The 48,180-nt window shown below is 74.2% G+C and carries 40 protein-coding genes; 15 read left to right on the top strand and 25 right to left on the bottom strand.

Features of this window, described 5'->3' with window-relative positions; genetic code table 11:
* Nucleotides 1-106: 106 nt before the first annotated feature.
* Genes dapF through ABZS80_RS29575 form a run of 3 tightly spaced genes read right to left on the bottom strand, consistent with a single transcriptional unit; the run spans nucleotide 107 to nucleotide 2,581 of the window.
* Nucleotides 107-952 carry a diaminopimelate epimerase gene (gene dapF, locus ABZS80_RS29585; protein WP_355060956.1) on the bottom strand — a complete coding sequence of 282 codons (846 nt, stop codon included), beginning with the start codon at nucleotides 950-952 and terminating at the stop codon, nucleotides 107-109.
* A gap of 7 nt (nucleotides 953-959) precedes the next feature.
* A complete protein-coding gene (miaA, locus tag ABZS80_RS29580; protein ID WP_355060954.1) occupies nucleotides 960-1,979 on the bottom strand; it encodes a tRNA (adenosine(37)-N6)-dimethylallyltransferase MiaA in 1,020 nt (339 codons plus the stop codon).
* Complete coding sequence (locus tag ABZS80_RS29575; protein ID WP_355060953.1) at nucleotides 1,862-2,581, bottom strand: hypothetical protein; 720 nt, start codon at nucleotides 2,579-2,581, stop codon at nucleotides 1,862-1,864. Before ABZS80_RS29575 ends, miaA begins: the two co-directional genes overlap by 118 nt.
* Nucleotides 2,582-2,783: 202 nt before the next feature.
* Here ABZS80_RS29575 and ABZS80_RS29570 point away from each other — a divergent pair, with 202 nt between their 5' ends.
* Together ABZS80_RS29570 and ABZS80_RS29565 are read left to right on the top strand one after the other, a co-directional pair.
* Nucleotides 2,784-3,992 carry a DUF349 domain-containing protein gene (locus ABZS80_RS29570; RefSeq protein ID WP_355060952.1) on the top strand — a complete coding sequence of 403 codons (1,209 nt, stop codon included), beginning with the start codon at nucleotides 2,784-2,786 and terminating at the stop codon, nucleotides 3,990-3,992.
* A 338-nt stretch (nucleotides 3,993-4,330) separates the two neighbouring features.
* Nucleotides 4,331-5,941 carry a cellulase family glycosylhydrolase gene (locus ABZS80_RS29565; protein WP_355060950.1) on the top strand — a complete coding sequence of 537 codons (1,611 nt, stop codon included), beginning with the start codon at nucleotides 4,331-4,333 and terminating at the stop codon, nucleotides 5,939-5,941.
* A 51-nt stretch (nucleotides 5,942-5,992) separates the two neighbouring features.
* On the opposite strand, the gene miaB is transcribed toward ABZS80_RS29565, so the two are convergent.
* Complete coding sequence (gene miaB, locus ABZS80_RS29560) at nucleotides 5,993-7,492, bottom strand: tRNA (N6-isopentenyl adenosine(37)-C2)-methylthiotransferase MiaB (RefSeq protein WP_355060949.1); 1,500 nt, start codon at nucleotides 7,490-7,492, stop codon at nucleotides 5,993-5,995.
* Between the two features lie 52 nt (nucleotides 7,493-7,544).
* Here miaB and ABZS80_RS29555 point away from each other — a divergent pair, with 52 nt between their 5' ends.
* Complete coding sequence (locus ABZS80_RS29555) at nucleotides 7,545-7,769, top strand: DUF2277 family protein (protein WP_151462698.1); 225 nt, start codon at nucleotides 7,545-7,547, stop codon at nucleotides 7,767-7,769.
* 27 nt (nucleotides 7,770-7,796) lie between these two features.
* Here the strand turns inward: ABZS80_RS29555 and ABZS80_RS29550 are convergent, their stop codons facing one another.
* Nucleotides 7,797-8,276 (bottom strand): hypothetical protein, encoded by a 480-nt coding sequence (locus ABZS80_RS29550; RefSeq protein ID WP_148428061.1) that lies wholly within the window; start codon nucleotides 8,274-8,276, stop codon nucleotides 7,797-7,799.
* A 239-nt stretch (nucleotides 8,277-8,515) separates the two neighbouring features.
* Nucleotides 8,516-9,505: a selenide, water dikinase SelD gene (gene selD / locus ABZS80_RS29545; RefSeq protein ID WP_355060946.1), complete on the bottom strand. Its 990-nt coding sequence runs from the start codon at nucleotides 9,503-9,505 to the stop codon at nucleotides 8,516-8,518.
* A 197-nt stretch (nucleotides 9,506-9,702) separates the two neighbouring features.
* Here selD and ABZS80_RS29540 point away from each other — a divergent pair, with 197 nt between their 5' ends.
* The 4 genes from ABZS80_RS29540 to ABZS80_RS29525 are packed head-to-tail and all read left to right on the top strand — an operon-like array spanning nucleotide 9,703 to nucleotide 13,101.
* Complete coding sequence (locus ABZS80_RS29540; protein ID WP_355060944.1) at nucleotides 9,703-10,458, top strand: amino acid ABC transporter ATP-binding protein; 756 nt, start codon at nucleotides 9,703-9,705, stop codon at nucleotides 10,456-10,458.
* Between the two features lie 57 nt (nucleotides 10,459-10,515).
* Nucleotides 10,516-11,391, top strand: a complete 876-nt coding sequence (locus tag ABZS80_RS29535) for a glutamate ABC transporter substrate-binding protein (protein ID WP_355060942.1) — start codon at nucleotides 10,516-10,518, stop codon at nucleotides 11,389-11,391.
* Between the two features lie 37 nt (nucleotides 11,392-11,428).
* On the top strand, nucleotides 11,429-12,136 hold the full coding sequence (locus ABZS80_RS29530; protein ID WP_355060941.1) for an amino acid ABC transporter permease: 708 nt from the start codon (nucleotides 11,429-11,431) through the stop codon (nucleotides 12,134-12,136).
* Entirely contained in the window at nucleotides 12,133-13,101 is a 969-nt protein-coding gene (locus ABZS80_RS29525; RefSeq protein WP_355060939.1) for an amino acid ABC transporter permease, read from the top strand. The genes ABZS80_RS29530 and ABZS80_RS29525 overlap by 4 nt, the downstream gene beginning before the upstream one ends.
* 62 nt (nucleotides 13,102-13,163) lie before the next feature.
* Here the strand turns inward: ABZS80_RS29525 and rny are convergent, their stop codons facing one another.
* The 7 genes from rny to ABZS80_RS29490 form a co-directional block, all read right to left on the bottom strand.
* Nucleotides 13,164-14,930, bottom strand: coding sequence for a ribonuclease Y (gene rny, locus ABZS80_RS29520; RefSeq protein ID WP_355060937.1), 1,767 nt, complete (start codon nucleotides 14,928-14,930; stop codon nucleotides 13,164-13,166).
* A gap of 882 nt (nucleotides 14,931-15,812) precedes the next feature.
* A complete protein-coding gene (locus ABZS80_RS29515; RefSeq protein WP_355060935.1) occupies nucleotides 15,813-16,517 on the bottom strand; it encodes a 3-keto-5-aminohexanoate cleavage protein in 705 nt (234 codons plus the stop codon).
* A gap of 97 nt (nucleotides 16,518-16,614) precedes the next feature.
* Nucleotides 16,615-17,313 (bottom strand): regulatory protein RecX, encoded by a 699-nt coding sequence (locus ABZS80_RS29510; protein WP_355060934.1) that lies wholly within the window; start codon nucleotides 17,311-17,313, stop codon nucleotides 16,615-16,617.
* Nucleotides 17,314-17,328: 15 nt separating this feature from the next.
* Entirely contained in the window at nucleotides 17,329-18,375 is a 1,047-nt protein-coding gene (recA, locus tag ABZS80_RS29505) for a recombinase RecA (RefSeq protein WP_107078208.1), read from the bottom strand.
* A gap of 184 nt (nucleotides 18,376-18,559) precedes the next feature.
* Nucleotides 18,560-18,760: a DUF3046 domain-containing protein gene (locus ABZS80_RS29500; protein WP_355060932.1), complete on the bottom strand. Its 201-nt coding sequence runs from the start codon at nucleotides 18,758-18,760 to the stop codon at nucleotides 18,560-18,562.
* Nucleotides 18,761-18,763: 3 nt separating this feature from the next.
* The gene (locus ABZS80_RS29495) at nucleotides 18,764-20,107 is read right to left on the bottom strand and encodes an MFS transporter (protein WP_355060930.1); all 1,344 of its coding nucleotides are present in this window, start codon (nucleotides 20,105-20,107) and stop codon (nucleotides 18,764-18,766) included.
* A 71-nt stretch (nucleotides 20,108-20,178) separates the two neighbouring features.
* On the bottom strand, nucleotides 20,179-21,321 hold the full coding sequence (locus ABZS80_RS29490) for an acyl-CoA dehydrogenase family protein (RefSeq protein ID WP_151462709.1): 1,143 nt from the start codon (nucleotides 21,319-21,321) through the stop codon (nucleotides 20,179-20,181).
* 200 nt (nucleotides 21,322-21,521) lie between these two features.
* Here ABZS80_RS29490 and ABZS80_RS29485 point away from each other — a divergent pair, with 200 nt between their 5' ends.
* Nucleotides 21,522-22,175, top strand: coding sequence for a 4a-hydroxytetrahydrobiopterin dehydratase (locus ABZS80_RS29485; protein ID WP_355060928.1), 654 nt, complete (start codon nucleotides 21,522-21,524; stop codon nucleotides 22,173-22,175).
* Here the strand turns inward: ABZS80_RS29485 and ABZS80_RS29480 are convergent.
* Together ABZS80_RS29480 and ABZS80_RS29475 are read right to left on the bottom strand one after the other, a co-directional pair.
* Entirely contained in the window at nucleotides 22,172-22,870 is a 699-nt protein-coding gene (locus ABZS80_RS29480; RefSeq protein ID WP_355060926.1) for a UdgX family uracil-DNA binding protein, read from the bottom strand. The genes ABZS80_RS29485 and ABZS80_RS29480 overlap by 4 nt on opposite strands.
* Before the next feature lie 220 nt (nucleotides 22,871-23,090).
* A complete protein-coding gene (locus ABZS80_RS29475; RefSeq protein WP_355060924.1) occupies nucleotides 23,091-24,428 on the bottom strand; it encodes an aminotransferase class I/II-fold pyridoxal phosphate-dependent enzyme in 1,338 nt (445 codons plus the stop codon).
* A 38-nt stretch (nucleotides 24,429-24,466) separates the two neighbouring features.
* Between ABZS80_RS29475 and ABZS80_RS29470 the strand changes: the two genes are divergently transcribed.
* Both ABZS80_RS29470 and leuE read left to right on the top strand, forming a co-directional pair.
* Nucleotides 24,467-25,714 carry a bifunctional pyridoxamine 5'-phosphate oxidase family protein/GNAT family N-acetyltransferase gene (locus ABZS80_RS29470; RefSeq protein WP_355060923.1) on the top strand — a complete coding sequence of 416 codons (1,248 nt, stop codon included), beginning with the start codon at nucleotides 24,467-24,469 and terminating at the stop codon, nucleotides 25,712-25,714.
* Nucleotides 25,711-26,379, top strand: a complete 669-nt coding sequence (leuE, locus tag ABZS80_RS29465) for a leucine efflux protein LeuE (protein WP_355060921.1) — start codon at nucleotides 25,711-25,713, stop codon at nucleotides 26,377-26,379. The genes ABZS80_RS29470 and leuE overlap by 4 nt, the downstream gene beginning before the upstream one ends.
* A 16-nt stretch (nucleotides 26,380-26,395) precedes the next feature.
* Here leuE and ABZS80_RS29460 read toward each other — a convergent pair whose 3' ends face one another.
* The 10 genes from ABZS80_RS29460 to ABZS80_RS29415 all read right to left on the bottom strand — a co-directional run bounded on the left by ABZS80_RS29460 (nucleotide 26,396) and on the right by ABZS80_RS29415 (nucleotide 36,655).
* Nucleotides 26,396-27,322, bottom strand: coding sequence for a sporulation protein (locus tag ABZS80_RS29460; RefSeq protein ID WP_355060919.1), 927 nt, complete (start codon nucleotides 27,320-27,322; stop codon nucleotides 26,396-26,398).
* Nucleotides 27,323-27,445: 123 nt separating this feature from the next.
* Entirely contained in the window at nucleotides 27,446-28,510 is a 1,065-nt protein-coding gene (locus ABZS80_RS29455; RefSeq protein WP_355060917.1) for a hemolysin family protein, read from the bottom strand.
* Nucleotides 28,507-29,862 carry a hemolysin family protein gene (locus ABZS80_RS29450; protein ID WP_355060916.1) on the bottom strand — a complete coding sequence of 452 codons (1,356 nt, stop codon included), beginning with the start codon at nucleotides 29,860-29,862 and terminating at the stop codon, nucleotides 28,507-28,509. Before ABZS80_RS29450 ends, ABZS80_RS29455 begins: the two co-directional genes overlap by 4 nt.
* Before the next feature lie 161 nt (nucleotides 29,863-30,023).
* Nucleotides 30,024-30,353 (bottom strand): monovalent cation/H(+) antiporter subunit G, encoded by a 330-nt coding sequence (gene mnhG / locus ABZS80_RS29445; protein ID WP_355060914.1) that lies wholly within the window; start codon nucleotides 30,351-30,353, stop codon nucleotides 30,024-30,026.
* 55 nt (nucleotides 30,354-30,408) lie between these two features.
* A complete protein-coding gene (locus ABZS80_RS29440) occupies nucleotides 30,409-30,672 on the bottom strand; it encodes a monovalent cation/H+ antiporter complex subunit F (RefSeq protein WP_355060912.1) in 264 nt (87 codons plus the stop codon).
* Nucleotides 30,669-31,325: a Na+/H+ antiporter subunit E gene (locus ABZS80_RS29435; protein WP_355060910.1), complete on the bottom strand. Its 657-nt coding sequence runs from the start codon at nucleotides 31,323-31,325 to the stop codon at nucleotides 30,669-30,671. The genes ABZS80_RS29440 and ABZS80_RS29435 overlap by 4 nt, the downstream gene beginning before the upstream one ends.
* Nucleotides 31,322-32,818, bottom strand: a complete 1,497-nt coding sequence (locus tag ABZS80_RS29430) for a Na+/H+ antiporter subunit D (RefSeq protein ID WP_355060908.1) — start codon at nucleotides 32,816-32,818, stop codon at nucleotides 31,322-31,324. Before ABZS80_RS29430 ends, ABZS80_RS29435 begins: the two co-directional genes overlap by 4 nt.
* On the bottom strand, nucleotides 32,815-33,297 hold the full coding sequence (locus tag ABZS80_RS29425) for a Na(+)/H(+) antiporter subunit C (protein WP_355060906.1): 483 nt from the start codon (nucleotides 33,295-33,297) through the stop codon (nucleotides 32,815-32,817). The genes ABZS80_RS29430 and ABZS80_RS29425 overlap by 4 nt, the downstream gene beginning before the upstream one ends.
* A gap of 34 nt (nucleotides 33,298-33,331) precedes the next feature.
* Complete coding sequence (locus ABZS80_RS29420) at nucleotides 33,332-36,166, bottom strand: Na+/H+ antiporter subunit A (protein ID WP_355060904.1); 2,835 nt, start codon at nucleotides 36,164-36,166, stop codon at nucleotides 33,332-33,334.
* A 120-nt stretch (nucleotides 36,167-36,286) separates the two neighbouring features.
* Entirely contained in the window at nucleotides 36,287-36,655 is a 369-nt protein-coding gene (locus tag ABZS80_RS29415) for a hypothetical protein (RefSeq protein ID WP_355060902.1), read from the bottom strand.
* Nucleotides 36,656-36,835: 180 nt separating this feature from the next.
* On the opposite strand from ABZS80_RS29415, the gene ABZS80_RS29410 reads away from it, so the two are divergent.
* From ABZS80_RS29410 to ABZS80_RS29390, 5 genes are all read left to right on the top strand, one after another.
* Nucleotides 36,836-41,614: a DEAD/DEAH box helicase gene (locus tag ABZS80_RS29410; RefSeq protein ID WP_355060900.1), complete on the top strand. Its 4,779-nt coding sequence runs from the start codon at nucleotides 36,836-36,838 to the stop codon at nucleotides 41,612-41,614.
* A gap of 460 nt (nucleotides 41,615-42,074) precedes the next feature.
* Complete coding sequence (locus ABZS80_RS29405) at nucleotides 42,075-42,581, top strand: GNAT family N-acetyltransferase (protein ID WP_355060899.1); 507 nt, start codon at nucleotides 42,075-42,077, stop codon at nucleotides 42,579-42,581.
* Complete coding sequence (locus ABZS80_RS29400) at nucleotides 42,578-43,384, top strand: SAM-dependent chlorinase/fluorinase (protein ID WP_355060897.1); 807 nt, start codon at nucleotides 42,578-42,580, stop codon at nucleotides 43,382-43,384. Before ABZS80_RS29405 ends, ABZS80_RS29400 begins: the two co-directional genes overlap by 4 nt.
* A 45-nt stretch (nucleotides 43,385-43,429) precedes the next feature.
* Nucleotides 43,430-44,260, top strand: a complete 831-nt coding sequence (locus tag ABZS80_RS29395) for a zinc finger domain-containing protein (protein WP_355060895.1) — start codon at nucleotides 43,430-43,432, stop codon at nucleotides 44,258-44,260.
* A gap of 181 nt (nucleotides 44,261-44,441) precedes the next feature.
* Entirely contained in the window at nucleotides 44,442-48,053 is a 3,612-nt protein-coding gene (locus ABZS80_RS29390) for a multicopper oxidase domain-containing protein (protein WP_355060894.1), read from the top strand.
* Nucleotides 48,054-48,180: the final 127 nt, after the last annotated feature.

The following is a 48,180-nucleotide window of genomic DNA, read 5'->3' as shown; positions in this document are numbered from 1 at the left end:
GCGTTGGGGAGTTTCGTTGTTTTGGTGAACGGGAACGTGCCCGTTCCCGACGCAAACCTCTTGATCAACTGCTCGAGGAGGGGGCGCGGGCCGGCACGGGTGGGGTTCAGGCCGGTAGGGCGGACGGCGTGATCTCGCCCGTGGCGACCAGGACGGCGGGGCCGGCGAGCCAGCAGGTGTCCTCGGTGATCGTGATCGTGAGGCGGCCGCCGGGGACGTCGACGGTCATCGTGCCGATCTCCCGGCCGGCGTCGCGCAGCGCCACGGCGGCGACCGCGCAGGCGCCGGTGCCGCAGGAGAGCGTCTCGGCCGAGCCCCGCTCGTAGACCCGCATGAGCACGTGCCCGTCGGTGCCCTCGACCGGCTCGCCCGGGCTGATGAACTCGACGTTCACCCCGGCCGGGAAGACGGACGGGTCGACGTCGGGCGCCCGGGTGAGGTCCAGGCCGCCCAGGTCCAGGCTGGCGGGCAGCGCGCAGACCAGGTGCGGGTTGCCGACGTCCACGGCGGCGCCGGTCAGGGTGAGCCCGCCCAGGGTGGCGGTGGCCGTGTCGTACAGGCGGGGGCGGCGCATCTCGACGGCGACGTCCGCCCCCTCCACCCGGGCGCGCACCAGGCCGGCCCGGGTGGCCAGCGGCACGGTCCCACCGGACGGGGCGGCCAGCCCGGTCTCCAGCAGGTAGCGGACGAACACCCGGGCACCGTTGCCGCACATCTCGGCGAACGAGCCGTCGGAGTTCCAGTAGTCCATGAACCACTCGGCCTCGCCGGCCAGCGCCACGCCCTCCGAGTGCTTGGCGGCGCGTACCACGCGCAGCACGCCGTCGCCGCCGACGCCGCGGCGCCGGTCGCAGAGCGCGGCGACCAGGCCGGGCGTCAGGTCGAGCGCCCCGTCCGGGTCGGGCAGGATGACGAAGTCGTTGCCGGTGCCGTGGCCCTTGGTGAACTCCACGCCTCCATCATTCCCGATGCTCGGCGGCCACCCGCAGCGCAGTGTCGACAAACGCGGGCGAGGCCGAGTCCAGCCAGTGGATCCGCGGGTCGCGCCGGAACCAGGAGCGCTGCCGGCGGACGAACCGCCGGGTGGCCCGGACGGTCTCCTCGTGCGCCTCGGCCTCGGTCAGCTCCCCGGCCAGGAAGCGCAGCACCTGCTGGTAGCCGAGCGCCCGGCTGGCCGTCCGCCCCTCGGGCAGGCCCTCGCCGACCAGCGTCCGCGTCTCGGCGACCAGGCCGTCGGCCCACATCCGGTCCACCCGCAGCGCGATCCGCTCGTCCAGCAGTGCGGTGTCCAGGTCGACGCCGAGCTGCACCGACGGGTAGTACGGCGTCGGCGCCGGCAGCGACGCGGTGAACGGCGCGCCGGTCAGCTCGACGACCTCCAGTGCGCGGACAATGCGCCGGCCGTTGCTCGGCAGGATGCCCGCCGCGGCCACCGGGTCGGCCTCGGCGAGCCGGGCGTGCAGCGGCGCCGGGCCGACCTCGGCCAGCTCCGCCTCCAGCCGCTCCCGCACGGCCGGGTCGGTGCCGGGGAACTCGAACTGCTCCAGCACCGCCCGCACGTAGAGCCCGGAACCGCCGACCAGCAGCGGCACCCGCCCCCGGGCCAGGATGTCGTCGACCGCCGCGCGGGCCAGCTTCTGGTATTCGGCGACGCTGGCCGGCTCGGTCACCGGCCAGATGTCGAGCAGGTGGTGCGGCACGCCCTCCCGCTCGGCCGGGGTCAGCTTGGCCGTGCCGATGTCCATGCCCCGGTAGAGCTGCATCGAGTCGGCGTTGACCACCTCGCCGTCGAGGGCGTGCGCGAGGGCGATGCTCAGCGCCGACTTGCCCGCCGCGGTCGGCCCGACCACGGCGACGACGGTCACGCCTTCTCCCAGTTGGCCACGAAATAGGCAACGCCGTAGGGGGCCTGGTGGTAGCTCACCTCGCCGCGCCAGTCGCCGCCCGCCGCCCGGGCCGCGCCGGCCAGCACCTGCCACGGCGCCCGCCCGGCGACCCTCAGCTCCGCCGACAGCACCGGGTCCAGGCCGAGCAGGATCGCCGCGTCCGCGCCGGCCAGGGCCCGGGCAACCCCCTCGTCGTACGCGGGCGCGCGCGGGTCGTCGTAGCCGGGCGCCTTGACGCCCCGGCAGGCCGACCCGTCCCCGAGCACCAGCAGCGCGGTCCGCTCGTCCGGCTCGGCGACCAGCTCCGCGCCGAGGGCGGCGCACTCGGCCGGGGACGCGTCCGCGGCGACCGCCCGGGCCAGCCGGGGCAGCTCGGTCCCGGACCGGTTCACCAGCCAGGCGCCGATGGTCAGGCTCAGCGGCAGGCGGTCGCTCCCGGCGCAGTTGACCTTCCAGAGCCGCACGTGCCGGTCCAGCCCGTACGGGCGCAGCGAGCCGTGGTCGGCGCTGCCGAACCGCTCCGTCTCCGGCCCGGCGCCGAGCAGCAGGATCACCTCGGGATCGGCGGCCAGCAGCCGGGCCACGGCCGCGTCGGCGGCGGCGCGGAGGTCGTCCAGCTCGGGCGCGGCGGCACCCGCCAGCTCGGGCACGATCAGGGGCGGGTGGGGGCAGACGGCGGCGGCGACCAGGGACACGGCACCAACCTATCCGTATCCCCCGGTGCGTCCCCGCGCCGATCCGGTCATCGAGGCGCTACGACACCGTATGGTCACGGTCGACGACAGGCGCTCGACACGGACCGGGTCGGACCTGTGACAATGCCGGGAGAACTTTGCTGCGCCGTGGCGGCGATCGCGGGAGGTGTCCCGTCGACGCCGGGAGAACGAGGATGGGCACATGAGCGACTGGACTGCCTTCGGACGGGTGGACGAGGACGGCACCGTCTACGTCAAGACCGCCGAGGGCGAGCGGGTGGTCGGATCCTGGCAGGCGGGGGCACCGGAGGAAGGGCTCGCCCATTTCGCCCGGCGCTTCGCCGACCTGGTGACGGAGGTGGACCTGACCGAGGCCCGGCTCAACTCCGGCGCGGCGGACGCCAGCCACTCGCTGACCACGATCCGGCGGATCCGCGCCTCGCTGGCCGAGGCGCACGTCGTCGGTGACATCGACGCCCTGGCCGCCCGCCTGGACAAGCTCGCCACGGTGGCCGAGGAGAAGGCCGGCGAGGCCCGCGCCGCCCGCGACGCCGCCCGCGGCGAGGCCCTCGCGCGCAAGACCGCCCTGGTCGAGGAGGCGGAGAAGCTGGCCGCCGAGTCGACCGGCTGGAAGACCGCCGGCGACCGGCTCAAGGAGATCCTCGACGAGTGGAAGACCATCCGCGGGGTCGACAAGAAGGCCGACGGTGAGCTGTGGAAGCGGTTCGCCGCCGCGCGGGACGGCTTCACCCGCCGTCGCGGCGCCCACTTCGCCTCCCTGGACCAGCAGCGCAAGCAGGCGCAGGGGGTCAAGGAGGAGCTGGTCGCCGAGGCCGAGAAGCTCAAGGAGTCGACCGACTGGGGCACCACGGCCAACCAGCTCAAGGACCTGATGGCCCAGTGGAAGGCCGCGCCGCGCGCCTCCAAGGAGGCCGAGCAGAAGCTCTGGGAACGGTTCCGGGCGGCGCAGGACGACTTCTTCACCCGCCGCAGTGAGGTCTTCTCGGCGCGCGACAACGAGCAGCGCGCCAACCTGGAGCGCAAGCAGGCCCTGCTCGCCGAGGCCGAGGCGCTCGACGTCGACGGCGACCCGAAGGGCGCCCAGGCGAAGCTGCGGGAGATCCAGGCGCAGTGGCACGAGGCCGGCCGGGTGCCGCGCGAGGCGGCCGCCGGGCTGGAGCGCCGGCTGCGCGCCATCGACGACAAGGTCCGCGAGGTCATGGACTCGGCGTGGCGGCGCACCTCCAAGGAGGACAACCCGCTCCTGGCCCAGATGCGGAGCCAGGTCGCCGAGGCCGAGGACCGGCTGGCCCGGGCGCAGGCGGCCGGCGACGCCCGCCGGATCAAGGAGGCCGAGCAGGCGCTCGCCTCGAAGCGGCAGTTCCTCCAGCTGGCCGAGCAGGCCGGCTGAGTCCCCGCTTTCACCGGAAGAGCCCCCGTCCCGTCCCGGGACCGGGGGCTCTTCCGTGTCCGCCTCCGGCCGGACGAGGAAGGCGGCCCGTGGTCGCGTGTTGACGCATCGAGGCCGGCTGATCAAAATGGGCGGCAGAGCCAGGTTCCGCACCGGCGCGAGGGCACGACGGCACGAGCTGCCGTCGGGATTCGCCGGTGCTTCTCCCCGCGGGTGGCCGTCCACGTGACACGGCCCGGCGCGCGCTGTCCGCGTACTCGATGACGAGCGGGCCGTCTCCCCCTGGTCTTTCCGCCCGCGGCGCTCGCGCGGCGCGGGCATCCGAAGTGGAGCTCGCCATGCACCGACCCACCGCCCTCGGCGGCGCCCTCGCGGCGCTCGCCACCGCCGCGGCCGGCGTCCTCGTCGCCGCCGCCGTCAGCACCACCCCGGCCGCCGCCGCGACGGCCGGGACCGGCACCGGCTACCTGCACACCAGCGGCAACAAGATCGTCGACAGCACGGGGGCCACGGTCCGGCTCACCGGCATCAACTGGTTCGGCATGGAGACCGACAACAAGACCTTCCACGGTCTGTGGTCGAGCAACCCGTGGCGCGGCCAGCTCGACACCATGGCCCGGCTCGGCTACAACACGCTGCGCATCCCCTACTCGAACGACGCGCTGAAGCCCGGCGCCACGGCCACCGGCATCAACGACTTCGTCAACCCGGACCTGGTCGGCCTGTCCCCGTTGCAGATCCTCGACAAGGTCATCGACTACGCGGGCAGCAAGGGGATGCGGGTCATCCTGGACCGGCACCGGCCCACCTCGGCCGGGCAGTCGCCGCTCTGGTACACCTCGACGGTCTCCGAGGCGACCTGGATCGCCGACTGGAAGATGCTCGCCCAGCGGTACGCGAACAACACCACCGTGATCGGCGCGGACCTGCACAACGAGCCGCACGCCGAGGGCACCAACCCGGCCGCCACCGGCGCCTGCTGGGGCTGCGGCGACACCGCCCGCGACTGGCGGCTCGCCGCCGAGCGGGCCGGTAACGCGATCCTCGGGGTGCAGCCCAACTGGCTGATCTTCGTGGAGGGGGTGAGCTGCCCCAGCGGCGGCCTGTCGAACGTCTGGGACAACGACCCCAGCAACGACGAGGACTGCGGCTGGTGGGGCGGCAACCTGTCGAAGGCCGGGCAGTTCCCGGTGCGGCTGAACGTGGCCAACCGGCTGGTCTACTCCCCGCACGAGTACGCGACCTCGGTCTACCGCCAGACCTGGTTCGACGACCCGAGCTACCCGGCGAACATGCCGGCCATCTGGGACCGGTACTGGGGCTACCTCTACAAGCAGAACCTCGCGCCGATCATGATCGGCGAGTTCGGCAGCACGCTCCAGGACCCGAAGGACAAGGTCTGGCTGCAGAACCTCATGGCGTACACGGGGACCGGGGTGACCGGGATGTCCTTCACCTACTGGTCGTGGAACCCGAACTCGGGTGACACCGGGGGCATCGCCAACGACGACTGGACCACCATCAACCAGGCCAAGCAGGACATCCTCCAGCCCTACCTGATCCCGCCGGCGGGTGGCGGCGGCAACCCCACCCCGACCCCGACGGGGACCGGCTCGCCGTCGCCCACCACGCCGGCGCCGAGCGGCGGCTGCACGGCCACCTACAAGCAGGTCAACGCGTGGCAGGGTGGCTTCCAGGGCGAGCTGACCGTGAAGAACAGCGGCACCGCCGCGGTCAACCCGTGGTCGGCCACCTGGACCTGGCCGTCCGGGGTGACCCTGGCCAGCGGCTGGAACGCCACCGTCACCCAGTCCGGCACCACGGTCACCGCGGCAGCCCCGAGCTGGGCGGCGTCGCTCGCGCCGGGCGCCTCGGTGACCGTCGGCTTCACCGCCAACGGGACGGCCGCCGCGCCGGGCGCCGTGAAGCTCAACGGCACCGCCTGCTGAGAGCACGACGGCCGGGGCCGCCACGGGGCGGTCCCGGCCGTCCGCGGTCGGTCAGCGGGCGGCGCAGCCGCCGGTGGGGGCGGGCGCCGCGGCCGGCGCGCCGATCGTCGGCAGCCCGAGCAGCACCCCGGGGGTACGCGGGGCACGCCCCGCCTCGGCCGCGTCACCGGCGCGGGTGCGCCGGTGCGACAGCGGCTCGCCGTCGGCGTTGAGGTGGTGCGGGGCGGCGTAGGTGACCGTGGTGTGCACGATGTCGCCCGGGCGGATCTGCCCGGCCAGGCTGCCCGCGTCGAAGTGGACGAGGCGGCCGTCGCGGGCGCGGCCGGACATCCGGCCGGTGCGCTCGTCCTTGCGTCCCTCGCCGACCGCGACGAGCACCTCGACGGTCTCCCCGACCAGCTTCCGGTTCTCCGCCCAGGTGATCTCCTCCACGCAGGCGATCAACCGCTCGTACCGCTCCTGCACGACCTGCTTGGGCAGCTGGCCGTCCATCGTCGCGGCCGGCGTGCCGGGGCGCTTCGAGTACTGGAACGTGAACGCCGACGAGAAGCGGGCCTGGCGGACCACGTCGAGGGTCTTCTCGAAGTCGGCGTTGGTCTCGCCGGGGAAGCCGACGATGATGTCGGTGGTGATCGCCGCGTCGGGCATCGCGGCCCGGACCTTCTCGATGATCCCCAGGTACTTCTCCGACCGGTACGAGCGGCGCATGGCCCGCAGCACGTCGTCGGAGCCGGACTGCAGCGGCATGTGCAGCGAGTGGCAGACGTTGGGCGTCTCGGCCATCGCGGCGATCACGTCGTCGGTGAAGTCCTTCGGGTGCGGGCTGGTGAACCGGACCCGCTCCAGGCCGTCGATGTCGCCGCAGGCCCGCAGCAGCTTGCCGAAGGCGTACCGGTCACCGAACTCCACGCCGTAGGAGTTGACGTTCTGGCCGAGCAGCGTCACCTCCAGCACGCCCTCGTCGACCAGGGCGCGCACCTCGGAGAGGATGTCGCCGGGGCGGCGGTCCTTCTCCTTGCCGCGCAGGGAGGGCACGATGCAGAACGTGCAGGTGTTGTTGCAGCCCACCGAGATCGACACCCAGCCGGCGTACGTCGACTCGCGCCGGGTCGGCAGCGTGGACGGGAACACGTCGAGGGATTCGAGGATCTCCACCTCGGCGGCGGTGTTGTGCCGGGCCCGCTCCAGCAGCACCGGCAGGGACCCGATGTTGTGCGTGCCGAAGACCACGTCCACCCAGGGCGCCTTGCGGACGATCTCGCCGCGGTCCTTCTGGGCCAGGCAGCCGCCGACCGCGATCTGCATCCCCGGGTGCCGGTCCTTCACGGGGCGCAGATGACCCAGGTTGCCGTAGAGCCGGTTGTCGGCGTTCTCCCGGACGGCGCAGGTGTTGAACACCACCACGTCGGGCTGCTCGTCGGCCTCGGCGGCACGCACGTAACCGGCCTGTTCGAGCAGGCCGGAAATGCGCTCGGAGTCGTGCACGTTCATCTGGCAGCCGTACGTGCGCACCTGGTAGGTGCGCGGGCTGCCCGCGGCTGCGGTAGTCATGACCCGGACAGCGTATCCGGGCCGAGCTGGTCGGACCGAACGAGGAGGAGCCGTGTGCCGGAGCATCAAGACCCTGCGTGAGCCGTACGTCCCGGTGGTGACCGAGGAGGACATCCGGGCGGCCGCGCTGCAGTACGTCCGGAAGATCTCCGGGTTCCGCGCCCCTGCGGCGCACAACGCCGCCGCGTTCGACTCGGCGGTCGACGCCGTGGCGGCGGCCACCGCCACCCTGTTGGACCAGCTCGTGGTCCGGGGCCAGCAGCCGGCGGCCCGCTGAGTCTGCCGGGGCCGCCCCTCGCCCCCGTCAGGCGGCGGCGAGGGCCGGGGCGACCGAGTCGGGGGCCCAGCGGGAGCGGTGGCACTGCGACCAGCCGCGGCAGCGGGGGTCCGCCACGGTGCAGAGCCGCTGGTCGCTGAGGACCTCGCCGTCGTCGGTCTCGACCACGTCGAAGTGCACCGGGCGGATCGTGCCGTCCGGGGCGACCAGCAGGTGCCGCCCGGCGTCGAGGGTGTCGTCGCGCATCAGGCAGTTGCGGTCCAGCAGCCGGGCCAGCGCCGCGATGCTGGGCAGCTCGGGCAGGCGCTCGGGCACCCCGTAACAGTCGACCACGGTCCCGTACGCCCCGGGCGCCTCCCAGACGTCGCAGACCACCGCGTACGCGGGGAGTCGGGCCGGGTCGGCGACGGCGAGGGGCATCACCACCCGGCCGAGCGCCTCGGCCAGCGCCGGGTAGACCTCCACGGGCGCCGCGCCGTCGATTCTCCAGTTCCACAGCTCGGTCATGCCGCCTCCTCGCTGCGCTCGTCCCACCGGCCTCCGGATCGGGCCTTACTGACGATGGTGGGGTGCTTTTGACCTCAGCCGGGCGCAAGTTACCGGTCTGTGACCATTCCGGGCAGAATTTCCTCGGGCGACCTCGCCCAGAGTAGCGGGAAGGTGACAGTTTATCGGGTATGGTGCCGCGTTCGCGACAGCGAATCACCGAGTTGTGGTGACGGATTCGCGAATGCCGGCGCGGGTTTTCAGCGCACCCGGATCAGGTGGTCGCTCGCCGGCAGCAGTTCGCCGACCACCGTGCCACCCGGCACCTCGCCCGCCACCAGCAGCCCACCCGAGGTCTGCGCGTCGGCCAGCAGCAGCCGCTCCCCCTCGTCCGCCCCGCCGAAATCCGTCCACGGGGTCACCCAGTCCAGGTTGCGCCGCGTGCCACCGCTGACGAAGCCGTCGCGCAGCGCCTCCCGGGCGCCGGGCAGGTAGGGCACCGCGGCCGCGTCGATCGCCACGGTCAGCCGGCTGGCCCGGGCCAGCTTCGAGGCGTGCCCGAGCAGCCCGAACCCGGTCACGTCGGTGCCGCAGCGGACCCCCGCCGCGACGGCCGCCCGGGCCGCGTCCCGATTCAGCCGGGCCATCGAGGCGACCGCCTCCGGGAACCGCTCCCCGGTGCTCTTGTGCCGGGTGTTCAGCACCCCGACGCCGAGCGGCTTGGTCAGCGACAGCGGCAGGCCGGGCCGGCCGGCGTCCAGGGTGATCAGCTCCTCGGGCCGGACCACCCCGGTGACGGCCAGGCCGTACTTCGGGCCGTCGTCGTCCACGCTGTGCCCGCCGGCCAGATGGCAGCCGGCCTCCCGGGCCACGTCCTGGCCGCCGCGCAGCACCTCCCGGGCCAACTCCAGCGGCAGCACCTCGCGCGGCCAGCAGAGCAGGTTGAGCGCGACCAGCGGGGTGCCGCCCATGGCGTACACGTCGGAGAGCGCGTTGGCGGCGGCGATGCGCCCCCAGTCGTAGGCGTCGTCGACCACCGGGGTGAAGAAGTCGGCGGTGCTGACCAGGCCGGTGCGCTCGTCGAGCCGGACCACCGCGGCGTCGTCGCCGTGCTCCAGACCGACCAGCAGTTCGGCGGCGCCGACGGCCGGGGCCAGCCCGGCCACCATCGTCTCCAGCTCACCCGGCGGGATCTTGCAGGCGCACCCGCCGCCGCGGGCGTAATCGGTCAGCCGGAGGGGGTCTGTCATCCCCACATGATCGCCGTGGACCGGTGTGGCCGCTACTCGGACGCCCCGTTCGGTGACGGAATTCGGACGCACGGGTACGGCGGTGACCGGTGTTACCGCTCCGTGACCATTCGAGTTGCGTTCTGCCACATCACGCCGCCTACAGTGGCCCAACCAGGGGTCTCGCGACCCCGCTTTCCGTACGGACGACAGGGACGGTGGACGACGTGACGACGGGCGAACCGCTGATCGTGCTGGACGGGGTGAACAAGTGGTTCGGCCCGCTGCACGTGCTGGACGACGTCTCGCTCTCCGTCGGCAGGGGCGAGGTGGTCGTGGTCATCGGCCCGTCCGGCTCCGGCAAGTCGACGCTCTGCCGGGCGATCAACCGGCTGGAGCCGATCAACTCGGGCACCATCACCTTCGACGGCACCCCGCTGCCGGCCGAGGGCAAGGCGCTGGCCAAGCTGCGCAGCGAGGTCGGCATGGTGTTCCAGTCGTTCAACCTCTTCGCGCACAAGACCATCCTGGAGAACGTCACCCTCGGCCCGGTCAAGGTGCGCCGGGAGAAGCCGGCCGCCGCCCGCGAGCGCGGCCTGGCCCTGCTGGACCGGGTGGGCATCGCCAACCAGGCGGACAAGTACCCGGCGCAGCTCTCCGGCGGCCAGCAGCAGCGGGCGGCGATCGCCCGCGCGCTGGCCATGCAGCCCAAGGCGATGCTCTTCGACGAGCCCACCAGCGCGCTCGACCCGGAGATGGTCGGCGAGGTGCTGGAGGTGATGACCTCGCTGGCCCGCGACGGCATGACCATGGTCGTGGTCACCCACGAGATGGGCTTCGCCCGGCACGCGGCCAACCGGGTCGTCTTCATGGCCGACGGCCAGTTGGTCGAGGAGGCCCCGCCCACGGAGTTCTTCGCGAACCCGCGCAGCGAGCGGGCCCGGGACTTCCTGTCCAAGATCCTCACGCACTGAGCGTCCGTAGTTGGAGTGCGCCGTCCCCCGGTGGCTCCGTCGTAGAAGGAGATGAGTATGCGTTTGAAGCGCGTGGCCGCGGTTGCCGCGGCGGCGACCCTGGCGCTGGGCATGGCCGCCTGTGGTGGTGACAGCGACGAGGGCACCGGCTCGGGCAGCAAGTCCTTCGCCGCCGGCAGCACGATGGAGCGCCTGAACAAGGCGCAGAAGATCAAGATCGGCACCAAGTTCGACCAGCCGGGCTTCGGCCAGAAGGGCCTGTCGGGCAAGCCGGAGGGCTTCGACGTCGAGGTCGCCAAGCTCATCGTGAAGGAACTCGGCATCCCCGAGGACAAGATCGAGTACGTCGAGACCCCGTCGAAGGTCCGCGAGGACGTGATCGTCAACGGCACCGTCGACCTGGTCGCGGCGACCTACACGATCAACGCCAAGCGCAAGGAGCGCATCGCCTTCGCCGGGCCGTACTACGAGGCCGGCCAGAACATCATGGTCCGCAAGGACGACACCAGCATCACCGGTCCGGACTCGTTCAAGGACGGCACCAAGAAGGTCTGCTCGGTGACCGGCTCCACGCCGATCGAGGAGATCAAGAAGTACGTCAAGGACGTCGCCACCCAGGTGGTGCCCTTCGACACCTACGACAAGTGCCGGGACGCCCTCAAGAGCGGCCAGGTCGATGCGCTCACCACGGACAACGTGATCCTGCTCGGCTACATCGCCAAGGACGAGGCGTCGTTCAAGATGGCCGGCGACAACTTCACCAAGGAGCCCTACGGCATCGGTGTCAAGAAGGAGGACACCGACTTCCGTAACTTCATCAACGACACCCTGGAGAAGGCCTTCCAGGACGGTAGCTGGAAGAAGGCCTGGGACAACACCGCCGGCAAGTTCGGCGCGACCCTGGGTGACGCTCCGGCGCTCAACCGCTACTGATCTGACCTGATCTGGAGGGTGGGGAGGAAACCAACCCGTGAGTGTGCTCATCGACAAGTTCGACGTCTTCGCGGGTGGATTCTGGCTCACCCTCCAGATCTGCGTACTCGCCGCGATCGGCGCCCTGATCCTGGGCGCCGTCGTGGCGGTGCTGCGGATCTCCCCGGTGCCGCCGCTGCGGGCGCTCGGCACCGGTTACGTGAACGTCTTCCGGAACATGCCGCTGACCGTGGTCATGTTCTTCGCCGCCTTCGGGCTGCCGGCGCTCGGCTCCAACGCCGACTTCCTGCGCATCCCCGGGCTGGACGCGATCTTCGGCCGGCTCGGCGCCGACCTGCCGTACTTCCGCTTCGCGCTCATCGCGCTGGTGCTCTACACGGCGGCGTTCGTCTGCGAGGCGCTGCGCTCCGGGGTGAACGCGGTCCCGCCCGGGCAGGCGGAGGCGGCCCGGTCGCTGGGGCTCACCTTCGGCCAAAACCTGCGGTACGTGGTGCTGCCGCAGTCCTGGAAGGCGTCGGCCGTGCCACTCGGCTCGGTCATCATCGCGATGATCAAGAACTCCGCGCTGATCGGCTTCTTCGGCGTCATCGGTGACCTGTCCCAGACCGCCGACCAGCTCACCTCGGCCGGCGGCTACGCCTTCATCCCGGTCGCCATCGGCATCTCCGTCGGATACCTGATCATGACGGTGCCGCTGGGCGCCCTCCTCGACCGGATCGAGAAGCGACAGGCGGTGGCCCGGTGAGCCAGCAGAACAGCGTCCTCTACGACGTTCCCGGTCCCCGGCAGCGGCGGATCACGCTGGTCGTCAGCCTGATCGCCACGGTCGTGGTGCTCGTCGGGGCGTACTTTCTGATCTACCGACCGCTGGCCGACAAGGGCCAGTTCTCGATGGAGCTGTGGGGGCCGCTGGTCGACCCCTCGAACGAGAACTTCTCCCAGGTCTGGGACCGCCTCGGCGTCGGCCTGAAGAACACGCTGACCGCCGCCGCGCTGGCCATCGTCGCCTCCCTCGTGGTCGGCACCCTGATCGCCGTGCTGCGGATCCAGCTCAAGAGCCTGGCCCGGCGACGCTTCACCGGGTTGGCCGCCCCGCTGGCGTACCTGCTGCGCGGGCTGAGCTGGCTGCTGTCGGCGGTGACCCGGGTCTGCGTCGAGGTGTTCCGGGGCCTGCCCGTGGTCCTCACGATCTTCTTCGTGGCGCGCGGCTTCCCCGAGTTCGGCATCTCGTTCGACAACCTCTGGTACCTGGTCATCGGTCTGACCGTCTACAACTCGGTGGTCATCGCCGAGATCCTCCGCTCCGGCATGGAGGGTCTGCCGGGCGGCCAGGCCGAGGCCGCCGCCGCGATCGGGCTCTCGCCCGCCCAGACCACCCGGATGATCCTGCTGCCGCAGGCGTTCCGGATCATGCTTCCGGCGCTGATCAGCCAGCTCGTCGTGGTGCTCAAGGACACCTCGCTCGGCTTCATCATCAGCTACGAGGAGACGCTCAACATCGGCAAGCAGATCATCGGCGTGCTGGGCAACCCGATCCAGGTGTACGTGGTGATCGCGGCGCTGTTCATCGCGGTGAACTACTCGCTGTCGAAGCTGGCCCAGTACGTCCAGCGCCGGCTCTCCCGGGGCCGGAAGACCGCCGGCACCCCGGCGCAGAACCCGCCGCCCGCGGCACTGATGTCGCAGGCCGAGGGCGGCGGCGGCATCTGATCACCTGACTCGGCGGAAAGGCCGGCCCGGATCCCGGGCCGGCCTTTCGCATCTCCCTGTCGTCAGCGGGCGATCTCGGTGACCCGGGACTCGCGGACCACGGTCACCCGGATCTGACCGGGGTAGGTCAGCTCCTCCTCGATCTGCTTGGCCACGTCCCGGGCCAGCACCGCCGCGCCGATGTCGTCGACGTCCTCCGGCTTGACCATCACCCGGATCTCCCGGCCGGCCTGCATGGCGAAGACCTTCTCCACGCCGAGCTTGCCGGCCGCGATCTCCTCGATCCGCTCCAGCCGCTTGACGTACGCCTCCAGGCTCTCCCGCCGCGCCCCCGGCCGGCCGCCCGAGCAGGCGTCCGACGCCTGGGTGAGCACCGCCTCGATGGTCTGCGGGGGCACCTCGTTGTGGTGCGCCTCGATGGCGTGCACCACGTCCTCGCTCTCCCCGTACTTGCGGGCCAGGTCGGCGCCGATGATGGCGTGGCTGCCCTCCACCTCGTGGGTGAGCGCCTTGCCGATGTCGTGCAGGAACGCGCAGCGCTTGATGGTCGGCACGTCCAGCCGCAGCTCGGCGGCCATGGTCCCGGCGATGTGCGCGGTCTCCACCAGGTGCTTGAGCACGTTCTGCCCGTACGACGTCCGGTAGCGCAGCCGGCCGAGCAGGGTGACCAGCTCCGGGTGGATCTCGGTGATGCCCACCTCGACCAGCGCGTCCTCGGCGGCCCGGTGGCAGAGCTCCTCCACCTCGTGCCGGGCCAGGTCGTAGACCTCCTCGATCCGGTGCGGGTGGATCCGGCCGTCGAGCACCAGCTTCTCCAGCGTGAGCCGGCCGACCTCGCGGCGCACCGGGTCGAAGCAGGAGAGCAGGACCGCCTCGGGGGTGTCGTCGATGATCAGGTTGACCCCGGTGACCGACTCGAAGGCGCGGATGTTGCGCCCCTCCCGGCCGATGATCCGCCCCTTCATCTCGTCCCCCGGCAGGTGCAGGACGCTGACCACGCTCTCCGCGGTCTGCTCGCTGGCCACCCGCTGGATGGCGTCGACCACGATGTGCCGGGCCCGCTGCTCGGCGGTGCCGCGGGCGTCGGCCTCGATCTCCCGGACCAGCAGCGCGGCCTCCCGCTTGGCCTGCCCCTCGATCGACTCGACCAGCTCGGTCCGGGCCGCGTCGGCGGTCAGGCCGGCCACCCGCTCCAGCTCGCGGCGGCGCTGCTCCTCGGCCTCGGTGAGCGCCTGCTCCCGTTCCACGAGGGCCGCCTCCCGGGCGGCGAGCGCGGCGCTGGCGGCGGTGAGCTGCCGTTCCCGCTCGGCGAGGCGCTCCACCTCCTCGGTGTGCAGCCGTTCCCGCTCGTCCATCCGGGCGGCCCGCCGCTCGACCTCGGCAGCCTGTTCCCGGGTGGTCGCGGCGAGCACCGCCACCTCCCGCTCGCCGCTGCGCCGGGCGGCGGCGCGGAGCTGGTCGGCGTCCGCCTCGGCCTGCTTGTGCGCCCGCTCCAGCACCGTGTCGGCCTCGGCCCGGGCGTCGTCGAGCACCCGCCGGGCTTCGGCGCGGGCCGCCTTCGCCTCGGCCTTGGCGGCGGCCGCCTCGGCGCGGGCCGCGGCGGCGGCCGACTTGGCCACGTCGATGGTGCTGTTGGCCTCGTCGGCGGCGTTGCGCAGGGCCGCCAGGGACTGCTCCTGGCGGTCCTTCTCGGCGATGAAGGCCGGATCCTCGGGGGCGGGCGCGAGGCTGAGCCGGCGCATGGCCCGCACGCCGAACAGGACGGCGCCGACCACCACCACCACGAGCAGCAGCACCACGGCGAGGATGACGACGTCGAAGGCGCTCATGCGGCCGCTCCGCGCCGGTGCGCGCCCACTCCGGCGCGGCTCGTGCAGCCGCCCGGCGAGGAGCGGCCGGGCCCGTGTGGAAGACCGCCGGTGAACCTGTGCCGCCCCGCCATGGCCGCCTCCCCTGAACGTCGGCACCGCAGGCGGCGTGCGAACGGCACGCACCTGCGGCTCTGGACGCCCGACCGGAGCGGCTGGCTGTGGGTAGCTTTCCGTCGGCGGTGCCCACCTCGGGGCATCGCCGGCGGCCGGTTGCAGTTGTCGGTCGGCTCCGGACCGGCCGTCCGAAGCTTGCCGTCAAGGGCCGGTGAAGCTGGCCAAAAGTGATGCTGTTCTGTTACGCGATCTATGTTGTGCGCTTAGCCTGCGCTGGTCGGGCAAAGTGAGCCTGTATGGCGAGGCTAGGTCTCCAGGGGCCGTTCGGTCAAGGACTCATGATCAAACCACCCGGACGGAGAGAAGTGGGAACGTCACGCAGCGCTGTCCAGATGCCGGACACGGCCGGACAAATTTCGCCCGCTCGGGTCCCTCGGTCAGCTTCCCGACCTGCTCAGAGCCACCACCTGACCGTCCCCGGCCCCCGCTCGGGACGACCCGGCGCCGGCCTCTCCGGGCCGGCAACTTTTCGCAAGGGTGACTCGCATGTCACCAGGCGGCCCGCTCGCTCGCTCGCCGGCGTGGCGGTGGCAGGGCACTCGCCCGCACCTCTCCCGCCGCCTGTCGAGCTGATGACATGAACGACTCACCGGGCGCTCGGCGCCACAGCCCTGCCAGATCTTGGCGAGTTTCCGTTCGAGACGAACAGCAACTCGCCAAGGACTCGGCGCGACACGGGGCCGGAGTTGCGCGGGGAACGGTGGCCAGTGGCGCGGGCGTCGCTGCTCAGTGGGCGCCGAGGGCGCGGGCCGCCGTCACCAGCGCCGGGTTGTCCGGTGCGGCGCTGCCGTCCGGCAGGACCAGCGTGTCCTCCAGGCCGATCCGGGTATGCAGGCCGCGGCGTACGGCCTCGGCGCACACCGGCCAGGTCGCCGGACCCTCGCCGTGCAGCAGCACGGGCGGGCGCTCGGCGGGCAGCGCCGCGAGGATGGCCGCGGCGTCGGCGAGTGCCACGTCGACCTCTTCGGCCAGGCACTCGACGAGGACCCGCCCGGTCGGCGCCGGCCAGCGACGCCAGGCGTCGACCGCGGCCACCGTCCAGAGGCCGGCCTCGACCATGACACCCCGCTCGTGCAGGGCGGCCGCGACGGCCGCCGCGCCGGGTTCGTGGGCGTTGACGGAGGCGAAGTCGGGCAGCACCGTCCAGGCGCGTACGGCGGCGACCCGGTCGGCGGGCTCGGGGGCGATCCAGGCGCCGGTGCTCACCCCGACGGGCAGGCCGGGCCGGGCGGCGCGGATCGCGGTGACCGCCGCGGCGATCACGGCCGGGTCGAGCGACTCGGCACCGCCGGCGTCGCGCGGGTGCACGTGCACGGCCGTCACCCCAGCCGCCGCGCACCGGACCGCCTCGGCAGCCAACTCGTCGGGCGTAACCGGCACGGCGGGGTGCTCCTGCCTCCCCCGCCCCCCGTTCAGACACGCCTTCAACACGGCCGCACACCTCTCCAGGAGTCGATCATGAAGTTGTTGCGCCGACACGCCGACGCGGCGGGCAACAACTTCATGATCACCACCAGAGTGGTCGGCGTCAGTCGAGCGGGCGGGAGGCGGGGTCCGGCTCGTGCTCGGCGTCGGCGAGGGCGTCGGCGTCGAGCTGCTCGGCGAACTCGGCCGCCTCGGCGCTCTGCGCGGCCAGCGCGTCCTTGACCGCCCGGATGGCCACGCCGGCCGGGTAGCCCTTGCGGGCCAGCATGCCGACCAGGCGCCGGAACACAGCGTCAGGCTCGCCCCGGGTCGCGCGCAGCTTCCGCTCCACCAGGGTGCGGGCGGTCTCCGCCTCGGTCTCCTCGTCCAGCTCGTCGAGGGCCTCGCTGGCCACCTCACCGTCGACGCCGCGCTGGCGCAGCTCGTTGGCGAGCGCCCGGCGGGCCAGCCCCCGACCGTTGTGCCGACTGCTCACCCAGGCACGGGCGAAGGCGGCGTCGTCGACGAGGCCGACCTCGTCGTAGCGGTCGAGGACCTGGTCGGCGACCTCCTCGGAGATGCCCCGCTTCGCCAGGGCACCGGCCAGCTCGGCACGGGTGCGCGGCCGGACCGCGAGCTGCCGCAGGCAGATCTCCCGGGCCACCTCGGCATCGTCGCGGGGCGGCGCGGGGGTCGCCTCGGCATCGGGCTCCTCGGCCCGGCCCCGGCGGCCACGGCGCGGCCGCGGTGGAGTGGTGGCGTCACCCGTGCGGGGCGGGCTGGCATCCCAGCCCCGCCCCGTACGGGCGCGTCGTCCTGCCACGGGTCAGCCGGGCGATCAGAAGTCGACCGGCGGCAGCTCCGGGCCGCCGGCGGCGTCGCCCGCGCCGGTGCCGACGCCGAGCTTCTCCAGGATCTTCTTCTCGATCTCGGCCGCCACGTCCGGGTTCTCCCGGAGGAACTCGCGGGCCTTCTCCTTGCCCTGGCCGAGCTGGTCACCGTCGTACGTGTACCAGGCGCCGGACTTGCGGATGATCGCCTGCTCCACGCCGACGTCGATCAGCGAGCCCTCGCGGGAGATGCCCTTGCCGTACATGATGTCGAACTCGGCCTGCTTGAACGGCGCGGCGACCTTGTTCTTCACGACCTTGACGCGGGTGCGGTTGCCGACCACGTCGGTGCCGTCCTTGAGGCTCTCGATGCGGCGCACGTCGAGCCGGACCGAGGCGTAGAACTTCAGCGCCCGACCACCGGTCGTGGTCTCCGGGCTGCCGAACATCACGCCGATCTTCTCGCGGAGCTGGTTGATGAAGATCGCCGTGGTGCCGGTGTTGTTGAGCACACCGGTGATCTTCCGGAGCGCCTGGCTCATCAGCCGGGCCTGCAGACCCACGTGGCTGTCGCCCATCTCGCCCTCGATCTCGGCGCGCGGCACCAGGGCCGCGACCGAGTCGATCACGATGATGTCGATCGCGCCGGAGCGGACCAGCATGTCGACGATCTCCAGCGCCTGCTCGCCGGTGTCCGGCTGGGAGACCAGCAGGGCGTCGGTGTCGACGCCGAGGGCCTTCGCGTAGTCCGGGTCGAGCGCGTGCTCGGCGTCGATGAAGGCGGCGATGCCGCCGGCCCGCTGCGCGTTGGCCACCGCGTGCAGGGCCACCGTGGTCTTGCCGCTGGACTCGGGACCGTAGATCTCGACGACCCGGCCGCGCGGCAGGCCGCCCACGCCGAGCGCCACGTCGAGCGCGATGGAGCCGGTCGGGATGACCGCCGTCTGGACGACGGGCCGCTCCCCCAGCCGCATCACCGAACCCTTGCCGAACTGCTTGTCGATCTGAGCGAGAGCAAGGTCGAGTGCCTTCTCCCGGTCGGGCCCTGCCGCCATCGTTGCCACCCCTGCCTTCGCCGGCGTCTTTGCTGAGCTTCGCGTCACGCGGACACGCTAGGCGCTGGGTCCGACAGAAAACCAGCCGACGGGCCGCGAGCTGTGGACGAGCACCCCGCTGTGGACAATAGCCGAACAGGTGTACGACTCGACAAGCGACACGCGGAACCGGCGAAAAGGCTGCTCAGCGTAGTCGGGCGGGCACCCGGTCGGGATACGCGGCGACGACCGCGCGCCACACCACGTGCGTCTCCACCCCCGCCGCCAGGGCCTGCTCGATGGTCCGCCCGCCGAGCTGGGACAGCACCTGGTCGCTGGCGATGCTGGTCGCGTAGCCCGGCCCGAACGCCTCCGCCAGCCGCGCCCAGAAGTCGGTCAGCCGCACGTGTCACTCCTCCTTGTCGGGCACCTCGTCCGAAGGACGCCCGAGTTCGTCCGCCGCCCCGACGGGCGCCGGACGCAACGCTAGCGCCACCAGCGGCACCACCGCGATCGCCGCCAGCAGGGTCAGGGTCGGATAACCCACGCCCCGCATGACAAACCCGCTCGCCGCCGCCGCGCCCGCCCCGGCCAGCCCCATGACCAGGTCGGACAGGCCCTGCACGCCGGGCCGGTCAGCGGTGGGCACCGACTCCGACAGCAGGGTCGAGCCGGCCACCATGGTGCCCGACCAGCCCAGCCCGAGCAGGGCCAGGCCCACCGAGAGCAGCGGGGTGTGGTGCCCGGCGGTGCCGGCGACCGCGCAGGCGGCCAGCAGCAGGGCCACCCCGCCCAGGATCACCGGGCGCCGGCCCAGCCGGTCGGTGAGCCAGCCGACCAGCGGGGACAGCGCGTACATGCCGGCGATGTGCAGGCTGAGCACGATGCCGACCACCCGCAGCACGTCCGCGTCGGAGTGCGACTCGCCGAGGCGTACCGGGGTCATCGACATCACGGCGACCATCACGAGGTGACCCACGGCCACGGCGGCGATGCCGAGGCGGGCGGCGGGCCGCCCGCGTACCGTGCGCCAGGCCGCGACCATGCCCGCGCGGCGCCGGGCGGTCCCACCCGGCGCCGCGACCGGGTCGGCCGGGGTCTCGGCCGCCGCCAGCCGGCGCGCGGTGAGCAGCGGGTCCGGCCGGAGCAGCACCGCCAGCACGGCGGCGGCCAGCACGAACGCGACGGCGCTGAAGGCGAACGGGCCGGCCAGCGCCGGCAGGCCCCAGCCGCGGGTGGTGGCGTCGGCGAGCGCGGCGAAGTTCGGCGCGGCCACCGCGCCGATGGTGGTGGCCCAGACGACCAGCGAGAGCTGGCGCCCCCGGCGCGCCGGCTCGGCCAGGTCCACGGCCGTGTAGCGGGCCTGGAGGTTGGCCGCGGTCCCGCCGCCGAAGAGCAGCATGCCGACGAAGAGCAGTGGCACCAGGTCGACCACGGTCGCGACCACCACGAGCACGCCACCGACCGCCCCGACCAGGTACGCGGTGACCAGCCCCGGCCGCCGCCCGCGCGCCGCCATGATCCGGGTGACCGGCACGGCGAGCAGGGCGGCGCCGACCACCCCGGCGCTCTGCGCCACCCCGGCCAGGGCGGTGCCGGCGACCCGGGCGGCGAGCAGCGCGCCGACGGAGATGCCGATGGTGACGCCGATGCCGCCGATGATCTGGGTGAGGACGAGCAGCCGGACGGTGCGTCGCTGGATCGGGGCGACGTCGAGCCGGCTCGGGACCGGCGTGGTCAGGTCGGTGGCCATGGCGGATGCTCCTGGGAGTAAGGGGTGACCCATCCTCCCGCACCCGACCCGGCCGGGGGCACCCGGTTTCGCTACAGGCCGAGCCCCCGACCGATGATCTCCTTCATGATCTCGGTGGTGCCGCCGTAGATGGTCTGCACCCGGCTGTCCAGCCAGGCCTTCGCCACCGGGTACTCCAGCATGAAGCCGTAGCCGCCGTGCAACTGGACGCAGCGGTCGGCGACCCGGTTCTGCAGCTCGGTGGTCCACCACTTGGCCTTCGCCGCGTCGGTCACCGACAGCCGGCCGGCGTTGTACTCGGCCACGCAGTGGTTGACGAACGTCCGCGCGATGGTGACCTCGGTGTCCAGCTCGGCCAGGAGGAACCGGTTGTGCTGGAACCGCCCGATGGGCCGGCCGAACGCCTCCCGGGAGCGGGCGTAGTCGAGGGTGAGCGCGAGCAGCTTCTCCGCGGCGGCCACCGCGGCGACCGCGATGCTCAGCCGCTCCCGGGGCAGGTTGGCCATCAGGTGGTAGAAGCCGTGGTTCTCGGTGCCGATCAGGTTCTCGGCCGGCACCCGGCAGTCGTCGAAGAACAGCTCGGCCGTGTCGTTGGCCTTCAGGCCGACCTTGGCCAGCCGCCGGCCCCGGGCGAAGCCGGGCGTGCCGGTCTCCACCACGATCAGGCTCACCCCGTGCGCGCCCTGGTCGGCGGCGGTCTTGGCGACCACCACCACGAGGTCGGCCAGCTCCCCGTTGGTGATGAACGTCTTCTGCCCGTTGAGCACCCAGCTGTCGCCGTCGCGGACCGCGCTCGTGCGGATGCCCGCCAGGTCGCTGCCCGCGCCCGGCTCGCTCATCGCGATGGCGGTGACCAGGTCGCCGGAGCAGAAGCCCGGGAGCCAGCGCTTGCGCTGGTCGTCGGTGGTCAGCTCGGTCAGGTACGGGCCCACCACGTCGTTGTGCAGCCCGAAGCCCAGCCCGGTGCAGCCGGCCTCGATGATCTCCTCGTCGAGCACCGCGTTGAACCGGAAGTCGCGCTGCCCGCCGCCGCCGTGCTCGGGGTCCACGTCCATGCCGAGCAGCCCGGCCGCGCCCGCCCTGCGCCACACCTCCCGGTCGACGATCCCGTCGGCCTCCCAGCGCTCGTGGTGCGGCACGGCCTCGCGGGCGAGGAACTGCCGGCACAGGTCCCGGAACTCCTGGTGGACGGGCTCGTAGAGATGCTGCTCCATGGCGGCCAGTCTGGCACCGCCGGCTCCCGCTGCCCAGAGGTGATCCGCGCTCAGCTCCACCAGGTGGCGTCGGTGACCGGGACGAAGCCGAGCGAGCGGCGGTCATGTCGCCGACGCTACGGCCCGCGCCGTCCGCCGTGCAGGTCCATTCCGGCGCCGTGGCACTGGTCCAGCAGCCCGGGGTACGCCAGCATGGCGGGATGAGCACGCTGACCGGAGCACAGATCGCCGACGCCGCCCTGGACGGGTGGACCTTCCTGCTCGGCGCCCTGCAGACCCGCATCCGTACGCCGAACTTCGCCGCCGGACTGTCGCTGGTGGACGCCATCGGCGCCGAGGCCGAGCGGCGAAACCACCATCCCGACCTGGACCTGCGCTACACCCACGTCGACGTGCGGCTCTGGTCGCACGACGCGCGCGGGGTCACCGACCGCGACGTCCGGCTGGCCCGGGCCATCTCCGCGCTCGCGGCCGAGGCCGGCCTGTCGCCGGCGCACACCGGCGTGTCCCGGCTCGAACTCGCCCTGGACAGCCCCGACTTCGCCGCCGTGCTGCCGTTCTGGCGGGCGGTGCTGGCCGGGGAGCACCTGGCCGGGCCCGGGTTCGGTGACGAGGTGCGCGATCCGGCCGGCGCGCTGCCCACCGTGTGGTTCCAGGAGTCCGGCCGCGACGAGCCTCGCCAGCGCTGGCACCCCGACGTGTGGGTGGACCCGGCGGAGGTGAAGCAGCGCATGGAGGCCGCGCTCGCCGCCGGCGGGACGCTGGTCAGCGACGAGGCGGCGCCGCACTTCTGGGTGCTCGCCGACGCCGACGGCAACCGCGTCTGCCTCTGCACCTGGCAGGGCCGCGACTAGCGCAGCGCGCGGGCGGCCACCTTCAGGTCCTTGACGAGCCCGTCGTACGCGACGTCCTGGTTGTCGGCGCGCAGCACCGCGGAGGGGTGGATGGTGGCCAGCAGCCGGGCCTCCGGGGCGTCGGCGACCCTGCCGGCGCTGTCCACCGGGACCCGGGCGAAGTCCTCCGGGTGCTGGGCGGCGGCGGGCCAGGGCAGCAGCTCGCCGCGCTGCTTCGTGACGCGGAAGGTCGGGCCGAGCAGGGCCTTGGCGGCGGTGGCGCCGAGCACCACCACGATCTCCGGGTGCAGCCGCGCGAACTCGGCGACCAGCCAGGGGCGGCAGGCGGTGATGTGCACCCGGTCGGGCGTCTGGTGGATCCGCCGCTTGCCGCGCAGTTCGAAGCGGAAGTGCTTGACGGCGTTGGTGAGGTAGATGTGGCCGGGGTCGATGCCGGCGTCGTCGACGGCCTTGCGCAGCAGTCGGCCGGCCGGGCCGACGAACGGCAGCCCCTTCTGGTCCTCCATGTCGCCGGGCTGCTCCCCGACGAGGACCACCCGGGCGCTCTCGTCGCCGCGGCCGAACACCGTCTGCGAGGCGTCCCGGTAGAGCTCGCAGCCCCGGCAGCCGGTCGCGGCGGCGCGCAGCTCGTCGATGGTGTCCGCCTGCGGCGGGATGAACTCCTGCGCTCCGGGAGCGTTCTCGGTCTCGGCCATGCCAGCTTTATATACCGGTTTCGGCACCGACGCCGGATGCGCCCGCGTCAGTATCCGGAGCCGCCGCCACCGCCGCGCGAGGCCAGCGCGATCGCGATGATCACCAGAATGATCACGACCGCCGCCACGCCGATCCAGAGACCGGTCCGGGATCCGTTCGAAGCCATGACACGCACCTCCCGGCCGCGGTTACCCGCGGGCCGCCGGCCCATGCCGCGGCTCAGGTGGTGAAGCCGGCGGGCGCCGGCCGGACCGCGCGGGCCACCGCGTCGGCGAGCGGACCGAGGTCGGCCTCGTCGAGCCGGCTGACGGTGATCCGCACGCCGGGCGCGGCGGCGATCCGGTTCAGCGCGCCGGGGGCCACCGACCAGCCGGCGTCCCGCAGGGCGGTGACCGCGACCGTCTCGTCGGGCACCGGCACCCAGACGTTGATGCCGGTCCGCCCGTGGGCGGCCAGCCCGCGCGCCGCGAGGGCGTCGACCAGGCCGTCGCGCCGCCGGTCGTAGCTCTCCGCCGCGCGGCCCACCAGGTCGGCGGTGGCCGGGTCGCGCCAGAGCGCCAGGACCAGGCGTTGCAGCACGGTGGAGACCCAGCCGGCGCCGACCCGGGCCCGGCCGGCCACCCGGGCCACGGTGGCCTCGTCGCCGGCGAGCACCGCGAGCCGCAGGTCGGGGCCATAGGGCTTGCTCACCGACCGGACGAAGGCCCAGGCCGGGGTCGCCCCGGCGAGCGCGTGCAGGGGTACGCGGGCCAGCTCGGCGGCGTGGTCGTCCTCGATCAGCAGCAGGTCGGGGCGGCCGGCGAGGAGCGTACGCAGCTCGGCGGCCCGGTCGGCGGAGACGGCGGCGCCGGTGGGGTTCTGGGCCCGGCTCGTGACGATCAGCGCGCGGGCGCCGGCGGCCAGCGCGACGCCGACCCCCGGCGCGGTCGGGCCCTCGTCGTCCACCGGCACCCCGATGGGGCGCAGCCCGAGGGCGGCGAGCAGGTCGAGCAGGTTGGCCCAGCCGGGATCCTCGACGGCGACCGCGTCGCCGGGGCGCAGGTGGGCGGCGAGCAGGCGTTCGATGCCGTCGAGCGCGCCGCCGGTCACGGTGATCTCGTCGGCCGGCACCCCGTCGGCGGCGAGCCGGTCGCGGGCCGCGGCGGCCAGCTCGGGGAGAACTGCCCTCTCCGCGTAGCCGGCAGGGCTCCGGAACTCGGCGGCAAGCGCGGCCAGGTGCGGGCCGAGCGGCGGCAGCAGCCGGCTGTCGGGGTTGCCGGCCGAGAGGTTGCGCGTGCCGGGCAGCGGCGGCGGCATGAGCGCGGAGCGGCGGCTGGCCACCGGCGGGCGGGGGCGGACCCGGGTGCCGTGCCGGCCGGCGGTGACGACGAGGCCCCGCTGGCGCAGTTCCTGGTACGCCTTCGCGACGGTCGCCGGGCTCACGGCCAGCGCGGTGGCGAGGACCCGGACGGCGGGCAGGGCGTCGCCCGGTGCGAGGTCCCCGGCGCGGATGCCGGTTTCCACGCTCGCCGAAATCGCCGCCGAGGAGGAACCACTGATCTGATAACGTGCTGCCACAGTTCAGAGATTGTACTAGAACAAAGGTGGGATGTCGCATGTACCCCCCGACCGAGCGGACCACCGCCACCCGCATGCGGGCCCGGATGAGCTATGACGAAGCCGCCGCGCACGCCGTGCTGGACGAGGCGTACCACTGCGCGCTCGGGTTCACCGTGGACGGCGAGCCGCGCGTCCTGCCCACCCTGCACGTGCGAATCGGCGACACCCTGTACCTGCACGGCTCCACCGGGAGCCGGCCGCTGCTCACTGCCCGCGACGACGCCGGCCTGCCCGTCTGTGTCGCGGTCACGCTGCTCGACGGGCTGGTCTTCGCCCGGTCCCAGTTCAACCACAGCGCCAACTACCGGTCGGTGGTGGCACACGGCACCGCCCGCCTGGTGACCGACGAGCGGGAGAAGCTGGACGTGCTCACCGCGCTGGTGGAGAAGGTGGCCGCCGGGCGCAGCACGGACAGCCGCCCGCCGAGCCGGCGCGAGCTGGCCGAGACCGCCGTGCTGGCGCTGCCGCTGCGCGAGGTGTCGGTCCGCGCCCGGGCTGCCGGGGCCGGCGACGATCCCGCCGACCTGCACCTGCCGCACTGGGCGGGGGTGGTGCCGCTGCGGCTCACCGCGGGCGTGCCGGAGTCGGCCGCCGGGGTCACCGCGCCCGTGCCGGCGTACCTGCGGCCGGCCGCGTCGCCCTGGCTGGAGCCGGTGGTGCTGCGCGGCGAGCACGTCGTGCTGGAGCCCCTCGACGAGTCGCACGCCGAGGAGCTGTACGCCGCCCTCGACGACGAGGAGGTCTGGCGCCACGTCGGCAGCCCGCGCCCGGGCGGCGCCGAGGAGATGGCCGGCCAGATCCGGTCCGCGCTCGACGCCCACCGGCGCGGCGTGCGGATGCCCTGGGTGCAGCGCTGCGCGGTGACCGGGGCCGTGGTGGGCACCACCTCCTACTACCAGCCCGACGCGGAGCTGCGGACCGTCGAGATCGGCGGCACCCAGCTCGGCCGGCCCTGGTGGCGGACCGGGATCAACACCGAGGCCAAGCTGCTGCTGCTCACCCGGGCCTTCGAGGAACTCGACGCCGTCCGGGTCACCTGGCAGACCAGCTCGCTCAACGAGCGCTCGCAGCGGGCCATCGAACGGCTCGGCGCCGTCCGGGAGGGGACGCTGCGGGCCAACCGGCGGCGCGCCGACGGCACCTGGCGGGAGTCGGCGCTCTACTCGATGCTCGCCTCGGAGTGGCCAAACGCACAGGCCACGCTGCGGGAACGACTTCGCTCGGCGGCACCCGTGGCGTCATGATGACCGGCGTGCTGGGGATCACCGACATCGGGACGTACGTGCTGGGCACCGTGGCCATCGTGCTGCTGCCCGGGCCGAACTCGCTCTTCGTGCTGTCCACGGCGGCGCGCCGCGGGGTGGCGGCCGGCTACCGGGCCGCCGGGGGCGTGTTCGTCGGCGACTCGGTGCTGATGATCCTCTCCGCCGCCGGGGTGGCGTCGCTGCTCAAGGCGTACCCGGCGCTCTTCCTGGTGATCAAGTACGCGGGCGCCGCGTACCTCGGGTGGCTGGGGTTGACCATGCTGCGCGGCGCCTGGCGGCGCTGGCGCGACCGCAACGACCCCGCCACGCCGCGGCTCATCGACGCGGCGGAACCCGCGGCGGTGCGCGACCCGTTCCGGCGGGCGCTGGTGATCAGCCTGCTCAACCCGAAGGCGATCCTCTTCTTCATCTCGTTCTTCATCCAGTTCGTCGACCCCGGCTACGCCTGGCCGGCGCTGTCGTTCCTGCTGCTCGGGCTGATCGCGCAGGTGACCAGCGCGCTCTACCTGACCGCGCTGATCCTCACCGGCACGTTCCTGGCCGCCCAGTTCCACCGCCGGCGGCGGCTCGCCGCGACCGGCACCACGGCCATCGCCGTGCTCTTCCTCGGCTTCAGCCTCAAGCTCGCCACCGCCTCGGTCTGAGGACGGCGCGCCGGCGTCAGGTGCCGTCGCCGCCCCCGCCGCCGCCCACGCCCGCGCCGCCCGCGGTGCCGCCCAGGCCGTAGCCGGGGGCGACCGGCTCGTCGGGCGGGCGGCTCACGTGCGCCGACTCGCGGATCCTGGCGGACCAGTCGGCGTTCGAGGCGGCCGAGGCGTGCCGGTCGATGGCGTGCCGCAGCCAGCCGTCCACGATGGCCACCCAGTCCCGCCGGTCGGCCCCCGCGTGCCAGACCCGGAACCGGCTGATGCTCTGGTGGGTCACCCCGGCCAGGGAGAGCCGGCGGTCCATCCAGAGCAGCACCTCCAGCCCCGCCGCATTCGTCACGAAGATCACCTCCAGTTCGGTGATCGGGCCGGCGTAGAGCGGGGCCACCCAGAACCCCAGCCGCTGGTGGAGCGGGAGCGCCTGGTCCACCCCGGGCAGCCGCCCGTGCTGGAGCCCGGCCTGCCGCATGGCGAAGCCGAGGGTGTCCAGCGCGACGAGGATGTGCTGCTGGGTCGGCAGCGGATGGACGAGGACCGGCACCATGGCCCCCTGGTCCAGGTCCGGGTCGACGGACACCTCCGTACGCAACCCGGTGCGCAGGCTCATCAGCGGCACCCCGCCGAACATGGTCACCGGGGTCTCCCACGGCAGCGGCATCGCGAAGTCGACGGCCCGCCGCCGCCCGGCCGGCACCACGAACCGGCCGGCGATCGGCACCTGGTGGTACTGCAGCAACCGGTGCGGCGACTCGGGGTCCTCCGGCTCGACCTGCGCGACCAGCCCGAGCCGGATGTGCCGGACGGCGACGTCGCCGCCGCCGGCGGCCAGCGTGACCCGGCCGGGGAGGCGCAGGCCGGGGCGGGTGCTCGGGTTGGGCAGCGTGGTGCTCACCGACAGCCCGGTCCACACGGACTCCGACGACACCCCGGTCAGCCGCATGCCGCGAGCATTCCCCCTGCCCGCTCCCCCATGCGCCCGGCCGCGCCGATCCGGGTGCGCCTGTTGTCGCCGGGACGACGACAAACGCACCCGAAGCAGCCGGTGGGGACGGGAAACGCGGCGTCAGCGCATCCGGCGGCCGCGCGGCACCGGGTCGGTCTCGTCGTCGAACTCGCCGATGACCTCCTCGAGGAGGTCCTCCAGCGCGACGAAGCCGATCGGCCGGGTCGGGCCGCCGCCGTTGCGCACCAGCGCCAGCTGGGCCTGCCGGCCCCGCATGGCGGCCACCGCCTCGGTGACCGACGCCTCGCCGGGCAGGGTGAACGCCGGCGTCATCAGGTCCTCGGCGGTCGCCGGCCGGCCGGTGGTGACCGCGCGGACCGCCTCGCGGACGTGGACCAGGCCGCAGACCTCGCCGCCGGTGTCGACGACGGCGAGCCGGGACCGGCCGCTGTCGCGGGAGACCTGCTCGATCCGCTCGGCGGCGTCGTCCCGGCGGACCGTGACGATCCGGTCGAACGGCTCCATCACCTGCGCCACGGTGGTGCCCTGCAACTCCAGCATGCTGGTCAGCATCTGGTGCTGCTCGGCGCCGAGCAGCCCGTGCTCGCGGGACTGCTCCAGCAGGATGCGCAGCTCGTCCGGGCCGTGCACCTGGGCGAGCTGGTCCTGCTGCCGGACGCCGACCAGCCGCAGCACGGCGTTGGCCAGCGCGTTGAGCGCGGACAGCACCGGACGGGCGACCCGGGCGAAGGCCCGGAACGGCAGCGCCAGCAGCATGGCCGAACGCTCCGCGTCGGTGATCGCCCAGGACTTCGGGGCCATCTCGCCGACCACCAGGTGCAGGAACGTCACCAGCGCCAGGGCGAAGAGCAGCCCGACCAGGTGGCTGACCGCGTCCGGCAGCCCGACCGCGTGCAGCAACGGGCTGAGCAGGTGCTCGATGGCCGGCTCGGCCAGCGCGCCGAGGCCCAGGGTGCACAGGGTGATGCCGAGCTGGGCGCCGGCCAGCATGAGGCTCAGCTCGCGGACGCCGTCCAGCGCCGCGCGGGCCGCCCGGCCACCGCCCGCCGCCGCCTGCTCCAGGCGGTACCGCTTGGACGCGACCAGCGCGAACTCGGCCGCCACGAAGAAGCCGTTGAGCGCCAGGAGCACCACGGAGAAGAAGAGCGCGAACCCGGGGCTCATGCGGCCTCCTCCCCGTGCGCGGCGGCCGTCGTGCGGAGGCGGACGGAGTCGGCCACGTGCCGGTCCACGGCGAGCACCTCGACCAGGGCGCGCGGCCCGGCGTCCGGCTCGTCGCCGTCGACGGCGAGCGCGATCTCCAGCCGGTCACCCACCTCGGGCACCCGGCCCAACTCGCGCATGACCAGGCCGGAGAGCGTGTCGTACTCGGGCGCCTCGGGCAGCGCGATGCCGGTGCTGTCGGCCACCTCGTCGATCCGCCAGCGGGCCGGCACCACCCAGGAACCGTCCTCCTGCCGGGCGGGAGCCCGCTCCGGCGGGTCGTCCTCGTCGCGGATCGGCCCGACCAACTCCTCGGCGATGTCCTCCAGCGTGATCACGCCGGCGAAGCCGCCGTACTCGTCGACCACGCAGGCGAGCTGGCGGTGCCCGACCCGGAGCCGGTCCAGCACCGTCGGCAGCGGCAACGTCTCCGGCACCAGCAACGGGGGTACGGCCACCGCGGCGACCCGGGTGCTCGCCCGCTCGGCCGGCGGCACCCCGAGCACGTCGGCGATGCCGACCACGCCGACGAGGTCGTCGACGCCCTCGGCGCCGCGCACCGGGAACCGGGAGTGGCCCGTGTCGAGCAGCTCGACGACCCGGCTGACCGGCTCGTCGGCCCGTACGGTGTGCACGTCGACGCGGGGGACCATGGCCTCCCCGGCGGACAACTCCCGGAAGTCGAGCCCCCGGTCGAGCAGGTCGGACATCTCGGCGTCGAGGTGCCCCTCCTCCCGGGACTCGGCGATGATCTGCTCCAGGTCCTCCGGGGTGGCGCCGCTGGGCAGCTCCTCGATGGGCTCGATGCCGACCCGGCGGAGCAGCCGCACGGCGGCCCGGTCGAAGAGGGTGATCACCGGTCCGGCGATCCGCAGGTACATGAGGGTGGACCCGGCGAGCGCCCGGGCGAGCGGCACGGCGCGGGCGATGGCCAGGTTCTTCGGGGCCAGCTCGCCGAGGACCATCTGCACCACGGTGGCGATGAGCAGGGCGAGCACCACCGACAGCGGAAGGGCCAGCCCGCTGGAGAGCCCGGCGACGCCGAGCAGGTCGGCCAGCCCGGCGCCCAGGTACGGCTCGGCGGCGTAACCGACCAGCAGGGCGGTGACGGTGATGCCGAGCTGGGCGCCGGAGAGCATGAACGAGAGCCGGCTGGTCACCTCCAGGGCCCGGGCGGCGGCACGGTCGCCGCCGTCGGCCAGCTGCTTGAGCTTGCCCCGGTCCACGGCGACGTAACCGAACTCCTGAGCCACGAAGTAACCGGTCGCGGCGGTGAGCACGATGATGAGGACGAGTCCGACGAGGATCAGCACGGGAGGGTCAGGGCTCCCGGGGCCGTCGGGTCCAGAGGTTGCCGGGCACGACCCGGCTGGCTACTGCTGCCCTCCTGGGCAGACGAGTCGATCATGCCGCCATTTTATCGGCGGCGACTGGACGTTCGCTGAGGGTGCCGGAAGCCTCCCCGCTGTCCGGTTCACCGGCCGGACAGCTCGTCGACGTCCAGCAGCTTCCGGTCGACCCGCCCGGCGCGGTAGGCGGCCCGGCCGATCATCTGCGCGGCGACCGGCGCGGTGGCCAGCTGGAAGACCGCCACCAGCGCGATCATGCCGAGGTCCGACGGCGTACGCAGGCGCAGCGCGAGGCCCACGAGGAGCAGCAGCACGCCGAGCACCTGCGGCTTGGTGGCGGCGTGCATCCGGGCCAGCACGTCCGGGAAGCGCAGCACGCCGATCCCGGCGACCAGGCTGAGCAGCGCCCCGCCCAGCAGGAAGACCCCACCGACCCAGTCCGCGACCGCGCTCACTGCACTGCCTTCGTTCGCGACTGCGGGGCTCGCAGACCCGGCTCACTCCTCGCGCTCACACTTCCTCCCGGGCCGCGAAGCGGACCAGCGACACCGAGCCGACGAAGCCGAGCAGGGACAGCACCACGAGCACGGGCAGTGTGGTGGCGTGCCCGTTCACCGCCGCCTCCGCACCCACGGCGCCGAGCATGGTGGAGAGCAGCAGGTCGGCGCCGACGACCCGGTCGAGCAGGGACGGGCCGCGGTAGATCCGGGCCAGGGCGAGCAGCGCGGTGACCGAGAGCAGCACGGTCAGCGCGAGGGCGAGGAGCGCGGTCACGGGTGATCCCTCCGATCGACGGGTTCGAGACTGAGCTGGCGTACCTCGGCGGGGGAGCCCACGGCGCGGACGATGCGCCGTTCGACGGCGAGGATCCGCTTCCGGCTGGCGGTCAGGTCCTCCGGGCGGCGGACGTCGAGGACGTGCACGTAGAGCACCCCGCGGTCGCGGTCCACGTCGAGGATCAGGGTCCCGGGCACCAGGGAGATCACCTCGGCGGTGAGCGCCAGGTTGAGGTCGGTGCGCACCCGCAGCGGCACCGCGATGATCGCGCCGCGGGGGCGGAAGCCGGGGCGCACCGCGACGGCGGCGACGTGCAGGCTGGCGGTGACCAGTTCGCCGACGAAGGTGACCGCGAGGACCAGCAGCGCGCCGGGGCGCAGCCGCCCGCCGAAGGTGACCGGCGGGAGCGGGAAGAAGAGCAGCACGGCCGCGCCGATCACCAGGCCGGCGAGCAGGTTGCCCCAGGACAGGTCGCCCCAGAGCAGCACCCAGATGGCGACCAGCCAGCCGAGCGCGACGGCCTGGTCGCGCCGCCGCCCGCCCCGGCCCACGGGGGGCACGGGGGCGTCGGGCGCCGGGGCGGCCGGTGGCGGGCCGCCCGGCGGTTCCCCACCGCCGGCCGCCCGCCCCGGCGGGAGGCCGTCGGTCACGGCAGGACCGCCCGGACGTACGGGGTGCGCTGGCGCAGGTCGGTCGCGGCGTCCGCGGTGACCCGGAACAGCGGCCCGGCGGCCAGGGTGAGCACCAGCCCGAGCAGCACGAGGGCCGCGGTGGCCCCGACCATCAGCCTGGGCAGCCGTACGGGCGGGCCGGCGGTGACCAGCCGGGGCGCCCGCCAGAACGCGATGTTCCACACCCGGGAGGCGGCGTAGAGGGTGAGCAGGCTGGTCAGGGTGCCCGCCCCGACGAGCACGGCGGGCAGCGCCCCGCCGGCCGCCACGCCGGCCTGGAGCAGGCCGAGCTTGCCCAGGAAGCCGGAGAACGGCGGGATGCCCGCCAGGTTCATGGCCGGGACGAAGAAGAGCACGGCGAGCAGCGGGGCGATCCGGGCCAGCCCGCCGAGGCGGCGCAGGTCGGTGCTGCCGGCGCGCTGCTCGACCAGGCCGGCGACCAGGAAGAGGGTGGTCTGGATGGTGATGTGGTGCACCACGTAGAAGATCGCCCCGGCCAGGCCCGCGACGCTGCTCAACGCCACCCCGAAGATCATGTAGCCGATGTGGCTGACCAGGGTGAAGGAGAAGAGCCGCTTCATGTCGGACTGCGCCGCCGCGCCGAGGATGCCGACCACCATGGTCAGCCCGGCCACCACCATGAGCAGGCCGGACACCTGGCCGCCGGGGAAGAGCAGCGTCTCGGTGCGGATGATCGCGTACACGCCGACCTTGGTGAGCAGGCCGGCGAACACCGCGGTAACCGGGGCGGGCGCGGTCGGGTAGCTGTCCGGCAGCCACGCGGAGACCGGGAACACGGCCGCCTTGATGCCGAACGCGAGCAACAGGGTGAGCTGCAACGCCAGGCGTACGGCGGGCGGCAGGGCGTCCAGCCGGCCGGCGAGCTGCGCCATGTTGAGGGTGCCGGTGGCCGCGTACACGAGCCCCACCGCGGCCAGGAAGATCATCGACGACAGGACGCTGACCACCACGTACGTCGAGCCGGTGCGGATCCGCACCTCCGTGCCACCGAGGGTGATCAGCACGAAGCTCGCGGCCAGCAGGATCTCGAAGCCGACGAACAGGTTGAACAGGTCCCCGGCGAGGAAGGCGTTGGTCACGCCGGCGGTCAGCACCAGGTAGGTCGGGTGGTAGATGCTCACCGGCGCGGTCTCGCCGGACTCGCCCCGCCCCTGGCCGATCGAGTAGAGCAGCACGCAGAGGGTGACCGCCGAGGAGACCACGAGCATCAGCGCGGCCAACTGGTCGGCGACCAGCACGATGCCGACCGGGGGCGGCCAGCCGCCCACCCGCACCACCACGGGCCCGTGCCGGTACGCCTCGACCAATAGCACCACCGCCACGAGCAGGGTCGTGGTCAGCCCGATCACGCTGACCGACCGCTGCAACCGGGGCCGGTTGGTGAGGATCAGGGTGAGCGCCGCGCCGAGCAGCGGCACCACCACGGGCAGCGGCACCAGGGCGGGCGTCATCGTTGTTCTCCCCGCCGGCGGAGGCGGCGCAGCGCCGGCTCCGGGTCCACCTGCTCCGGGTCGTTGTCCGGCCCCTCGCCGCCGAGGTCCGCGGTGGGCACCTCGTTGCGCTCGGCGAGCCGGACGATCTGCCGGTCCTCCAGGTCGTCCTGCACCTCGTCGTCGCCGGACAGGTACCAGCTCCGGTAGGCGACGGCGAGCAGGAACGCGGTCAGCCCGAACGTGATCACCACGGCGGTGAGCACCATGGCCTGCGGCAGCGCGTCGCTCATCGCCGGGGCCGGCGCGGCGCCCACCAGCGGGGCGGCCCCGGACCGGCCGCCGAGCAGGATCAGCAGGTTCACCCCGTTGCCGAGCAGGATGACGCCGAGCAGGATCCGGGTCAGGCTCCGCTCCAGCAGCAGCGTGACCCCGGTGGCCACGAGCACGCCGACAGCGATCACCAGCACCAGGGTCGGCCCCGCCGCGCCCCGGCTCACCGCGGCACCCCCGGCCGGGACGCTGGCGGCGCCCTCACGGCGCCTCCCCCTCGCGCTGCACGGCCAGCCCGCCGGCCGGCTCGCCGGCCGCCTCGACGTGCCGGTCCACCTCGGCGCCGAGGCTGCGCAGGATGTCCAGCACCAGCCCAACCACGACGAGATAGACGCCGATGTCGAAGAAGAGCGACGTGACCAGGTAGAAGTGGCCGACCAGCGGCAGCCAGAGGTTGACCTTCACGCTCTCCAGCACCTGGCCGGCGACGAGCAGCCCGAGCGCGCCGCCGCCGACCGAGACGGCCAGGCCCGCGCCGAGCACGGTGCCGGCGCCGACCGGCGCCGCCTCGGCCAGCTCGTACCGGCCGCCGGCCAGGTAGCGGACCGTCAGCGCGAGCCCGGCGACCAGCCCGCCGGAGAAGCCGCCGCCCGGGGAGTTGTGCCCGGAGAAGAGCAGGAACAGCGAGAAGAGCAGCACCGTGTGGAAGATCAGCCGGGTGACCACCTCGAAGACGATCGAGCGGCGGCGCTCGTGCAGGGTCGCCCCGCCGCGCAGCCAGACCGTCCGCCGGTCGCGGCGGGACCGGACCGGGGCGGGTCGGCGCGGCCGGGGCCCGGTGCGGGACCGCTCGAAGATCAGGCTGGCCACCCCGGTCGCGGTCACCACCAGCACGGCGATCTCCCCCATGGTGTCCCAGGCCCGGATGTCGACCAGGGTCACGTTGACCACGTTGCGGCCGTACCCCTGCGCCACGGCCAGGTCGGGGAACGCCGCCGAGATCGACGGGGTACGCCGCGCGCCCGCCGCGGCCAGCGCCAGGCCAGCCATGACCACGCCGGCGGCCACCCCGATGCCCCGGCGCACCCAGCGGCTGCGGCGCAGCGGGCGGGCCGAGAAGCGTTCCGGCAGCCGGCGCAGCACCAGCACGAAGACGGCGATGGTGGCGGTCTCCACGAGGAACTGGGTGAGCGCCACGTCGGGCGCGCCGTAGAGGACGAACATCATGGCGGTGCCGTAGCCGGTGACGCCCACCAGCAGCATGGCGGTGAGCCGGCGCCGGGCGCCCAGCGCGAGCAGCGCGGCCACCGCGATCACCACGCAGACCACGAGCTGGGTCGGGTTGTCCCAGACGGCGATCTCGGTGCGCCACGGCCGGGTGGCCAGCATGGCGCCGCCGGGCACCAGCACGAGGACGACGAGCACGGTGCCCAGGTACTGCGGTAGGGCGCCGCGCTGGGTCGCGCCGGTGACCTCGATGGCGAACCGGTCGAACCGGTGCGTGATCCACTCGTACCCCTGGTTGCCGCTGACCGGCGCGCGGAGCCGCGCCAGCGCCGGGGTGAGCGGGCCGCGGACCAGGTGCAGCACGACCCCGCCGGCGAGCACCACGGCGGAGAGGCCGAGCGCCGCGGTGGGGCCGTGCCAGAGCGCCAGTTTCTCCTCGACCGGGCCGAACAGCTCGGCGTACGGGCGGAGCAGCCCGCCCAGCCAGCCGGCGGCCGGACCGGCGGCGAGCCCGGCGACGGCGAGCAGGGCCGGGGGTACGAGCATCGCGGCGGGCGGGCGCTCCACGTCGGTCACGGGCACGCCGGGCCGGGTCGCGAACGCGCCCCAGAGGAACCGGATGCTGTACGCGACGGTCAGCGCGCTCCCGGCCACCAGCACGGCGAGCACCACCGGCCGCCCGGTGAACGCGCCGAGCACCGCCTCCTTCGCCACGAAGCCGAGCAGCGGCGGCACTCCGGCCATCGAGGCGGCGGCCAGCGCGGCGACCGTGGTGAGCACCGGGGCGCTCCGTCCCACGCCGGACAGGTCGCGCAGATCCCGGCTGCCGGCGCTGTGGTCGAGGATGCCGACGACGAGGAACAGCGCCGCCTTGAACAGCGCGTGCGCCAGCAGCATGGCGACGCCGGCGAGGGCCGCCTTCGGGGTGCCCGCGCCGAGCACCACGGTGAGCAGGCCGAGCTGGCTGACCGTCCCGTACGCCAGCAGCAGCTTGAGGTCGGTCTGCCGCAGCGCCGCCCAGCCCCCGGCGACCAGGGTGACCAGCCCGGCGACCACGGTGACCGGACGCCACGGCCCGGCCGGCGCGAGCGCCGGGCCGAGCAGCCCGATGAGGAACACCCCGGCCTTCACCATGGCCGCCGCGTGCAGGTACGCGCTGACCGGGGTGGGCGCCGCCATCGCCACCGGCAGCCACGAGGTGAAGGGGAACACCGCAGACTTCGCGAGCGCGCCGGCGAGGACGAGCAGCACGGCGACCACGAGGTAGCCGCCGCCGGGCAGCGGCGCGGCCGTCACGACGGACCAGCGGTAGCTGCCGACGTGGTGGCCAAACAGCAGGAAGCCGACCAGCATGGCCAGCCCGCCCAGGGTGGTGACGGTCAGGGCCTGGGCGGCGGCCCACCGGCTGGACCGCCGCTCGGTGCTGTGACCGATCAGCAGGTAGGAGAAGACAGTGGTCAACTCCCAGAAGACGTAGAGCAGCAGCAGGTCGTCGGAGACGACCAGGCCGAGCATCGCCCCGGCGAAGGCCACCATGACGGCCGCGAACCGGGCCAGGCCCGCCGAGCCGGCATGGAAGTAGCGGGCGGAGTAGACCAGCACCAGCGCGCCCACGCCGCCGACCAGCAGCAGCATCAGCCAGGACAGCGTGGTGACCCGCAGCGCCACGTCGAGCTGGAGCTCGGGGACCCACGGGTACGTCTCGACGACCGCCCCGCCCCCACGGACCGCCCCGGTGTGCGCCACCGCCCACGCGAAGGTGGCGGCCGGGGCGAGCGCGAGCAGCAGGCAGGCGCGGGGGCCCCACCGGCGGACCAGCAGCGGGGCGGACAGGGCCGCCACCAGGTGCAGGATCAGCAGGACGAGCACGCGCACTCCCGGTCGAGGTGACAGCGCGCCGAGGCACGCTGCGGCCACGACCGATCAGACGCCACATTCCCGCCCGACCGGGCGGTTTTCGGGAAACCGGCCCGGTGGCCGGCGCCCAGGTCAGCGCAGGGCGGGGTCGGGGGCGGAACGGTCCCGGCGGGGCGTCTCGACGAGCAGGTCGGGACGGCCGAGCTGGCGGACCGCCTTGTTGACCACCCGCTGGGCGGCCGCCAGGGAGCGCACCGGCAGCAGCTTGCCGCGGCTTTCCCGGCGGAGCACGAAATAGTGCACGGCGGCGCGGACGAGCCCCCGGTCGGCGGCGCTGGAGTGGGCGGTGGCGACGACCAGCTCACGCAGGCAGCGGGCCAGCTCCTCGGCCAGCTCCAGCTCGGGGCCGTGCAGGCCGGTGCGCAGTGTGGCGAGGTGACTGTCGACCTTGCGGATGAGCACGTCGGTGCCGGACCCGGACCCTCGCCCCTGCACGGTCATCCAAGCCCCTCCACCCCACGCTGCGTTGCGAGTGAAGTTACTTTATGTTGCGCGCTGCAAGCAAGCAGTTAAGTAAGACTTAACGCATCCAAGGCCGCATCCGTCGCGTAAAGCCCCGTCCCGGACAGATCAGCGTCCGGCGCGGACCGGTTGTCGCACGGTGGGGGCAGGATAGAGGGCGTGGCGGACGAGGTGACCCGGGGCGCGGCGGTCCTGGCGGGGTTCGGCGCGGCGACCCGGGAGTGGTTCGCCGCGGCCTTCGCGGCGCCCACCGCCGCCCAGGAAGGCGCCTGGCGGTCCGTCGCCGCCGGCCGCAACGCGCTGGTCGTCGCCCCGACCGGCTCCGGCAAGACCCTCGCGGCGTTCCTCTGGTCGCTCGACCGGCTGGCCAAGGAGCCGGCGCCCGCCGAGGCACGGCACCGCTGCCGGGTCCTCTACGTCAGCCCGCTCAAGGCGCTCGCCGTCGACGTCGAGCGCAACCTGCGCGCCCCGCTCACCGGCATCCGGCAGGCCGCCACCCGGCTCGGCATCACCCCGCCCGACATCACCGTGGGCATGCGCACCGGCGACACCCCCGCCGACGAGCGGCGGGCCTTCGCCCGGACCCCGCCGGACATCCTCATCACCACGCCCGAGTCGCTGTTCCTGCTGCTCACCTCCGCGGCCCGCGACTCGCTGCGCGGGGTCCGCACGGTGATCATCGACGAGGTGCACGCGGTCGCCGGGACGAAGCGCGGCGCCCACCTGGCGCTCTCCCTGGAACGCCTCGACGCGCTGCTGGAGACCCCGGCGCAGCGGATCGGGCTCTCCGCCACCGTCCGGCCGATCGACGTCTGCGCCCGCTTCCTCGGCGGCGCCCGCCCGGTCGACGTGGTGCAGCCGCCCACCAGCAAGACCATCGAGGTCAGCGTCCAGGTCCCGGTCGAGGACATGACCCGCCTCGACGAGCAGGAGCCGCCGGAGGACGCCCTGGGCGGGATCGGGCCGCGCCGGGCGTCGATCTGGCCCGCCGTCGAGGAGCGGGTCTTCTCGCTGATCCGGTCGCACCGGTCGACCATCGTCTTCACCAACTCGCGGCGCAGCGCCGAGCGGCTCTGCGCCCGGCTCAACGAGCTGGCCGCCGAGGAACTCGAGGCGGCGGCCGCCCCGGACGGCGGGCGCGTGGCCCGGGGCGGGGAGCCGGTGCGCGTATCCGAGCTGCTGCCCGGGGGCGACGGCCCGGCGGCCGACGACGTCGGTCCGGGGGACGACCTCGCCCCCGCGACCGGCGACGGCGGCCCGGGGGGCGGCCCCGACCTGGCGGCCGGCGGCTTCGGTCCGGGGCCGCGGCGTGGTGCCGACGCGTTCGGCGGGCCGGTCGGGCCGCTGCGCGCGCCCCGACAGCCGGCCGAGGTGATGGCGCAGTCCGGGGCGGCGGCCGGGGCGCCGCCGGTGATCGCCCGCGCCCACCACGGCAGCGTCTCCCGCGAGGAGCGCAAGCACATCGAGGAGGCGCTCAAGTCCGGGCAGCTCCCGGCCGTGGTCGCCACCTCCAGCCTGGAGCTGGGCATCGACATGGGCGCGGTCGACCTGGTCGTGCAGATCGAGGCACCGCCGAGCGTCGCCGCCGGCCTGCAACGCGTCGGCCGGGCCGGGCACCAGGTCGGCGCGGTCTCCCAGGGCGTGGTCTTCCCGAAGCACCGCGGCGACCTGCTCTCCTGCACGGTGGTCGCCGAGCGGATGGGCGTCGGCGCGATCGAGGAGCTGCACTACCCGCGCAACCCGCTCGACGTGCTGGCCCAGCAGATCGTGGCGATGGTGGCCCTGGAGCCGTGGCGGCTGGGCGACCTGGCCGTGCTGGTCCGCCGCGCCGCGCCCTTCGCCGAGCTGCCCGACTCGGCGCTGCACGCGGTTCTCGACATGCTGTCCGGGCGTTACCCGTCGACCGCCTTCGCCGAGCTGCGCCCCCGGCTGGTCTGGGACCGGGCCGCCGACGTGCTCACCGGCCGGCCCGGCGCGCAGCGGCTCGCCGTCACCAGCGGCGGCACCATCCCCGACCGCGGACTGTTCGGGGTCTTCCTGGCCGGCGCCGAGCGGGCCGCCCGGGTGGGCGAGCTGGACGAGGAGATGGTCTACGAGTCCCGGGTCGGTGACGTGTTCCTGCTCGGCTCGTCGTCCTGGCGGATCGAGGAGATCACCCCCGACCGGGTGCTGGTCTCCCCCGCGCCCGGGCAGGCCGCCCGGATGCCGTTCTGGAAGGGCGACCAGCTCGGCCGCCCGGTGGAGCTGGGCCGGGCCATCGGCGCGCGGGTCCGGGCGCTGCTGCGGCAGTCCGACGCCGACGCGGTGGCCGCGCTGCGCGCGGGCGGGCTGGACGACTGGGCCGCCGGCAATCTGATGACCTACCTGCGCGAGCAGAAGGAGGCCACCCGGTCGCTGCCCGACGACCGCACGGTGGTGGTCGAGCGGTTCCGCGACGAGCTGGGCGACTGGCGGCTCGCCGTGCACTCGGTGCTCGGCACCCGGGTCAACGGTCCGTGGGCGCTGGCCATCGGCCGGCGGCTCGCGGAGCGCTACGGGGTGGACGCCCAGGTGATGCCCTCCGACGACGGCATCGTGGTCCGGCTGCCCGACACCGCCGAGGAGCCGCCCGGCGCCGACGTGGTGGTCTTCGACCCGGAGGAGATCGCCCAGCTCGTCGAGGAGTCGGTGGGCACGTCTGCGCTGTTCGCCTCCCGGTTCCGCGAATGCGCGGCCCGGTCCCTGCTGCTGCCCCGCCGCGACCCGCGCCGCCGCCAGCCGCTCTGGCAGCAGCGCCAGCGCGCCGCGCAACTCCTCGACGTGGCCCGCGAGTACGCCGACTTCCCGGTCACGCTGGAGGCCGCCCGGGAGTGCCTCCAGGACGTCTTCGACCAGCCGGCGCTGGCCGAGCTGATGCGGGACCTGGGCGCCCGCAAGGTCCGCCTGGTCGAGGTGGAGTCCGAGCGCCCGTCGCCGTTCGCCCGCTCACTCCTGTTCGGCTACGTGGGCGCGTTCCTCTACGAGGGCGACGCGCCGCTGGCCGAGCGGCGGGCCGCCGCCCTGGCCCTCGACTCCGGGCTTCTCGGTGAGCTGCTCGGCCGGGTCGACCTGCGGGAGCTGCTCGACCCCGCGGTGCTGGCCGAGACCGAGCGGCAACTGCGCTGGCGCACCGAGCAGCGCCGCGCCCGCGACGCCGAGGACGTGGTCGAGCTGCTCCGGGTGGTCGGCGACCTGAGCGAGGCGGAGCTGGCCGAACGGGGCGTACCGGCCGGGTGGCTGGGCGAGCTGGAGGCGGCCCGACGGGTGCTGCGGGTCCGGATCGCCGGGGAGGACCGCTGGGTGGTCGTCGAGGACGCGGCCCGGCTGCGCGACGCGCTCGGCGTGGCGCTGCCCGTCGGGGTGGCCGAGGCGTACCTGGAGCCGGTGGCCGACCCGCTCGGCGACCTGGTGGCCCGCTACGCCCGCACCCACGGCCCGTTCGCGGCGGCCACCTGCGCCGCCCGGTTCGGGCTCGGGGTGTTCGTCGTCGAGCAGGCGCTGCGCCGGCTCGCCGCCACCGGCCGGGTCGTCTCCGGCGAGTTCGCCCCGGACAGCGTCGGCACCCAGTGGTGCGACGCAGAGGTGTTGCGGATGCTGCGCCGCCGGTCCCTCGCCGCGCTGCGCCGGGAGATCGAGCCGGTGCCGCCCCGGGCGCTCGCCGCGTTCCTGCCCCGCTGGCAGCAGGTGGGCTCCTCGGCCCGGGGCGTCGAGGCGGTCGCCGCCACCGTGGAGCAGTTGCAGGGCGCGGCCGTGCCGGCGTCCGCGCTGGAACGTCTCGTGCTGCCCGCCCGCATCGCCGACTACTCCCCCGCCCAGCTCGACGAGCTCTGCGCCAGCGGGGAGGTGGTCTGGGCCGGATCCGGGGCGATCTCCGGCGGCGACGGCTGGGTCACCCTCGCCTACGCCGACGTCGCGCCGCTGCTGCTGCCCCCGCCGGACGAGGCGCTGGCCGTCACCCCGCTGCACGAGGCCGTGCTCGACGCGCTCGCCGACGGGCAGGCGCTGTTCTTCCGCTCCCTGTCCGACCGGGTCGGCTCCACCGACGACACCGCCCTGACGTCCGCCGTGTGGGACCTGGTCTGGGCCGGCCATCTCACCAACGACACCCTGGCCCCGCTCCGGGCGGCCCTCGGCGGCGGCGGGGCGCACCGGAGCCGGCCGACCGCCCCGCGCACCCGCTACCGCCGCCCCGGCCGGGTGGCGCTGCCCAGCCGCGGCGGCCCACCCACCGTGGCCGGCCGCTGGTCCCGGCTGCCCGAGCGCGACCTCGACCCCACCCGGCGGGCCGCCGCCCTCGCCGACCTGCTGCTCGAACGGCACGGCGTGGTCACCCGGGGCGCCGTCATGGCCGAGCAGGTGACCGGCGGCTTCGCGGCGGTCTACCCGGTGCTCTCCGCGCTCGAGGAACGCGGGGCGGCCCGGCGCGGGTACTTCGTCGAAGGGCTGGGCGCGGCCCAGTTCGCCGTGCCCGGCGCCGTCGACCGCATCCGCGCCCTCGCCGACCCCGACGACAGTCGAGGCCGCGGCGGACCCACCGTGGTGCTCGCCGCCACCGACCCGGCCAACCCCTACGGCGCGGCCCTGCCCTGGCCCGACCGGGTGGTCGACTCCGGCGACGGGGCGACCCCGGCCACCGGGCACCGGGCCGGACGCAAGGCCGGGGCCCTCGTCGTGCTCGTCGGCGGCGACCTCGTGCTCTACGTCGAGCGGGGCGGGCGGACCATCCTCTCCTTCACCGACGACACCGACGCGCTGGCCGCGGCCGGCAAGGCACTCGCCGACGCGGTGCACTCCGGCGCGCTCGGCGCGATCTCCGTGGAACGCGCCGACGGCGAGGCCGTGAACTCCTCGCCGCTGCGCGACGCGCTCACCGCGGCCGGCTTCCGCGCCACCCCCCGCGGCCTCCGCCTCCGCGGCTGACCACCGACGCCCCACCGGAACGTGCGCCGCCGTCGGACGTCGGCGGTCCGGCGGGTCACAGCCGACGTCGGAGTCGCCCTGCCGGTCACCGCGCCGGCCGGTCAGCGTCAGCGTCAGCGTCAGCGTCAGCGTCAGCGACCTTGGACGGAAGTGGCCCCTATAGGGGCCGTTTGGTACCAAGATCTTGTCGATGTTCCGGGACGTGGACGGGGGCTCCCGAGTAGTGGGAGCCGGGCGGGCGGGAGGGCAAGCGGCGGCGGGAGGCGCGGTGGCTCGGAGGAGGGCCTGCGCCGGCTCGACGGGCGTTTGCTCGGAGGAGGCCGGCGCCGGCTCGACGGAGGTGGCTCACCGTCGGGCGCCGCTCGACCGCGTCGGGCCTGATGGGTGGCGCCGAGCCGGCACGGGACGGACCGTGCGGACACGCTCGCTAGGGTGTGCCGCACACGACGAGGAGGGACGGATGGCCTCGATCCAGGTACGACCCGCCGGACCCGGCGACCATGCCGACCTCGCGGCCCTGCACCAACGGGAGTGGGGCGGCCCGTACGTGGTGGTCCACGACACCCGCTACGACCTGCGGGAACTGCCCACCCTGGTGGCCTTGGACGGGGCGGGCGGCTTCGCCGGGGCGCTGGTGCACCGCGCCGCCGGCGGCGGGCTGGAGGTGGTCAGCCTGGCCGCGACGACCCCGGGCAACGGCGCGGGCAGCGCCCTCATGGCCGCCGCCGAGGTGGTCGCCACGGCGGCCGGGGCGGACCGGCTCTGGCTGGTCACCACCAACGACAACCTTCGGGCGCTGCGCTTCTATCAGCGCCGGGGGATGCGGATCGTGGCGGTGGACGCGGGCGCGGTGGACCGGGCGCGGGCCGTCAAGCCGACCATCCCGTACCTGGGTGAGGACGACATCCCGCTCCACGATGAGCTGCGGCTGGAGCGGCGGCTCCCGGCACCGGCGGCCGGCTCGTGACGAGGCTCGACGGCGGGCCGGCCGGCGGCCCCTGGATCTCGCTGACCACCGACTACGGCCTGGCCGACGGGTTCGTGGCGGCCTGCCACGGGGTGCTCGCCCGGCTCGCCCCGGCCGCCCGGGTGATCGACGTGACCCACCTGGTGCCGCCGGCCGACGTACGCCGGGGCGCGGCGGTGCTCGCCCAGGCCGTGCCATACCTGCCGGTGGGGGTGCACGTGGCCGTGGTCGACCCGGGTGTGGGCACGGCACGGCGGGGTGTCGCCCTGGCCACCCCGGGCGGGCTGCTGGTCGGCCCGGACAACGGGCTGCTGCTGGACGCCGCCGAAGCGCTCGGCGGGATCACCGGGGCGGTCGAGCTGACCAGTCCGGCCTGGCTCGCCCCGGAGGTCTCCCGCACCTTCCACGGGCGGGACGTGTTCGCGCCGGTCGCCGCGCGGCTGGCGCTCGGCGCGCCGCTGGCCGGGGCGGGCCCGGCCGTGGACCCGGCGACGCTGGTCCGCCTGCCGGCGCCGGTGGTCCGCGCCGACGACGCGGGCTTCACCGCCGAGGTGCTGACCGTCGACCACTTCGGCAACGTCCAACTGGCTGCCCCCGGCGCGCTGCTGGGCGGGCTGCCGGAGCGGGTACGGGTGGCCGGCCGCCTGGCGGTGCGTGGGCACACCTTCGGTGACGCCCCGGCCGGCGGGCTGGTCGCGTACGTGGACTCGGCCGGGCTGGTGGCGCTCGCCGTCAACAACGGCCGCGCGGTCGACCTGCTCGGCGTACGACCCGGCGACGTGGTGACGGTCACCGGCGACTGACCCGGCCAGCCCTGCGAATCCCGCCGAGCGAGGGAGGATGGAGGGGTGCCCGAAGGCGACACCGTCTGGAACACCGCCCGCGTCCTCCAGCGCGCCCTGGCCGGCGCCCGGCTCACCGGCTCCGACTTCCGCGTGCCGCAGCTCGCCCCGACCGACCTGACCGGCTGGACCGTCCGCGAATCGACCAGCCGGGGCAAACACCTGCTGCTCCGGCTCACCGCGCCCCCCGGCGCCCCCGCGCGAGCCACCGCCGCGCCGCCTGACGGGGGCGGGCGGGACTGGACCCTGCACTCGCATCTGCGGATGGACGGCGCCTGGCGCGCGTACGCACCGGGCGAGCGGTGGGCGGCCCGGCCCGCGCACCTGATCCGGGTGGTGCTCCGGTCCCCCGGCGCGGTGGCGGTGGGCTACCACCTGCACGAGCTGGCCCTGATCCCGACCGCCGAGGAGGAGTCGCTGGTCGGCCACCTTGGCCCGGACCTGCTCGGCACGGACTGGGACCCGGACGAGGCGGTGCGCCGGCTGTCGGCCCACCCGGACGAGACGATCGGGGAGGCGCTGCTGGACCAGCGCAACCTGGCCGGGGTGGGCAACCTCTACAAGTGTGAGGTGCTGTTCCTGCGCGGGGTCAACCCGTGGGCGCCGGTCCGCGCGGTGCCGGACCTGCCGGGCACGGTCACGCTCGCGCAGCGGCTGCTCGCCGCGAACCGGGGCCGCTGGGCGCAGAGCACCACCGGGTCGCTGCACCGCGGCCAGACCAGCTACGTCTACGGCCGCCGGGCCCAGCCGTGCCGGCGCTGCGGCACGGCGATCCGCAAGGAGGAGCTGGGCGAGCGGGTGACGTACTGGTGCCCCGCCTGCCAGCCGGCCCGGTGAGCGGGATGACCCGTGGAACTTCCACGAACCACCCAAGATCGCCCGAGATAGGGACGATTGGGTAGTTCCCTCCCGCACCTTCGGCGTCGCATGCTGCGGTGGAGTGCTCACCGATCGTCAGCAGCGCGTACGCCCGCCACGTCGGGGTGACGGCAGGCGCGCCCCGACCCCGGGGAGAGCCATGGTGCTGTTCCGCAGACTCCGGCCGGGATGGACGGACCGGTTCGCCCGGACCGCCGAGGACCACGCGCCGACGGTGCCCGCCGCCCGCGCCGCCGAGGAGGAGACCGGCCCCACCCCGGCCAGTCTCGACCCGGCCGCCGTGCCGCGCCTGTTCGGCCCGGTGCCGAACTTCGCCGCGAGCCCGCTGCCCACGCTCGACCGGGACGGCCGGCCGGTGCCCGGCACCGGCATCCGCAAGTTCGTCGACCCGCTGCCGGTGCCCGGCCCGCTGGCCACCGCCGGGCTCGGCGCCCGCCTGCCCGTCGCGGTCCCCGACACGATCACCTGGCCGGGCTGCGACTACTACGAGATCGGCCTCCAGGAGTACGCGCAACGCCTGCACCGGGACCTGCCGGCCACCCGGCTGCGCGGCTACCGCCAGCTCAACCTCGGCACCGACGCGGCCGGCCACAACACGGTGGTCCCGCCGGACCGGCCCTGGCACCTCGGCCCGATGATCGTGGCCCGGCGCGGCCGGCCGGTGCGGGTCAAGTTCATCAACCAGCTGCCCACCGGCCGGGCCGGCGAACTGTTCCTGCCGGTCGACGAGACGGTCGACGGGGCCGGGACGGGCCCGCTGGACGGGCCTGCGCCGTACCCGCAGAACCGGGCGGTGCCGCACCTGGCCGGGGCGCAGACGGCGTGGATCAGCGCCGGCAACCCGTGGCAGTGGATCACCCCGGCCGGCGAGATCACCCCGTACCCGACGGGGGTGGGGGTGACCGTGGTGCCGGACATGCCGCCGCCCGGCGCGGGCGCCACCACGTTGTACTTCCCCAACGAGCAGAGCGGCCGGCTCATGTGGCTGCACGACAACACGCTGGGCCTGTCGCGGCTCACCGTCTACTCGGGGCAGCTCGCGCTCTACCTGCTGACCGACCCGGCCGAGGAGCGGCTGGTCGACGACGGGGTGCTTCCCGCCGACCAGCTGCCCCTGGTGATCGAGGACAAGACCTTCGTGCCGGACGACGCCCAGCTCGCCGCCCAGGATCCCACCTGGGACCGGGACCGCTGGGGCGCGAAGGGCAGCCTCTGGCACCCGCACGTCTACCAGCCCCGGCAGAATCCCTACCGGAGCACCGGCGGGAACCCGACCGGCCGCTGGGACTACGGCCCGTGGACGCACGACCCGGACGGCGGGGCCAGCCCCTGGGTCGCCCCGGTGCCGAACCCGCACCACGACCCGGTCGCCGAGCCCGACGAGCCGCCCCTCGCGCCGGGCGTGCCGCACCCGTCGGCCGTGCCCGAGGCGTACGGGGACACCCCGCTGGTCAACGGGGTGGCCTACCCGTACCTGGAGGTCGCGCCACGGGCGTACCGGTTCCGGATCCTCAACGCCTGCCCGGATCGCACGCTGAACCTCCAGCTCTACCGGGCCCGCTCGGACCAGCCGATGTGGACCGAGACCGGCGCGCCGGGCGACCCGCGCGCCGGCGAGGTGCCGATGGTCGACGCGGTCCGGGCGGCCGGGCGGCCGGCGCACTGGCCGGCCGACGGGCGCGAGGGCGGGGTGCCCGATCCGGCCGCCGCCGGTCCGGAGCTGATCCAGATCGGCAACGAGGGTGGCCTCCTGCCCGCCCCCGTGGTGCTGCCCCACCGCCCGGTCGGCTACCGGTACGACCGCCAGGACCCCACGGCGCTCAACGTGGACGGGCACACCCTGCTGCTCGCCCCCGGCGAACGGGCCGACGTGGTGGTCGACTTCGCGACCGTCCCGCCGGGCAGCACCCTGATCCTCTACAACGACTGCCCGGCGCCGCTGCCCCGGTTCGACCCCCGCTACGACCACCACACCGACGCATCCGAGCGCACCTCCACCGGTGGCCTCCCCGCCGCGCACCCCGGCTACGGCCCGAACACGCGTACCCTCCTCCAGATCCGGGTGACCGGGACGCCGGCCGCGCCGTACGACCGGGACCGGCTCGCCGCCCGGCTGCCCGGCGCGTACGCGGAGAGCCAGCGACCGCCGATCGTGCCGCAGCCGGCCTACGACGCGGCCTTCGGCACCCGCACCCCCGGCGCGACGCTGGTGCCGGCGCGCGCCACCTCGGTCACCTTCACCCCGGCCGGCGCGGCCGCCCCGGTCACGCTGCCGCTGGCCGTGAAGTCGGTCGGGCAGGTCTTCGAGTCCCGGCACGGCCGGGCGGTGGGGCGGCTCGGGGTGGCCCACCCGAACGCCGGGCAGCGGACCCCGCCCACCCTGCCGCTCGGCCCGGTCGACCCGGCGACCGAGGTGCTGTACACGACCGACCCGACCGTGCCGGTGGGCGGGCTGGCCGACGGCACCCAGCTGTGGCGCATCGTCGGCGACGCACCCCGCACCCACCCGGTGCACGTCGAGGGCTGCGACGTGCAACTGGTCAACCGGGTCGGCTGGGACGGCACGGTCCGCCCGCCGGACGCCAACGAGCTGGGCTGGAAGGACACCGTCCGGGTGAACCCGCGGGAGGACGTGATCGTGGCGCTGCGCCCGGTCCCGCCCAGCCTCCCTTTCAAGATCGGCGACAGCGTCCGCCTGCTCGACCCGACCCGGCCGGCCGGCGCCCGGCTGGACGCCAGCCCGGTCAGCCCGGTCGACGGGCGGCCCGCCGCAGTGGTCAACCAGCTGGTCAACCTGGGCTGGGAGTACCGCTGGCAGAGCCGCTCGGCGGGACTACGCGACCAGGGCATGAGCCGGCCGCTCGTGCTGCGGGTGGCGCCCAAGGCGCCGACCGGGCTGACCGCGACCCCGGCGCCCGGCTCGGCCACCGCGCTGCCGGCCATCGGACTGACCTGGACCGGCAACGGCAGCCGCCCGCCGGCCACCAGCCACCGGCTCCAACGCGCCACCGACGCGGCCTTCACGGCCGGGCTCACCGAGATCACGGTGGCCGCCGCGGCCACCCGGTACACCGACGCGACCGTCACCCCGGGCGTCACCTACCACTACCGGATCCGGGCCGAGAACGCGGTGAGCTGCTCGGCCTGGTCGAACAGCATCCCCTCCTCGGTGCAGCTCACGGCACCGGCCAAGCTGGCCGCCGCGATCCCGCCGGCCGCCCCGCTGCGGATCGCGTTGCGCTGGTCGAACCGCTCCTTCGCCACCGGGGTGGACGTGCAGCGGGCCACCAACCCGACGTTCACGAGCGGGCCGGGGACCACGGCCATCGCCGTGGGCGAGGCGCACCTCGACCCGGTGGTCGCCCCGGACACCACCTACTACTACCGGGTCCGCACCACGTACCTGGGCGCGGCGTCACCCTGGTCGACGGTGGCCACGGTGACGACGCCGCCCCGGCCCGGGATGCCGGCCGGGGTGCTCGCCACCGCCACGGCGCCCGCCCCGGACACCGCCACGGTGATCCTGAGCTGGTCGGCCAGCACGCCCACGGGGGCGGGCGCCAGCTTCGTGGTGCAGCGGGCGACCGACGCCGCCTTCACCCACGACCTGGCCACGTTCAGCGTGACCGGCCGCGGCTTCACGAACACGGGCCTGACCCGAGGCGCGACCTACCACTACCGCATCCGCTCGGTCAACGTCGTCGGCACCTCACCCTGGACCACCCCCACCCAGGTGATCACCCCCGAGTAGCCCCCAGTCCGTGTTGATCAAGGAGTTTGCGTCAGGAACCCACCGGTTCCTGACGCAAAAAACGTTTTGAAAGCCGGCAAATGGGGGGGTGAGGGGGTGGGGGGGGGGGGGTGGGGGGTGGGGAGGT

The organism is Micromonospora sp. NPDC005305, assembly GCF_040607315.1.
Classification (GTDB): domain Bacteria; phylum Actinomycetota; class Actinomycetes; order Mycobacteriales; family Micromonosporaceae; genus Micromonospora.
Note: the sequence above shows the minus strand (reverse complement) of the source record. Positions and strands in the feature narration are given on the sequence as shown.

Excerpts from the sequence above, each read along its gene's own strand:
- ABZS80_RS29460 (WP_355060919.1), bottom strand. The coding sequence starts at position 27,322 with ATGCGGCTGACCGGGGTGTCGTCGGAGTCCGTGTGGACCGGGCTGTCG.
- ABZS80_RS29415 (WP_355060902.1), bottom strand. The coding sequence starts at position 36,655 with ATGACCGTGCAGGGGCGAGGGTCCGGGTCCGGCACCGACGTGCTCATC.
- recA (WP_107078208.1), bottom strand. The coding sequence starts at position 18,375 with ATGGCGGCAGGGCCCGACCGGGAGAAGGCACTCGACCTTGCTCTCGCT.
- ABZS80_RS29485 (WP_355060928.1), top strand. The coding sequence starts at position 21,522 with ATGAGCACGCTGACCGGAGCACAGATCGCCGACGCCGCCCTGGACGGG.
- ABZS80_RS29490 (WP_151462709.1), bottom strand. The coding sequence starts at position 21,321 with ATGGAGCAGCATCTCTACGAGCCCGTCCACCAGGAGTTCCGGGACCTG.
- ABZS80_RS29470 (WP_355060923.1), top strand. The coding sequence starts at position 24,467 with ATGTACCCCCCGACCGAGCGGACCACCGCCACCCGCATGCGGGCCCGG.
- miaB (WP_355060949.1), bottom strand. The coding sequence starts at position 7,492 with ATGACTACCGCAGCCGCGGGCAGCCCGCGCACCTACCAGGTGCGCACG.
- rny (WP_355060937.1), bottom strand. The coding sequence starts at position 14,930 with ATGAGCGCCTTCGACGTCGTCATCCTCGCCGTGGTGCTGCTGCTCGTG.
- ABZS80_RS29550 (WP_148428061.1), bottom strand. The coding sequence starts at position 8,276 with ATGACCGAGCTGTGGAACTGGAGAATCGACGGCGCGGCGCCCGTGGAG.
- ABZS80_RS29405 (WP_355060899.1), top strand. The coding sequence starts at position 42,075 with ATGGCCTCGATCCAGGTACGACCCGCCGGACCCGGCGACCATGCCGAC.
- ABZS80_RS29495 (WP_355060930.1), bottom strand. The coding sequence starts at position 20,107 with ATGGCCACCGACCTGACCACGCCGGTCCCGAGCCGGCTCGACGTCGCC.
- ABZS80_RS29430 (WP_355060908.1), bottom strand. The coding sequence starts at position 32,818 with ATGACGCCCGCCCTGGTGCCGCTGCCCGTGGTGGTGCCGCTGCTCGGC.
- selD (WP_355060946.1), bottom strand. The coding sequence starts at position 9,505 with ATGACAGACCCCCTCCGGCTGACCGATTACGCCCGCGGCGGCGGGTGC.
- ABZS80_RS29455 (WP_355060917.1), bottom strand. The coding sequence starts at position 28,510 with ATGAGCCCCGGGTTCGCGCTCTTCTTCTCCGTGGTGCTCCTGGCGCTC.
- ABZS80_RS29565 (WP_355060950.1), top strand. The coding sequence starts at position 4,331 with ATGCACCGACCCACCGCCCTCGGCGGCGCCCTCGCGGCGCTCGCCACC.
- ABZS80_RS29390 (WP_355060894.1), top strand. The coding sequence starts at position 44,442 with ATGGTGCTGTTCCGCAGACTCCGGCCGGGATGGACGGACCGGTTCGCC.
- ABZS80_RS29535 (WP_355060942.1), top strand. The coding sequence starts at position 10,516 with ATGCGTTTGAAGCGCGTGGCCGCGGTTGCCGCGGCGGCGACCCTGGCG.
- leuE (WP_355060921.1), top strand. The coding sequence starts at position 25,711 with ATGATGACCGGCGTGCTGGGGATCACCGACATCGGGACGTACGTGCTG.
- ABZS80_RS29570 (WP_355060952.1), top strand. The coding sequence starts at position 2,784 with ATGAGCGACTGGACTGCCTTCGGACGGGTGGACGAGGACGGCACCGTC.
- ABZS80_RS29480 (WP_355060926.1), bottom strand. The coding sequence starts at position 22,870 with ATGGCCGAGACCGAGAACGCTCCCGGAGCGCAGGAGTTCATCCCGCCG.